General features: G+C 71.4%; 43 protein-coding genes, 6 tRNA genes and 1 riboswitch (1 of these 50 running past the window's edge). Of the genes, 19 read left to right on the plus strand and 30 right to left on the minus strand.

Going from position 1 to position 57,671, the window contains the following annotated elements:
• Nucleotides 1-321: 321 nt before the first annotated feature.
• Nucleotides 322-870, minus strand: coding sequence for a MarR family winged helix-turn-helix transcriptional regulator (locus ACZ7LU_RS22325; protein ID WP_471217806.1), 549 nt, complete (start codon nt 868-870; stop codon nt 322-324).
• A gap of 127 nt (nt 871-997) precedes the next feature.
• Here ACZ7LU_RS22325 and ACZ7LU_RS22330 point away from each other — a divergent pair, with 127 nt between their 5' ends.
• Nucleotides 998-2,284, plus strand: coding sequence for an MFS transporter (locus ACZ7LU_RS22330; protein ID WP_471917800.1), 1,287 nt, complete (start codon nt 998-1,000; stop codon nt 2,282-2,284).
• 6 nt (nt 2,285-2,290) lie between these two features.
• Here ACZ7LU_RS22330 and ACZ7LU_RS22335 read toward each other — a convergent pair whose 3' ends face one another.
• Complete coding sequence (locus ACZ7LU_RS22335; RefSeq protein ID WP_471917801.1) at nt 2,291-3,988, minus strand: ATP-binding SpoIIE family protein phosphatase; 1,698 nt, start codon at nt 3,986-3,988, stop codon at nt 2,291-2,293.
• A gap of 165 nt (nt 3,989-4,153) precedes the next feature.
• Nucleotides 4,154-5,521 carry an NAD(P)/FAD-dependent oxidoreductase gene (locus ACZ7LU_RS22340; protein ID WP_398301482.1) on the minus strand — a complete coding sequence of 456 codons (1,368 nt, stop codon included), beginning with the start codon at nt 5,519-5,521 and terminating at the stop codon, nt 4,154-4,156.
• Between the two features lie 400 nt (nt 5,522-5,921).
• Between ACZ7LU_RS22340 and ACZ7LU_RS22345 the strand changes: the two genes are divergently transcribed.
• Together ACZ7LU_RS22345 and ACZ7LU_RS22350 are read left to right on the plus strand one after the other, a co-directional pair.
• Nucleotides 5,922-6,692: a TetR/AcrR family transcriptional regulator gene (locus ACZ7LU_RS22345; protein ID WP_398301484.1), complete on the plus strand. Its 771-nt coding sequence runs from the start codon at nt 5,922-5,924 to the stop codon at nt 6,690-6,692.
• Nucleotides 6,693-6,895: 203 nt separating this feature from the next.
• Entirely contained in the window at nt 6,896-8,779 is a 1,884-nt protein-coding gene (locus tag ACZ7LU_RS22350; RefSeq protein WP_471917802.1) for a sigma-70 family RNA polymerase sigma factor, read from the plus strand.
• Between the two features lie 37 nt (nt 8,780-8,816).
• Here ACZ7LU_RS22350 and ACZ7LU_RS22355 read toward each other — a convergent pair whose 3' ends face one another.
• Together ACZ7LU_RS22355 and ACZ7LU_RS22360 are read right to left on the minus strand one after the other, a co-directional pair.
• Nucleotides 8,817-12,191: an AfsR/SARP family transcriptional regulator gene (locus ACZ7LU_RS22355; protein WP_471917803.1), complete on the minus strand. Its 3,375-nt coding sequence runs from the start codon at nt 12,189-12,191 to the stop codon at nt 8,817-8,819.
• 102 nt (nt 12,192-12,293) lie between these two features.
• Complete coding sequence (locus tag ACZ7LU_RS22360) at nt 12,294-14,378, minus strand: asparagine synthase-related protein (protein WP_471917804.1); 2,085 nt, start codon at nt 14,376-14,378, stop codon at nt 12,294-12,296.
• A gap of 845 nt (nt 14,379-15,223) precedes the next feature.
• On the opposite strand from ACZ7LU_RS22360, the gene ACZ7LU_RS22365 reads away from it, so the two are divergent.
• The 4 genes from ACZ7LU_RS22365 to ACZ7LU_RS22380 all read left to right on the plus strand — a co-directional run bounded on the left by ACZ7LU_RS22365 (nt 15,224) and on the right by ACZ7LU_RS22380 (nt 20,616).
• Entirely contained in the window at nt 15,224-16,669 is a 1,446-nt protein-coding gene (locus tag ACZ7LU_RS22365; RefSeq protein WP_398301491.1) for an MFS transporter, read from the plus strand.
• Nucleotides 16,670-16,812: 143 nt separating this feature from the next.
• Nucleotides 16,813-18,027: an L-2-hydroxyglutarate oxidase gene (gene lhgO, locus ACZ7LU_RS22370; protein ID WP_398301493.1), complete on the plus strand. Its 1,215-nt coding sequence runs from the start codon at nt 16,813-16,815 to the stop codon at nt 18,025-18,027.
• A gap of 325 nt (nt 18,028-18,352) precedes the next feature.
• A complete protein-coding gene (trmB, locus tag ACZ7LU_RS22375) occupies nt 18,353-19,210 on the plus strand; it encodes a tRNA (guanosine(46)-N7)-methyltransferase TrmB (protein ID WP_468091429.1) in 858 nt (285 codons plus the stop codon).
• Between the two features lie 56 nt (nt 19,211-19,266).
• Entirely contained in the window at nt 19,267-20,616 is a 1,350-nt protein-coding gene (locus ACZ7LU_RS22380) for a PrsW family glutamic-type intramembrane protease (protein ID WP_471119624.1), read from the plus strand.
• A gap of 10 nt (nt 20,617-20,626) precedes the next feature.
• Here ACZ7LU_RS22380 and ACZ7LU_RS22385 read toward each other — a convergent pair whose 3' ends face one another.
• From ACZ7LU_RS22385 to ACZ7LU_RS22400, 4 genes are all read right to left on the minus strand, one after another.
• Nucleotides 20,627-21,571 (minus strand): aldo/keto reductase, encoded by a 945-nt coding sequence (locus ACZ7LU_RS22385; RefSeq protein ID WP_471917805.1) that lies wholly within the window; start codon nt 21,569-21,571, stop codon nt 20,627-20,629.
• A 129-nt stretch (nt 21,572-21,700) separates the two neighbouring features.
• On the minus strand, nt 21,701-22,786 hold the full coding sequence (locus ACZ7LU_RS22390; protein ID WP_468091435.1) for a M23 family metallopeptidase: 1,086 nt from the start codon (nt 22,784-22,786) through the stop codon (nt 21,701-21,703).
• 11 nt (nt 22,787-22,797) lie between these two features.
• Nucleotides 22,798-22,945: riboswitch (cyclic di-AMP (ydaO/yuaA leader) on the minus strand.
• A 221-nt stretch (nt 22,946-23,166) separates the two neighbouring features.
• Entirely contained in the window at nt 23,167-24,414 is a 1,248-nt protein-coding gene (locus ACZ7LU_RS22395) for a PP2C family protein-serine/threonine phosphatase (RefSeq protein WP_468562157.1), read from the minus strand.
• A gap of 97 nt (nt 24,415-24,511) precedes the next feature.
• Nucleotides 24,512-24,585: transfer RNA gene (locus ACZ7LU_RS22400), tRNA-Met, on the minus strand.
• Nucleotides 24,586-24,789: 204 nt separating this feature from the next.
• On the opposite strand from ACZ7LU_RS22400, the gene ACZ7LU_RS22405 reads away from it, so the two are divergent.
• Nucleotides 24,790-25,335: a YceI family protein gene (locus tag ACZ7LU_RS22405; RefSeq protein WP_471917806.1), complete on the plus strand. Its 546-nt coding sequence runs from the start codon at nt 24,790-24,792 to the stop codon at nt 25,333-25,335.
• Nucleotides 25,336-25,393: 58 nt separating this feature from the next.
• Here the strand turns inward: ACZ7LU_RS22405 and ACZ7LU_RS22410 are convergent.
• The 5 genes from ACZ7LU_RS22410 to ACZ7LU_RS22430 form a co-directional block, all read right to left on the minus strand.
• A tRNA-Lys gene (locus ACZ7LU_RS22410) sits at nt 25,394-25,466 on the minus strand.
• Between the two features lie 135 nt (nt 25,467-25,601).
• Nucleotides 25,602-27,698, minus strand: a complete 2,097-nt coding sequence (locus tag ACZ7LU_RS22415) for a LamG domain-containing protein (protein WP_471917807.1) — start codon at nt 27,696-27,698, stop codon at nt 25,602-25,604.
• Nucleotides 27,699-27,890: 192 nt separating this feature from the next.
• Nucleotides 27,891-30,173 (minus strand): DEAD/DEAH box helicase, encoded by a 2,283-nt coding sequence (locus ACZ7LU_RS22420; RefSeq protein ID WP_471917808.1) that lies wholly within the window; start codon nt 30,171-30,173, stop codon nt 27,891-27,893.
• Between the two features lie 224 nt (nt 30,174-30,397).
• Nucleotides 30,398-30,943 carry a hypothetical protein gene (locus tag ACZ7LU_RS22425; protein WP_468091447.1) on the minus strand — a complete coding sequence of 182 codons (546 nt, stop codon included), beginning with the start codon at nt 30,941-30,943 and terminating at the stop codon, nt 30,398-30,400.
• A 198-nt stretch (nt 30,944-31,141) separates the two neighbouring features.
• A complete protein-coding gene (locus ACZ7LU_RS22430; protein WP_398302588.1) occupies nt 31,142-31,492 on the minus strand; it encodes a metallopeptidase family protein in 351 nt (116 codons plus the stop codon).
• A 71-nt stretch (nt 31,493-31,563) separates the two neighbouring features.
• On the opposite strand from ACZ7LU_RS22430, the gene ACZ7LU_RS22435 reads away from it, so the two are divergent.
• From ACZ7LU_RS22435 to ACZ7LU_RS22450, 4 genes are all read left to right on the plus strand, one after another.
• A complete protein-coding gene (locus ACZ7LU_RS22435; protein ID WP_471917809.1) occupies nt 31,564-33,114 on the plus strand; it encodes a metallophosphoesterase family protein in 1,551 nt (516 codons plus the stop codon).
• An 80-nt stretch (nt 33,115-33,194) separates the two neighbouring features.
• Nucleotides 33,195-33,267: transfer RNA gene (locus tag ACZ7LU_RS22440), tRNA-Glu, on the plus strand.
• Nucleotides 33,268-33,306: 39 nt separating this feature from the next.
• Nucleotides 33,307-33,381 (plus strand) — tRNA-Asp (locus ACZ7LU_RS22445).
• A gap of 24 nt (nt 33,382-33,405) precedes the next feature.
• Nucleotides 33,406-33,479, plus strand: a tRNA-Phe gene (locus ACZ7LU_RS22450).
• 408 nt (nt 33,480-33,887) lie between these two features.
• Here ACZ7LU_RS22450 and ACZ7LU_RS22455 read toward each other — a convergent pair.
• The 4 genes from ACZ7LU_RS22455 to ACZ7LU_RS22470 all read right to left on the minus strand — a co-directional run bounded on the left by ACZ7LU_RS22455 (nt 33,888) and on the right by ACZ7LU_RS22470 (nt 37,196).
• Nucleotides 33,888-35,006 carry an ABC transporter permease gene (locus tag ACZ7LU_RS22455; RefSeq protein ID WP_468091451.1) on the minus strand — a complete coding sequence of 373 codons (1,119 nt, stop codon included), beginning with the start codon at nt 35,004-35,006 and terminating at the stop codon, nt 33,888-33,890.
• Nucleotides 35,007-35,077: 71 nt separating this feature from the next.
• The gene (locus ACZ7LU_RS22460) at nt 35,078-35,908 is read right to left on the minus strand and encodes a cytochrome c biogenesis CcdA family protein (protein ID WP_468091454.1); all 831 of its coding nucleotides are present in this window, start codon (nt 35,906-35,908) and stop codon (nt 35,078-35,080) included.
• Complete coding sequence (locus tag ACZ7LU_RS22465; RefSeq protein WP_471917810.1) at nt 35,905-36,735, minus strand: DsbA family protein; 831 nt, start codon at nt 36,733-36,735, stop codon at nt 35,905-35,907. Before ACZ7LU_RS22465 ends, ACZ7LU_RS22460 begins: the two co-directional genes overlap by 4 nt.
• A gap of 80 nt (nt 36,736-36,815) precedes the next feature.
• Entirely contained in the window at nt 36,816-37,196 is a 381-nt protein-coding gene (locus tag ACZ7LU_RS22470; RefSeq protein WP_471917811.1) for a hypothetical protein, read from the minus strand.
• An 83-nt stretch (nt 37,197-37,279) separates the two neighbouring features.
• On the opposite strand from ACZ7LU_RS22470, the gene hrpA reads away from it, so the two are divergent.
• The 3 genes from hrpA (at nt 37,280) to ACZ7LU_RS22485 (ending at nt 41,795) form a co-directional block, all read left to right on the plus strand.
• Complete coding sequence (gene hrpA, locus ACZ7LU_RS22475) at nt 37,280-41,266, plus strand: ATP-dependent RNA helicase HrpA (RefSeq protein ID WP_471917812.1); 3,987 nt, start codon at nt 37,280-37,282, stop codon at nt 41,264-41,266.
• A gap of 94 nt (nt 41,267-41,360) precedes the next feature.
• A tRNA-Asp gene (locus tag ACZ7LU_RS22480) sits at nt 41,361-41,435 on the plus strand.
• Nucleotides 41,436-41,573: 138 nt separating this feature from the next.
• Nucleotides 41,574-41,795, plus strand: a complete 222-nt coding sequence (locus ACZ7LU_RS22485) for a DUF6274 family protein (RefSeq protein WP_398301524.1) — start codon at nt 41,574-41,576, stop codon at nt 41,793-41,795.
• 432 nt (nt 41,796-42,227) lie between these two features.
• Here ACZ7LU_RS22485 and bldC read toward each other — a convergent pair whose 3' ends face one another.
• Together bldC and ACZ7LU_RS22495 are read right to left on the minus strand one after the other, a co-directional pair.
• Nucleotides 42,228-42,434 carry a developmental transcriptional regulator BldC gene (gene bldC / locus ACZ7LU_RS22490; RefSeq protein ID WP_003949541.1) on the minus strand — a complete coding sequence of 69 codons (207 nt, stop codon included), beginning with the start codon at nt 42,432-42,434 and terminating at the stop codon, nt 42,228-42,230.
• Nucleotides 42,435-42,915: 481 nt separating this feature from the next.
• Nucleotides 42,916-43,749: a DUF8083 family protein gene (locus ACZ7LU_RS22495; protein ID WP_398301526.1), complete on the minus strand. Its 834-nt coding sequence runs from the start codon at nt 43,747-43,749 to the stop codon at nt 42,916-42,918.
• Nucleotides 43,750-43,900: 151 nt separating this feature from the next.
• Here ACZ7LU_RS22495 and ACZ7LU_RS22500 point away from each other — a divergent pair, with 151 nt between their 5' ends.
• On the plus strand, nt 43,901-44,977 hold the full coding sequence (locus tag ACZ7LU_RS22500) for a Leu/Phe/Val dehydrogenase (protein WP_398301528.1): 1,077 nt from the start codon (nt 43,901-43,903) through the stop codon (nt 44,975-44,977).
• 296 nt (nt 44,978-45,273) lie between these two features.
• Nucleotides 45,274-45,531 carry a DUF3073 domain-containing protein gene (locus tag ACZ7LU_RS22505; protein WP_344522176.1) on the plus strand — a complete coding sequence of 86 codons (258 nt, stop codon included), beginning with the start codon at nt 45,274-45,276 and terminating at the stop codon, nt 45,529-45,531.
• A 116-nt stretch (nt 45,532-45,647) separates the two neighbouring features.
• Here the strand turns inward: ACZ7LU_RS22505 and purM are convergent, their stop codons facing one another.
• Both purM and purF read right to left on the minus strand, forming a co-directional pair.
• Nucleotides 45,648-46,721 (minus strand): phosphoribosylformylglycinamidine cyclo-ligase, encoded by a 1,074-nt coding sequence (gene purM / locus ACZ7LU_RS22510; protein ID WP_398301530.1) that lies wholly within the window; start codon nt 46,719-46,721, stop codon nt 45,648-45,650.
• A 36-nt stretch (nt 46,722-46,757) separates the two neighbouring features.
• Nucleotides 46,758-48,284 carry an amidophosphoribosyltransferase gene (gene purF / locus ACZ7LU_RS22515; protein WP_471917813.1) on the minus strand — a complete coding sequence of 509 codons (1,527 nt, stop codon included), beginning with the start codon at nt 48,282-48,284 and terminating at the stop codon, nt 46,758-46,760.
• A gap of 230 nt (nt 48,285-48,514) precedes the next feature.
• On the opposite strand from purF, the gene ACZ7LU_RS22520 reads away from it, so the two are divergent.
• On the plus strand, nt 48,515-49,963 hold the full coding sequence (locus ACZ7LU_RS22520; RefSeq protein WP_471917814.1) for a sulfatase family protein: 1,449 nt from the start codon (nt 48,515-48,517) through the stop codon (nt 49,961-49,963).
• 18 nt (nt 49,964-49,981) lie between these two features.
• Here the strand turns inward: ACZ7LU_RS22520 and ACZ7LU_RS22525 are convergent, their stop codons facing one another.
• From ACZ7LU_RS22525 to purS, 8 genes are all read right to left on the minus strand, one after another.
• Nucleotides 49,982-50,839, minus strand: coding sequence for an META domain-containing protein (locus ACZ7LU_RS22525; protein ID WP_471917815.1), 858 nt, complete (start codon nt 50,837-50,839; stop codon nt 49,982-49,984).
• Between the two features lie 55 nt (nt 50,840-50,894).
• Nucleotides 50,895-51,695, minus strand: a complete 801-nt coding sequence (locus tag ACZ7LU_RS22530) for a maleylpyruvate isomerase family mycothiol-dependent enzyme (RefSeq protein WP_471917816.1) — start codon at nt 51,693-51,695, stop codon at nt 50,895-50,897.
• A gap of 10 nt (nt 51,696-51,705) precedes the next feature.
• Nucleotides 51,706-52,344: a TetR/AcrR family transcriptional regulator gene (locus ACZ7LU_RS22535; protein WP_398301540.1), complete on the minus strand. Its 639-nt coding sequence runs from the start codon at nt 52,342-52,344 to the stop codon at nt 51,706-51,708.
• Nucleotides 52,345-52,349: 5 nt separating this feature from the next.
• The gene (locus ACZ7LU_RS22540; RefSeq protein ID WP_471917817.1) at nt 52,350-53,189 is read right to left on the minus strand and encodes a M23 family metallopeptidase; all 840 of its coding nucleotides are present in this window, start codon (nt 53,187-53,189) and stop codon (nt 52,350-52,352) included.
• Between the two features lie 52 nt (nt 53,190-53,241).
• On the minus strand, nt 53,242-53,748 hold the full coding sequence (locus ACZ7LU_RS22545; RefSeq protein ID WP_398301544.1) for an ArsR/SmtB family transcription factor: 507 nt from the start codon (nt 53,746-53,748) through the stop codon (nt 53,242-53,244).
• Nucleotides 53,749-53,882: 134 nt separating this feature from the next.
• Nucleotides 53,883-56,132 carry a phosphoribosylformylglycinamidine synthase subunit PurL gene (purL, locus tag ACZ7LU_RS22550; RefSeq protein WP_398301545.1) on the minus strand — a complete coding sequence of 750 codons (2,250 nt, stop codon included), beginning with the start codon at nt 56,130-56,132 and terminating at the stop codon, nt 53,883-53,885.
• On the minus strand, nt 56,129-56,809 hold the full coding sequence (purQ, locus tag ACZ7LU_RS22555) for a phosphoribosylformylglycinamidine synthase subunit PurQ (protein WP_398301547.1): 681 nt from the start codon (nt 56,807-56,809) through the stop codon (nt 56,129-56,131). The genes purL and purQ overlap by 4 nt, the downstream gene beginning before the upstream one ends.
• Entirely contained in the window at nt 56,806-57,087 is a 282-nt protein-coding gene (gene purS, locus ACZ7LU_RS22560) for a phosphoribosylformylglycinamidine synthase subunit PurS (RefSeq protein WP_398301549.1), read from the minus strand. Before purS ends, purQ begins: the two co-directional genes overlap by 4 nt.
• Nucleotides 57,088-57,406: 319 nt before the next feature.
• On the opposite strand from purS, the gene ACZ7LU_RS22565 reads away from it, so the two are divergent.
• On the plus strand, nt 57,407-57,671 hold the 5' portion of the coding sequence (locus tag ACZ7LU_RS22565) for an Lsr2 family protein (RefSeq protein ID WP_398301551.1). Its footprint extends 53 nt past the window's final position; the window shows 265 of its 318 coding nt (coding positions 1-265); it begins with the start codon at nt 57,407-57,409; the stop codon falls past the right edge of the window.

The raw sequence follows: 57,671 nt of genomic DNA on the forward strand, positions 1-57,671 counted from the left end.
TTTCCCTTTCCGGCGGTTCCGACTCTATCAGATCCTTTCGGGCCTGACTCCCAGTCAGCGGGAGGTGTCTTCCCGGCTGTTGGGCCGTTCCGACGTCCCAAACTCTAGCGGGTTTTCCCGGCAACTCATAATCGAGCCTTGGAATTGAATTCGGGCACGCCGAATTGCATCCGTTGGGAGGTCGTGCTGAGTTTGGTTTGCCGCTCGATCAGCGGCGGGATGTGCTGTCGCAGAACCGTTACGGCTCCGTGGCAACCCGAAGAACTTTACGGATCCAGCAGGTGACTGTCAACCCCACCCTGTGCCCCGCCGGAGGGCGGTTCAGTCCAGGTCGGTGAGGCGTCCGCCGGCGTCCGGCTGGGCGTGCTCCACGCGACGTAGAAGACGGGTGAGCACCTCGCCCAGCGCGCCGCGCTCGTCCTGGGACAGGTCCTGGAGGAGGTCCTCCTCGAAGACCGTGGCCAGGCGCATCGCCTCCAGCCACTTCTCGCGGCCCTCCGCGGTCAGCTCGACGATGACGCGGACCCGGTTGGTCTCGTCGCGGTCCCGGGTGACCAGGCCCTCCGCCACCATGCGGTCGATCCGGTGGGTCATGGCCGCGGGGGTGAGGCCGAGTCGCTTGGCCAGCTCGCCCGGACCCATTTGGTACGGAGCCCCGGAGAGGACGAGGGCCTTGAGGACCTCCCACTCGGCGTTGCTGATCCCGAGGGTCGCCGTCTGGCGGCCGTAGGCCACGTTCATCCGGCGGTTCAGGCGGCCGAGGGCCGAGACGATCTGCTCGACCTGGGGGTCGAGGTCCTGGAACTCGCGCTGATACGCGGCGATCTGCTCTTCAAGTGTCGGCTCAGTCGGGCCGGGGGTGTCACCCATGGGCCGAGTATGGCACGGCGTCGGTTGGCGTTGAAGTCCTTCGGTGTGTACAGTTTAGTATCGAACTTTAGCTTCGAAGTCTTCACTTCTAACGACTCACTCAAGGCAGGTGAAAGTGACCAGGGCGATGGGCGCAGCGATGCGTCGTATCCAGGCAGGCAGCGCGCTGAGCGCGTTCGGCATCGGTTTCACGGTCCCGTTCCTCTACGTCTATGTGGCGCAGGTGCGGGATCTGGGATCCAGTGCGGCGGGCATCGTGCTCGCCGCCTTCGCCATGGCCGCGCTGATCGTCCTGCCCATCACCGGCCGCGTCATCGACCGTCGCGGCCCCCTCCCCGTCCTCGTGGGCGCGGCGGTCGTCGCCTCCGTGGGCGCGGTCGCGCTCGGCGTCGCGGACAGCGAGACGACGGCGATCCTCTCCGCGGCCCTGCTCGGCGCGGGTACGGCCGTGATGCAGCCCGCGCTGGCGACGATGATCGTGTGGTCCTCGACGCCGGCCACCCGTACGCGGTCCTTCGCGATGCAGTTCTTCCTGCAGAACCTGGGCCTCGGCATCGGTGGTCTCATCGGCGGCCAGATCGTCGACGAGGACCGGCCGAGCAGCTTCACGCTGCTGTTCTCCATCGAGTCCGTGATGTTCCTGGTGCTCGCGGCCATCGCGCTGACCGTGCGGCTGCCGCACGCGCCGTCCATCCAGGACGCGATGCCCAAGGACGCGTCGGCCCCGCGGGGCGGCATGCGCGCGCTCCTGAAGCACAAGGCGATGGTGCAGCTGTGCGTGCTCGGCTTCGTGATCTTCTTCGCCTGCTACGGGCAGTTCGAGTCGGGGCTCTCCGCGTACGGCGTGGAGGCGGCGGGGATCTCGCCGTCGACGCTCGGCATCGCGCTGGCCGCCAACACGGCGATGATCGTGCTCGCGCAGTTCGCCGTCCTGAAGTTCGTCGAGCGGCGCAAGCGGTCACGGGTGATCGCGGCCGTCGGTCTGATCTGGGCCTTCGCGTGGCTCCTCGCCGGGTACGCCGGGCTCGGGCACGGCAGCCAGGCGATGGCGACCGCCGCGTTCGTGTCGACGTACGCCCTCTTCGGGCTCGGTGAGGCGATGCTGTCGCCGACCGTCGCGCCGCTGGTCGCGGATCTCGCGCCGGGCGGCATGGTCGGTCAGTACAACTCGGCGTTCGCCCTGGTGAAGCAGCTCGCTCTCGCGGTCGGTCCGGCCGTGGGCGGGCCGATGGGTGCCGCGCTGCACGTCCCGTACATCGTGACGTTCGTGCTGTTCTCGCTGGGCATCACGGTGCTCGCGGTGCGTCTCGGGCGTGGGCTCACCCCCGTGCAGAACCAGCCTTCGCTGGCGAAGAGCCCGGTGGTGGCGCAGGGCGGCCCTACTACGGCGGCGCCCGCCACGGCCGACGCGTAACGCGCGCTACTTGGGGAGTGCGAACTCGCACCAGACGGCCTTGCCGCCGCCCGGTGTGCGGCGTGAGCCCCAGTTCGACGCGATCGTGGCGACGATGGCGATGCCGCGTCCCGCCTCGTCGGCAGGCTCGGCGCGGCGGCGGCGCGGCAGGTGGTCGTCGCCGTCGGTGACCTCGATGATCAGCCGGCGGTCGGTGCGGCGCAGGCGAAGCCGCATCGGTGGGGTGCCGTGCTGGAGGGAGTTCGCGACCAGTTCGCTGGCGGCGAGGACGCCCAGGTCGTGCAGTTCCGGGGAGAAGCGCCAGCTGGCGAGGACCCCGGTGGCGAAGGCACGCGCGCGTGGAGCCGCTTCCACGCCGCCGAGGAGCTCCAGGGCGGCGTTCCTGAAGAGCTCGGCGTCGGAGCCGGCGCGGGCGGGGTGCTGGAGGACCAGGACGGCGACGTCGTCGTCGTGGTCGGCGGTGACTCCCAGGGCGCGGATCAGGCGGTCGCAGACCACTTGGGGCGTGCCGGTGGCGCCGGCCAGGGCGCGCTCCAGGGAGGCCACGCCTTCGTCGATGTCCTCGCTGCGGCGCTCGACCAGGCCGTCCGTGTAGAGGACGGCGGTCGAGCCGGGGCCGAGCGGCACGGATCCCGAGGTGTGCAGCCAGCCGCCGGTGCCGAGCGGGGGTCCTGTGGGCTCCTCCGCGCGGTGGATGGTGCCGTTCTCGTCGCGGACGAGGATGGGGAGGTGGCCCGCGGATGCGTAGACGAGGCTTCCTTCGTTCGGGTCGTGCACTGCGTAGACACACGTCGCGATCTGGCTGGCGTCGATCTCGGCGGCGAGGCCGTCGAGGAGCTGCAGGACCTCGTGCGGGGGCAGGTCCAGGCGGGCGTACGCGCGGACGGCGGTGCGGAGCTGGCCCATGACGGCCGCCGCGCGGACGCCGCGGCCCATCACGTCGCCGATGACGAGGGCGGTGCGGCCGCCGCCGAGGGTGATCACGTCGTACCAGTCGCCGCCGACGGCGGCCTCGGTGCCGCCCGGTTGGTACGTGGCGGCGATGCGGAGGTCGTCGGGCTGCTCCAGCTCCTGGGGCAGGAGGGACTTCTGGAGGGTGACGGCCGTCTCGCGCTGGGCCCGCTCGCTGGTGCGCAGCCGCTCGGCCGCCTCGGCGTGGTCGGTGACGTCGGCGGCGAACACGAGGACGCCGCCGCCCTCTTCGGGGCCCGCGGCGGAGCCGCCGAGCGGCAGCGTCACGGGGGTGCACGTGAAGGTGTACGAACGGCCGGATGAGGCCTTGCGGGACTTGACGGTGCGCGGCTTCGAGCTGCGCAGGACCTGGTCCAGGAGGGGCAGCAGCCCCAGCTCCTCCAGCTCGGGCAGTGCCACGCGCGCGGTCTCGCCGACGGGGCGGGGGCCGAAGGCGGCCACGTACGCGTCGTTGACGTACGCGATGCGGTGGTCGGTGCCGTGCACCAGGGCGACGAGGGCGGGGATGCGGTCGAGCACCTCGCGGATCGGCAGCTCGTCGATGCCGTCGGGTCCCGGGCCTGCCGCGGTGCCGTCCGGGGGCGGCGGCTCCGCTCCGTCGGTGGGCCGCTCGGCGCGGGCCGCGGGGACGGAGCCGTCCCCGCGCGGTGCCGGGGCGATCGCTTGTTCGGTCCGCGCTGCTGCGCGGCGCTGCGTTCCGGGGAGCCGGGCGCTCCAGCGCGTGAAGTTCACTGCGGTAGGCCTCGTGGTGTCGCTTCTGGATCGGGAACACAGCATGTCGCGATCGGACGTCCCTGGTGTCGGCCTGACGGCCTGCCCATGGTCACACGGACAGTCTGACCGAACGGACTGACAACCGTCAGACGCCGGTCCCGTGCGGGGAGTTCCTGACTCCGGTCAGGAGGACTCCTTCGGGCGTTCGCCACCGGCTGCGAGTTCGAACTCCGCACGGGGGTGTTCGAGCGACCCCAGGGAGACGATCTCGCGTTTGAACAGGCCGGACAGGGTCCATTCGGCGAGCACTCGGGACTTGCGGTTGATGGTCGGCACTCTGCTCAGGTGGTAGACGCGGTGCATGAACCAGGCAGGGTAGCCCTTCAGCTTGCGTCCGTAGACGTGCGCGACACCTTTGTGCAGTCCCAGGGAGGCGACGGAGCCCACGTATTTGTGCGTGTACTCCTGGAGGGGGCGGTCGCGCAGGGACGCGATGATGTTGTCGCCGAGGACCTTGGCCTGGCGCACGGCGTGCTGGGCGTTGGGCGCGCACTCCGTGCCGGGCTTGTCCGCCGTGACGTCGGGGACCGCGGCGGCGTCTCCCGCGCCCCACGCGTGCGTGGTGCCTTCGACCGTCAGCTGTGGGGTGCAGGTGAGGCGGCCGCGTTCGTTCAGCGGCAGGTCCGACGCGGCGAGTACGGGGTGGGGTTTGACGCCCGCGGTCCAGACGACGGTGCGGGTGGGGTGGCGGGCGCCGTCGCTGAGGACGGCCACGCGGTCCTCGCAGGAGTCAAGACGCGTGTCGAGGCGTACGTCGATATTGCGCCTTCGCAGTTCGCGCACCGTGTACTTGCCCATTTCCTCGCCGACTTCGGGCAGGATGCGGCCCGTCGCCTCGACGAGGATCCACTTCATGTCCTCGGGCTTGATGTTGTGGTAGTACCGCGAGGCGTAGCGCGCCATGTCCTCCAGTTCGCCGAGCGCCTCGACGCCCGCGTAGCCGCCGCCCACGAAGACGAAGGTCAGGGCGGCGTCGCGGATCGCGGGGTCGCGGGTGGAGGAGGCGATGTCCATCTGCTCGATGACGTGGTTGCGCAGGCCGATGGCCTCTTCGACGGTCTTGAAACCGATGGCGTACTCGGCGAGGCCGGGCACGGGCAGCGTGCGCGCGATGGAGCCGGGGGCCATGACCAGGTGGTCGTACGCGATCTGGACGGGCCCGGCGCCCTCCTCCTCGGTGGCGAGGGTGGTGAACGTCGCGGTGCGCTTGGCGTGGTCGACGGTCTCGACCTCGCCGATGACGATGCGGCACTTGTCGAGGACGCGGCGGAGCGGCACGACGACGTGGCGCGGCGAGATGGAGCCGGCCGCCGCCTCGGGCAGGAACGGCTGGTACGTCATGTACGGGTCGGGCGTGATCACGACGATCTCGACTTCGTCCCGCTTGAGCTCCCGTTTCAGCTTTCGTTGGAGTCTCAGTGCGGTGTACATGCCGACGTAGCCGCCGCCGACGACGAGAATGCGCACACAGTCCGGAGGTACGGGGGTCATCCCCCGGGAGATCGCAGCCTTCACCATCCCATGACGCACCCGGCTCCGGAGTTTGTCCACAGGCCCGGCAATTTGTGTGACCGGGCGGGGTGTGCGGGAAAGGCCCGGCGGCGTGCCGCGGGGCGGCGGAGGTGCCCAGGTCAGCATGGGCGAGGAGGGGGTTGGACTGGGGTGCGATAAGGCCTGAAAGGGCGCGTACTCCGATCGGGGGGCGCGCTGTGCGGAACCCGCCTCTTCTGAATTGACTCCCGCTCAACTATGTTCGTGGGACGTCGGGGTGTCGGGGGATGCGCTCGTCGGGCCGGATGCACGGCTCGCCGGAAGGGCTCGCTCCTCACACGTCGGTAGTCAATGGCGGGGAGTGTCTCCGGGGGGAGACGTCATTACCGGGGGAACGTGTATGCACATTCAGGAGACTCACTGGACTTCCGCCGCCGTGCCGGCATCAGCCGTCGGCCCGAGCGGGAACGGACGTGACATGGGGGAAGGAGCGCGCACGACACCGCTGCGTGTCGACGCACAGCGCAATCTCGAACATGTGCTCAGGGCGGCACGCGAAGTCTTCGGCGAGCTGGGGTACGGCGCGCCGATGGAGGACGTGGCGCGCCGCGCGCGGGTCGGTGTCGGCACTGTCTACCGACGCTTCCCGAGCAAGGACGTGCTGGTCAGGCGGATAGCCGAGGAGGAGACCTCTCGGCTGACGGACCAGGCGCGTGCGGCGCTCGGGCAGGAGGACGAGCCGTGGTCGGCGCTCTCGCGCTTCCTGCGGACGTCCGTGGCGTCGGGTGCGGGGCGGCTGCTGCCGCCGCAGGTGCTGCGGGTGAGCGTCGAGGACGGCGCCGCCAAGGAGGACGAGGCGCGCGTGCCGCAGCAGCGGCAGCCGGCCCCGGACTCGCCCGACCTGCGTCTGATCGAACAGCGCCAGGCGCCCGTGGAGGAGACGGCCTCCCTGGGCGACGACGCGGGGGCGGCGACTCTGCTCGACGTCGTCGGCCGCCTCGTGGACCGGGCCCGTGCCGCGGGTGAGCTGCGTCCGGACGTGACGGTGTCCGACGTCCTGCTGGTGATAGCGACGGCGGCGCCCTCGCTGCCCGACGCGGCACAGCAGGCGGCGGCCTCTTCGCGGCTCCTCGACATCCTGCTCGAAGGGCTGCGGTCCCGGCCCGCGTAACCGGCCGGATCATCCGGCGGAAGGCTCAACAGCGCGTCAGGCAGCGATCGTTGAGCCTTCCCCGAATGAGTGAAAGTTAGTGCTCCATTGCGGTAAATCGCCCCGGACGGGTGGTTGAACGTCCGTACCGTCGGCCTCGGCACGCCCGTGTGTCACTCTTTCCCGGTGGTCGGGTCTGAGTGTGCAACCGGGGGCGTTCCGCGATGAGTGTTGACGGTCCGGACGAGTCGTCCGCCGGGTCGGGCACCGGTCCGGCAGGTCCGGCCGATGTGGTCGGAGAGGCCGGTCCCAGTGTGCCCCCGCAGCGCGAGGGCGGCACGGGTGCCTCGCTGCCCGGCGACGGTGACGGCGACGCCCCGCTGTCCGACGCCGACCTGATCGCCCGGATGCGCTCCGGCGACGACTCCGCGTACGAGGAGCTGTACCGCCGCCACGCCGAAGCCGTGCGCCGCTATGCGCGCACCTGCTGCCGGGACGCCCACACCGCCGACGACCTCACCGCCGAGGTGTTCGCCCGCATGCTGCAGGCGGTGCGCGGCGGCAGCGGGCCCGAGCACGCCGTGCGCGCCTATCTGCTCACCACCGTGCGGCGGGTCGCCGCCGGGTGGACGAAGTCGGCGAAGCGGGAGCAGCTGGTCGACGACTTCGCGGTGTTCGCCGCGCAGGCGGCGCGCGGCGCCGAGGTCTCCGACGACGACACTCTGGATCTGGGCGCCGACGTCCGCGCGATGCACGAGGCCGAGCAGTCGATGGCCATGCAGGCCTTCCGGAGCCTGCCGGAGCGCTGGCAGGCCGTCCTGTGGCACACGGAGGTCGAGGAGGAGTCCCCGAGCGAGGTCGCCACCCTCTTCGGCCTCGACGCGAACGGCACGCGCGTGCTCGCGAGCCGCGCCCGCGAGGGCCTGAAGCAGGCCTATCTGCAGGCGCACGTCAGCGCCACGCTGACCGAGAGCGAGGAGTGCGCGCGCTACGCCGACCGGCTCGGTGCCTACGCCCGCGGCGGCCTGCGCACCCGCGCCGAGCGAGGGCTGCGCAAGCATCTCGAGGAGTGCGCCAAGTGCCGGCTCGCCGCGGGCCAGATCAAGGACGTCGCCAGCGGCATCCCGGCGGTCGTGCCCATCGCCGTCATCGGCTGGTTCGGCGCCGCCGGGTACGCGAAGGTGGCGGCGCTCGTCGGCGGCGGCACCGCGGGAGCGGGTGCCGCGGGGGCCGCCGGTGCGGCCGCGGCGAGCGGATCGGCCGGTGGTTCGGCCGCGGGCGGAGCCGCCGCGTCCGAAGGCCTCGGCGCCCCGGCGAAGGCGGGTATCGCGGCGAGCGTCGTCGTGGCGGCCGGTGTCGCGGCGGCGATCGCGCTCACCGGAGGCAGCGGCAAGCCCAAGGAGGACCCGCCGCCGAAGGCCAAGGAACCCGCGGTGTCCGAGTCGATCGTGCCGCAGAAGCCGCCGTCGCCGGAGCCGAAGCCCAAGCCGCCCCCGCCGCCCGTGCCGGCGGCGAAACCCAGCCCCGCGCCCACCCCGACCCCCACGCCCACACCGAAGCCTCCCGAGAAGGAGAAGCCCAAGCCGAAGCCGCCCCCGCCGGCCCCGGAGCCCACGCCCACCCCCACCCCGCCGAAGCCGACCCCGAAGCCGCCTCCGCCGCCGCCACCGGCCCCGAAGGTCTACCAGTGGAACGAGCTGGAGTACGGCCTCACCGGCGACGGCACCAAGCCCGAGATGCGGCTCGCCGAGAGCAGCTGGGTGTGGCAGCGCTGGGGTCTCTCGATCGGCAACAAGCGGTACTCCCACGGTGTGACCGTGCACGGCAGGTCCTCCGTCACCATCGACCTGAACCGCAGCTGTTCGACGTACGACGCGGTCGTCGGGGTCGACGACATGACGATGGGGCTCGGCAAGGTGCGCTTCTCCGTGTACGGGGACGGGGCGCGGTTGTGGCAGTCCCCGCTGGTCAGGGGCGGCGACCCGGCAGTGCCCGTGCACGTGAATCTGACGGGCCGCAAGACGGTCCGGCTCGTCGTCGAACCGCACACGCCGTTCGACACGACGGCCCTCGCGGACTGGGCGCAGTCGCGGATGTTCTGCTCGTAGGAATCCAGGACCGTTCGGCCGCGGGCCCTAGGGCCCGTCATGCGGGAGGCAGCGCCTCGGCCGCCTCGGTGATCGCCCCGTCGACCGTCAGCGCGCTGCCCGCGGCGCGCTCCCGCTCGTACCCGTCCGGGCCGAGCGCGGCCAGCGCCTCGCGCTCCACGCGGTCGGCCTCCATGGCTTCCGGCATGGGGCGCGGGTTGCCGTTGCGCAGGGATGTGGCGACGGCGAGCAGCCGGGCCGCGCGCGGATGGTCGCCGAGGTCGCACAGGAGCACGGCGGTGCTGTCCACCAGGGACGCCACGATCACTTCGGAGCACCGGGCCGTCCACGCCGTACGCACCGCTTCGACGGCGAGCGGCAGGCCCGCGGCCGGCCCCGACTCGGCCGCGACGATGCGGGCCTCCACTCCGTCGAGGCCCGCCTCGAACTGCGGGGGCGGCGAGTTGCCGTACGAGGATTCGGCGCGGGCCTCCTGGAACAGCCTGCGGGCCCCGACGACGTCCCCGTCCTCCAGGACCATGACCGAGCGCAGCAGTCGTACGAAGGCGCGGGAGTCCGTCACTCCGTACCGGTCGGCTTCGCGGCTCGCCTCGTCGAGCACCTTCAACGCGACGTTCCGGTCGCCCTCGCGGTAGGAGATCTCGGCGAGCCGGGCGAGCAGGAACGGCGCCTCGGCATAGGCACCCACCTCGTAGGCGAGGCGCAGCGCTTCCTCGTACTCCCCGCGGGCCTCCTCGTGGTGGCTGCGGGCCATGGCGGCCTCGCCCGCGGCGCCGCACACCTGGGCCCGCATCCAGCGGTCGCCCACGCGGCGGCTCAGCTCCCGCAGCTCCGCCAGGTCCTCGTCGACGCCCGAGAGGTTGCCCGGCATGTCGACGGCCATGTGGGTGCGGAACATGAGGATGACGCCGAGGTCCCAGTCCCCACCGTACCTGCGGCAGTTCTCGATCGTCCGGTTCAGCGGGACGAGCGCGTCCTCATGGGTGCCGCCGGTGAAGAAGACGGTGAACGGCCAGAGCAGTCCGGGGAAGCGGGCGGCCTCCGGCACCGGCCTCTCGAAGGCGGCACGCAGCGCGGCGACGCGCTCCGGGTCGGTCCGCTCGTCCTGGTGGGACAGGGAGTCCACGGGGCTGGACTCCGCGATCAGGCACAGGTGCAGCAGGTGGAGGTTCATCCACGGCCAGTAGAGCGGATCGTCCTCCGCCGGGAGGCCGGGCGGAGCGAGTTCCACGACGCGGGCCATCCAGTCGGCGCCCTCCCTGCGGTAGTTCCGCAGCCACCAGAACCAGCCCGTGTGCAGCACCATCGCGATCGCCGACGCCACGTCACCGGACTCGACGGTGCGCTGGAGGGCCGCCCGGATGTTGTCCAGCTCGGTCTCCATGCGGGTGATCCACGGCAGCTGCTCCGCGGAGCGGAGCAGGGGCTCGGCGCGGGCGACCAGTTCCGCGAAGTACGCCGAGTGGCGGGCCTCGGCCGCGGCGAGGAGCTCGGGGGTCTCGGCGGCGCGCTCCGTCGCGTACTCGTGGATGGTCTCCAGGAGGCGGTAGCGCATGCCGCCGTCCGCGGAGCCGGCGTCCGGGACGGCCACGATCAGGGACTTGTCGACCAGGGCGCCGATCAGGTCGGTGGCGGGCGCCGTGCACACGGCCTCCGCCGCGGGCAGGTCCCAGCTGCCCGCGAAGACGGACGCCTCGCGCAGCACGGTCCGCTCGGCGTCGTCGAGGAGGTCCCAGGACCAGTCGACGACGGCCCGCAGCGTCTGCTGGCGGGGCAGGACCGTGCGGGCGCCGCTGGTGAGCAGGCGGAAGCGGTCGTCGAGACGGTCGGCGATCTGGCGCGGGGTGAGCAGCCGCAGGCGGGCGGCGGCCAGCTCGATGGCGAGCGGCAGACCGTCGAGCCTGCGGCAGATCTCGGCGACGGCCGCCGCGTCCTCCTCGGGGTCGAAGCCCGGCCGCACCGCCATGGCCCGCTCGGTGAAGAGCCGGTGGGCCGGGTCGGGCGGGAGCGGCTCCACGGGGCGCACCGACTCGCCCGGCACGCCGAGGGGTTCGCGGCTGGTGGCGAGGATGGTGAGGCCGGGGCAGTGGGTGAGGAGGGCCTCGGCGAGCTCGGCGGCGGTACCGATGACGTGTTCGCAGTTGTCAAGGAGCAGGAGCAGGCTGCGCGGCGCGCAGTACTCGACGAGCAGGGCGATCGGGTCGTCCTGCGGGGCGGACAGCTCGCTGGTCATGAGCACGGTCTCGCGCAGACCGAGCGCGCTGACGACAGCGCCGGGCACCGCCTCCGGGTGGTCGAGCGGGGCGAGCTCGGCCAGCCATGCCTGCGGATGCCCGGCGGCGGCTTCCTCGGCAAGGCGGGTCTTGCCGGAGCCGCCCGGTCCGGTGAGGGTGACGAGGCGGGCCTTGTGCAAGTCCGAACGGATGGCGGCGAGTTCGGGTTCCCGGCCGACGAAAGACGTCAAGCGGGTGCGGATGTTCCCGTTCTGCTCGGTCCTGCCCGGGCGCCGGTGTGCCTGCGACGGCTCGGGGTCCGCCGGTTTCTGCCCCTCCGGCGTGGGGCCCTCCGGCGCGGGGCCCTCCGGCGCTGGTCCGTCCTGCGCTGTTCGCTCCGGCTGCTGCGGCTGCTGCGGCTGCTGCGGTTGGTGATGCTGGTGCGGCTGGCGCGGCCGCCCCACCGGGCGCTCCTGCCCCTGTGGCCCCGACAGCAATTCCGCGTGCAGCGCCCGCAGTTCCGGGCCCGGGTCGGTGCCGAGGCCGTCGGCGAGGGACCGGCGCGCGTCCTCGTAGGCGGCGAGCGCGTCCGCCCCGCGTCCGGCGTCGCGCAGGGCGCGGATCAGCAGGGCGCGCAGTGTCTCGTCGTACGGCTGGGCGGTGGTCAGTTCCCGCAGCTCCGGTACGACGTCGGGGGCGCGGCCGAGGAGCAGGTCCGCCTCGATCCGCGCGCGGACGGCCTCGGCGCGCAGGGCCTCGGGGCGGGCCGCGGCGGTGCGGTCGGGCAGGTCGGCGAGGGCGGGGCCGCGCCACAGGGCGAGGGCGTCGCGCAGGGTGCGGGCGGCGAGGGCCGGGTCGCCGCGGTCCAGGGCCGCCCTGCCCTCGTGCGTGAGCTCCTCGAAGCGGTGCAGGTCGACGTCGGTGGGGGCGGCGGCGAGGCGGTAGCCGCCGGGGGCCGATGCGACGGCGTCCTTGCCGAGTGCGCGGCGCAGGCGGCCGACGAGGGCCTGGAGGGCGGCGGGGGCGTCGGCCGGCGGGTCGTCGGCCCAGACCTCGTCGATGAGGGTGCCGACGGTGGCCGTGCGGTTCGCGTGGAGCGCGAGGACGGCGAGGAGGGCGCGCAGCCGCTGGCCCCCCACGGGCAGGGGGGCGCCTTGGTCGTCGTACGCCTCGGTGGCGCCCAGGATTCGGTACCGCACCACGTCATTCTCCCCGTACGGGTGCTCGGGGGCGCGTGCTTTCTTTTCCGGCGTATGTCGCCGGCGCGCCGGACCAGGGGCGAGTGCCCCCGGCGTACCGCTCTACCGACCCGCTCCTAGTGCGCCCCTCTCCGGAACCACACTCCCCGTAGGAACCGCTCGTTGCCGTGCTGGAGTCCCCGTCCAGCACGTTCCTCTTCGCGACAGCAGTCGGCGCAGCCACAGCTCGGTGGAGACCAGGTCGGCCAGGCCGTCCAGCGGGAGCGGCTCTCCTTCGGCGGCCGCGCGCAGGGCCTTGCGGACCACGCGGGCCTCGACCAGGCCCGCCTGGGCGAGGAGCGGCGTGTCGAAGAGGGCGACGAGGTCGTCCACCGCCACGCGGAGTCCGGTGCGGGCGGCGACCGCGTTCGAGGTGTGGGAGGGGGCGCCCCAGCCGGCCGGCAGGTCCGCGACCCCGGCGCCTTCGAGGACGGTGCGCAGGATGGCCGCCCGCGCGCCGGGCTGGACGCGGAGGGCCTCGGGGAGCGCGCGGCAGGCGCGGACGACCTGGTTGTCGAGGAAGGGCGCGTGCAGGCGCTGGAAGCGCACCTCGGCCGCCTGTTCGAGGACGCGCAGGTCCGCGGCGTGCCGGGCGAGTGCCGCCCGCGCGCGGAACTCGCCGGGGCGTTGGCCCGGGCCGCCGGGACGCATCGTGGTGTCCTGCAGACGAACCGATACTTCAGCGAGGGCCTCTCCGGTGAGCCAGCGTGCGGCGGGGCCCGGCCTGGCCCACGCGAGGGCGGCGAGCGACGCTCCCACCGCTCCGCCCGGCTCGTCGAAGCGGCGGTGCAGCAGCCGGTCGGCGAGGGATTCGACGCCCGCCCGGTGCGGCATGCGGGCGAGCTTGCGGGCGGCGCCGTACACGCGCGCGGGGACGAGCACCGAGCCGTCGGCCTTCGCCAGCGCCGCGACGGGACGCACCATGTGGCGCCGTCTGCGGTCCATGAGGAGGTCGGCGAGGCGGGCGGGGTGGGCGTCGAGGACCTGCCGGGCGCCGTGGCCCGTGAAGTGGTCGGCGCTGCCCGATGAGAGCCGCGCGCGGTGGCGCTGGGCGGTCACCAGGGTGGAGCTCGGCTCGTCCGTCAGCGGTCCGTCGAGGTCGGCGTAGGGCAGGGCTTCCTCGCCCGCGGCGACGACCACGTGGTGCAGGCGGGGGTTGGCGGCGATGGCGCCGGCCCGCTCCAGTTCGGCCTCGCGGCCGTCGACGGCCAGGTCGTTGAAGGTGACGGCGAGGAGGCGCTCGCCCGCGCCCGTGCCGTGCCCGAGGACCGTGCCGGGCATCCCGGGCAGACCGGCCGCAAGGAGAGCGAGGGTTCCCGAAGCGGGCCCTCCGGAGAGGTCGGCTCCGATGCCGGGCACCGGCATGCCCCGCGCCGCGCGGCGTTCCGCGGGCCCCATGCCGGGCACCGGTCCCGGGTCGACGTCCATGCCCGGCACGTGGCGGGGTGCGGTGAGGCGGGCGCGTACCGCCTCGATGAGGGCGTCGCGGACGCCGTCCACGGCGCTGTCGGCGTCGGCCGTGGGTGCCGCGACGGCCAGCGAGGCCACCGGTTCGTACCCGGCGATCTCCCGTGCGCCCGCGCGCAGGATGAGGGCGTGCCCCGGTGGTACGCGCCGCACGCCCTGGTACGGGGTGGAGTCGTGCAGCGCTTCGGGGACGTCGGGGGCGGCCAGCAGCGCCGCGAGGTGGCCGATGTCCAGGTGGGCCTCGATGAGGTCGGCCAGCGGCAGCGCGGCCGTGGCGTAGGCCGTGCCGCCCGCCCAGGCCGTGAAGAAGACGGGCCGGGCGCCCGCGAGGTCGCCGGCGATCATGACGCGGCGGCCGACCTGGACGACCGTCGTGTAACTGCCGGACCAGGCGGTCAGATGGCGCAGGGCGCCGCCGCGGGCGGCGAGGAGGCCGACCCGCAGCTCTTCGTCGGAGGCGCCGCAGACGCCGAGGACCGCGATGCGGGTCTGCTCGTCGGCCGTCACTGTCCGTACTTCGTCGGCCCGCCAGTCGCCGACCGCCCAGAGCGGATCCGGGTCGCCCCACAGGAGTTGGGAGCCGACGGGGTGCACGGTCTCGCCGTCGTCACCGGTGGCTCCGGCCGAGCCCACCACCGAGGGTCTCGCGGTGGTACTGCTCCACCCCACCAACCACCGCATCGCTGCCTCCACAGGCTGTGGACAGATCTGGGGGTCCCATGCTGCCACGAAGGAGGCGTGCGGGAAGGGCTGCGGGGCCGCTCGAGCGGCGGTGAATGCGCCCTTGGGGGGCGGTAGTTGAAGCGTAGAACGAAGGTGCTCTCCTTAGGGATGCGCCGGAGATGCCTTGGAGTTGCCTTCGAAATACCTTGGGCGCGCCGTGGGGATACCTTGCGAGCGACCAGTGCGCAGGGCGTACGCGGTCCTCACGAGTGTGGGCGCACTCCACACTCGTGGGCGAAATGCCCGTTCCTGTACAGGGACGCTTTTCGGCCAAATCGGCCTGTGATGGGCCCACGGCGGAACCGTTCGAAGGCAGCACACAGCCCGGGAGGCGGTGCTCGCCTCCCGGACCGATCCGCCGCCCGCGGGGATGGAGGCGGCGGTGTCCCCCAGCCCACTGACTCCAGCGCAGCGGGCCGACCCACGCATCGCCAATGGAAGCGCTCCCCCCATGGCCGGAGAAGAGCGCACACACGGGCGCACGGCCACACGGCGGGAGCACGCGTCACCGTCGGCGCACTTCCGCACGGACAACAATCTCGCCATCCGGAACTGCGCCTCTTAACGCTTGGGATGCGGCGAACTACGCTGTGTGTGCTGATGTTTTCGCGGGGGCATATACCTGGAGGATCGGCCAAACGCTCTTGCGGCCGCCATTCCGGCCACCGCGCGCGGAGCCCGGGGCGGGACGCCCGGAATCGCGGCGCGTGACGGCTCGGGCAGGGCTGCCCCCGGGGGAACGCAGCACGAATGCCGAGCGGTCCAGCACCGCCCGGCAGCCGTCTGTGTCCGAGGGGTGGCGCATGTCCAGGGAGCAACGCGGGCCGAACGAAAAGCTCGGCACCGTTCTCGCCCTCGCGGGAATCAGCAATGCGGGACTCGCCCGCCGGGTCAACGACCTCGGCGCACAACGCGGGTTGACGCTCCGTTACGACAAGACATCGGTGGCCCGCTGGGTGTCCAAGGGCATGGTGCCGCAAGGCGCCGCCCCGCACCTGATCGCGGCGGCCATCGGACAGAAGCTCGGCCGCCCGGTGCCGCTGCACGAGATCGGCCTGGCGGACGCCGACCCCGCGCCGGAGGTGGGCCTCGCCTTCCCCCGTGACGTGGGCGCGGCGGTGAAGTCCGCGACCGAGCTGTACCGCCTCGATCTGGCGGGCCGGCGCGCGGGCGGCGGGATCTGGCAGTCCCTGGCCGGCTCCTTCGCCGTCAGCGCGTACGCGACGCCCGCGTCGCGCTGGCTCATAACCCCGGCCGACAGCTCCGTCGCACGCGACGTCTCGAGCGAGACGCCCCGCGACGCCGTGCACGCCGACGACAGCGGCGCGCCGATGAAGGTCGGCCACAGCGACGTACTGAAACTGCGGGAGGCCGCCGAGGACGCCCGCCGCTGGGACTCCAAGTACGGGGGCGGCGACTGGCGTTCCTCGATGGTCCCGGAGTGCCTGCGCGTCGAGGCGGCGCCCCTGCTGCTCGGCTCGTACTCCGACGAGGTCGGACGTGCCCTCTTCGGAGCGTCGGCCGAGCTGACCCGCCTCGCCGGGTGGATGGCCTTCGACACCGGCCAGCAGGAAGCCGCCCAGCGCTACTACATCCAGGCGCTGCGGCTCGCGCGCGCGGCGGCCGACGTCCCCCTCGGGGGGTACGTCCTCGCGTCCATGTCCCTCCAGGCGACGTACCGCGGCTTCGGGGACGAGGGGGTCGACCTCGCGCAGGCCGCCCTGGAGCGGAACAGGGGCCTGGCCACCGCCCGCACCATGAGCTTCTTCCGCCTCGTCGAGGCGCGGGCACACGCGCGTGCCAACGACGCGCAGGCCGCGGGGGCGGCGCTGCGGGCCGCCGAGGGGTGGCTGGAGCGGGCCAGGGACGGCGACCACGACCCCACCTGGCTCGGCTTCTACGGATACGACCGCTTCGCCGCCGACGCCGCCGAGTGCTACCGCGACCTGAAGGCGCCGCGCCAGGTGCGGCGCTTCACGGAACAGGCGCTGTCCCGCCCCACGGAGGAATTCGTCCGGTCGCACGGCTTACGCCTCGTGGTGTCGGCGGTCGCCGAGCTGGAGTCCGGGAACCTCGACGCGGCGTGCGAGCAGGGGACGCGGGCGCTGGAGGTCGCCGGACGGATCTCGTCCGCGAGGACCACGGAGTACGTGAAGGACCTGCTGCACCGCCTGGAGCCGTACGGGGACGAGCCGCGGGTGGTCGAGCTCCGCGAGCGGGCCAGGCCCCTGCTGGTGGCCCCGGCGTAGGCCCCGTCCTGCCTCACTCCCCGGTGAACCACCGGCTGAGGCCGGGTTAACCGGCGCGGAGCGGTCGGGGAGGATCCGGCGGCCGAGGTTTGGCGGCGTTGTCAGTGGCGCAGGGCAGTATCTGTGGTGGGAGGTGAGGCGCGGTGAAGAAGGTCGCGTACGACTGCGACGTGCTGGTGATCGGCGGCGGCATCGTCGGGCTCGCGACGGCGTATGCGCTCACGCGCGGCGCTCCCGGCACCACGGTCACGGTCCTCGAGAAGGAGCCGGGCCCCGCCCGCCACCAGACGGGCCGCAACAGCGGAGTGATCCACAGCGGGATCTACTACCGCCCGGGCTCCCTCAAGGCGAGGTACGCGGTCCGAGGCGCCGCCGAGATGGTCAAGTTCTGCGCGGAGTACGGCATCGCGCACGAGGTCACCGGCAAGCTGATCGTCGCCACGGAGCGCGCGGAGCTGCCCCGCCTGCACGCCCTGGTCCAGCGCGGCAGGGAGAACGGCATACCGGTGCGCGAGCTGGGCCCCGCCCAGATAGTCGAGTACGAGCCGGAGGTCCGCGGCCTGGCCGCCATCCACGTCGGCACCACGGGGATCTGTGACTACAGCGCCGTGGCGCGGCACCTGGCCGACGCCTCCGGTGCCGAGATCAGGTACGGCGCGGCCGGTGAGGCCGTCCACATCGACCGCCGCCCCGACCGCGGCGTCGCGGTCCGCACCGCCGACGGCTCCGTCGTCCGCGGCAAGGTCCTGGTCAACTGTGGAGGGCTGCACTGCGACGAGATCGCGCGGCTCACCGGCGACGACCCGGCCATGCGGATTGTTCCGTTCCGCGGGGAGTACTTCGAGCTGGCCCGGCCCGAGCTGGTGCGCGGCCTCGTCTATCCCGTGCCCGACCCGGCCTTCCCCTTCCTCGGCGTCCACCTCACCCGGGGTATCGACGGCGGCGTCCACGTGGGGCCGAACGCGGTCCCCGCGCTCGCCCGCGAGGGGTACGACTGGTCGGTCGTCCGCCCCCGCGAGCTCGCCGGGACCCTCGGCTGGCCCGGCTCCTGGCACCTCGCCCGCCGCCACTGGCGGTACGGCGCGGGTGAGCTGCGCCGCTCCGCCTCCAAGTCAGCCTTCACCGACGCGGTGCGCAGGCTGCTCCCCGCGGTCCGCCCCGCCGACCTGGTACCGGCCCCCGCGGGCGTCCGCGCCCAGGCCGTCCTGCGGGACGGCACACTGGTCGACGACTTCCTGATCCGCGAGGGCCCCCGCACGGTCCACGTCCTGAACGCCCCCTCACCGGCCGCGACGGCATCCCTCCCGGTAGGCAGAGAGGTCGCCCGCCGGGCACTGGGGGTGCTGAGGGGCGAGTGAGGCCCGGCGGGGCTGGGGGCGGGGCTCGCGGCGCGACTGGGGCACGCGGCTCGCGGCGCGGTCAAGAACGGAGCGCTGTGCAGCCGAGCACGGAACTCGCCGCGCGACCGAGCACACGGCCCACGGCGCGCTCAGGCACGGGCTCGCGGCGCGACTGGGGCACGCGGCTCGCGGCGTGGCTAAGCACGGAGCGCTGTGCGGCCGAGCACGCAGCTCGCAGCGCAGTCGAGCCCATAGATCGCCGCGCGCGGCTAAGCGCGCCGCCCCCGGGCCCCTCCCCGGGCGCGAACCCCCACCCCCGCCCGCCCCGTAAAATTGCCGCACTGTGTCTGACTCTTCCCGTATCCCTGATGCCTCCGGCGGTCCCGGCAGCTCCGATGTTTCCCGGGCCGGTGGCCGGGCGCAGGCCGCGCCGCGGTTTCCCGGCGGGCCCTCGCCCGATCCCGCGGGCTCGCACCACGAGCGGCGGATCCGCAGCTTCCAGCCCCGCCGCAGCCGGGTGACCACCAGCCAGGAGGACGCGCTGCGCCGGCTCTGGCCCAAGTGGGGCCTGGACATCGACGGGCTGCGCACGCTGGACCTCGCCGAGCTCTTCGGGGACGGCGGGACACCGTCCGACAAGCCCGTCGTCCTGGAGATCGGCTTCGGCATGGGCGAGGCCACCGCCCAGATGGCCGCCGCCGACCCGGACACCGGCATCCTCGCCGTCGACGTGCACACGCCAGGACAGGGCAACCTCCTCGCCCTCGCCGAGCGCAACGGCCTGACCAACGTCCGCGTGGCCAACGGCGACGCGATCATCCTGCTCCGCGAGATGCTGGCGCCCGCCTCGCTCGACGGCCTCCGCGTCTACTTCCCGGACCCCTGGCCCAAGGCCCGCCACCACAAGCGCCGCCTGATCCAGCCGGAGTTCCTGACGCTGGCCGCGCCTTCCCTCAAGCCCGGCGCGCTGCTGCACTGCGCGACGGACTGGGAGCCGTACGCCGAGCAGATGCTGGAGGTGCTCACCGCGCACCCCGACTTCGAGAACACCCAGCCCGACGGCGGCTACGCGCCACGCCCCGACTTCCGCCCCCGCACCCGCTTCGAGGGCCAGGGCCTGGACAAGGGGCACGTCGTCCACGACCTGCTCTTCCGCCGAGTCGCCCCGCCGCAGAGCCAAGTCGCCCCGCCCCAGGACTGAGACCCAAGACTGAGGCACCGTCGCGGCCGCCCGTCACCCTCGTTAGGGTCGACGACGTGGCCACCAGTCCTCCGTATCCGATACCCCCCGAGGCGCCCGCCCCGGGGGCGCTTTCCCGCGTCCGCTGGTGGCAGCGGCGCGCGATACGCGTGGCCGCGCTCGTCACCCTGCTCGCCCTCTCCGGCCTGGTGATCCTGGCCCTGGTCAGGGAGCAGACCGGCACCGAGGGCTTCCTGGTCGGGCTCGGCCTCGCGACCGTGCCCGTGCCGCTGCTCGTCGCCGCGTTCCGCTGGCTGGACCGGGTGGCGCCGGGCCCCTGGCGGAACCTCCTCTTCTCCTTCTCCTGGGGCGCCTGCGCGGCCGCGCTCATAGCGATCGTCGCGAACAGCTTCGCGATCCGCTGGATAGCCACCGCCACCGCCGACCCCAGCAGCGCCGACACCCTCGGCGCCACCGTCATCGCCCCGATCGTCGAGGAGAGCGCCAAGGCGGCGGCCGTCCTGCTCGTCTTCCTCTTCCGCAGACGCGACTTCACCGGCATCGTCGACGGCATCGTCATAGCCGGGGTGACCGCGACCGGGTTCGCGTTCACCGAGAACATCCTCTATCTGGGCAACGCCTTCGTCACCGACCAGCTGAGCCGCGAGAGCGGCCTCGCGTCGGTGACGGCAGCGACCTTCTTCGTACGCGTCGTCATGTCCCCGTTCGCGCACCCGCTGTTCACGGTCCTGACCGGCATCGGCTTCGGCATCGCCGCGCTCTCGGCCGAGCACCGGCACCTGCGCCGCGTGCTGCTCCCGCTCACCGGACTGCTGCTCGCGATGGGCGTGCACGCGCTGTGGAACGGCTCGGCGGTCTTCGGGCAGTACGGCTTCTTCGCCGTGTACGCCCTCTTCATGCTCCCGGCGTTCGGCCTGCTGACCTGGCTGGCGATCTGGACCCGGCAGCGCGAACTGCGCATGATCCGCGCCGAGCTGCCCGTGTACGCGGCGGCGGGCTGGCTCACGCCGCCCGAGCCGTACGCGCTCGGCTCGATGCGCGCCCGCTCGGTGGCCCGCGACTACGCCTCGTACACCTGGGGAAAGGCCGCGGCCCGCACGGTCGCGGAGTACCAGATGTACGCGACGTCGCTCGCGTTCCTGCGCCACCGGGGCCGCCTCGGGCGGGCCGGTGCCGACTTCGTCGTACGCGAGCGGGAGCTCCTCGAAAAGCTCTGGGAGCGCCGCGAACCGTCCCGCCCCGCGCTGGCGTACGCGGCCGGGGCGACGGCGCCGGCGGTGCCCCCGATGCCGTACACGCCCTACCAGCCGTACCAGCCGTACGGCCACACCCCGCCCCCGTACGGGCAGCCGCAGCCCCACCCGGCGTACGGCTACCCGGCGCACAACCCCTACCGCAACATCTGACCGCCGGGCGTCAGGCGGACGCCGCGGTCAGCGCCGCGACCTCCGCCTCCGTCAGCTCCAGGTCGCCGACCGCGAGCAGGGCGGGCAGCTGCTCCACCGTGCGCGCGGAGGCGATCGGCGCCGCCACGGTGGGCTGTGCCGCGAGCCAGGCGAGCGCCACCGTCGCGACCTGGGCGCCCCGCGCCCCGGCGATCTCGTCGAGCGCGGCGAGGACACGGTCGCCCCGCTCGCTGCCCACGTACTCCTCGACCCGGCCGCTCCGCGCGCTCTCCACCTGGGCGCCCCCGCGATACTTGCCGGTGAGGAAGCCGGACGCGAGCGCGTAGTAGGGGACGGCGGCGAGGCCGGAGCGGGAGGCGACCTCCTGGAGCGGGCCCTCGTAGGTGTCGCGGGAGACGAGGTTGTAGTGCGGCTGGAGCGCGACGTACCGCGCGAGGCCCTCGCGGTCGGAGAGGTCGAGCGACTCCTGGAGCCGCTCGGGGGTGATGTTGGAGGCCGCGATCGCCCGCACCTTGCCGGCCCGCACCAGTTCGTCGAGCACGCCGATGATCTCCTCGACGGGGAGCGACGGGTCGTCGTAGTGGGTGTAGTAGAGGTCGATGTAATCGGTGCCGAGACGGCGCAGGGAGGCGTCGACCGCGCCCTTGACGGTGGTCGCGGAGAGGCCCTTGTACTCGGGGTGCGCGCCGACCTTCGTGGCGATGACGACGTCGGAGCGGTTGCCGCGCTCGGTCAGCCACTCGCCGATGAGGGTCTCGGACTCGCCGCCCCGGTTGCCCTCGACCCATGCCGAGTAGACGTCGGCGGTGTCGATGAAGTTGCCGCCGGCCGCGGTGTAGGCGTCGAGGACGGCGAAGGACGCCGTCCGGTCGGCGGTCCAGCCGAAGACGTTGCCGCCGAGGGAGAGCGGGAAGACCTCGAGGTCGGAAGAGCCAAGCGGGCGTAGAGAAGTCATATGTCCCTCAACACCGGCGCCGGAAACGGAATTCCGTTCGGCCGGACCGGCAGCCCTGGCGTCGGGGGGTTGTCGCCAGGACCGCCGGAGTCTCTCAGAAGGGGGTGGGGGCTGCGTCCCGGAGTCGGGTCAGGGGTTCAGGCCCTTGCTCTGCAGCCAGCCGAGGGGGTCGATCCCGGAGCCGCCGGGCGTGTGGACCTCCAGGTGGAGGTGGGGCCCGGTGACGTTGCCCGTCGCGCCGACGCGGCCGATGACGTCGCCCGTGCTGACTTTCTGGCCGGCGCTGACGTTGAGCGAGGACTGGTGGCAGTACCAGATCTCCGTGCCGTCCTCCAGTTCGAGCACGGTGCGGTAGCCGTACGCGCCCGCCCAGCCGGCCTCCTTGACAGTGCCGGTGTGCACCGCCTTGAGCGGGGTACCGGTGGGAGCAGCGAAGTCCAGACCCGTGTGGTGCCCGGAGGACCACATGGAACCGGCGTCACCGAAGTGCGACGTGAGGGTGTACGAGGAGGTGGGGATGGCGTAGCTCTTGGCGAGCTTGGCGCGGCGCTCGGCCTCGGCCTTCGCCTTCCGGGCCTCCTCTTCCTTCTTCTTCTTGGCCGCGGCCTTGGCGTCCGCCGCCTTCTCGGCCGCCTTCTGCTGTTCGGCGGCCTCTTCGGCGGCCTTCTTGACGGCGGCCTCCTCGGCCGCGGTCCGCACGGCGGTGTCCGCCTGCTCCTGCTGGTTCTCGGCCTGCTGCATGATGCGGGCGCGCAGCGCCTCGCCCGCGTCGGTGGTGCCCTGCTCGGCGTCGGCGGTGCTGACACCGGCGGCGGTGAGCGGAGCGGCGGCCGCGACCGTGGTGGTCTCCGGCGAGTCCTCGGACATCAGGGACCCGACGCCCGGCAGGGACTCGGCCGCCGGCAGCGAGTCGGCGACGGCGCCCACGCCCGGCAGGTCGGGCAAGGATATGGAGACCGGCGGCTTGCCGTCCTGGGCGGTGGCGATGCCGCCGGCGCCGACGGCGGCGATGACGCCCACGCCGAGCACGGTGGAGCTGCGGGCAAGCCCGCCGCCGCCCTTCTTGTGCACGCGGTGCCTGCCGCGGACGGGGCGGATGGACTCCTCGGTGGGGTTCCACTCCTCGAAGGTGTCGAGGGGGCCCTCGTCGTACGAGCCGAAGTCGTCGTCATTCGGCACGTACACGGCTCGGGGGGCAGGCCGGTTGGACGCCACTGGGGCGCGCTCCTTTCCTTCCTTCTCGCCTACCGGGTTAGCTGACGGGTTCGGAGCAGGAAGGTCTCCTACGAACACCTGGCACGGAGGCACAGCTGCCCGATTCACCCCAAGTTGGTGGTTCCCCGGCTCCCTTGCGGGATTAGGCGCGTGCGCGCGGAGCCGCCTCTAGTGACGGCTGGGACGACCGCGCTGCGTTATCGAACGTTAATAGACAGGGGGTCCGTATTCCAAGCCGTTCCGGTTGATCGTTAACGCTGATCGCGTGTACGTACCGGGACACGAGGGTGCGGACCGGGGCGAGTTGACCCCCGGCCTTCAAACACCGGAGCTTCACATTTCCTTGACAGTGTGTCAGTTGTTATGCGGAGGGGTGTACTTCAGTCACCGGCGGTGACCTCCGGATCGCCGGCGGCGGGCCGCCGCACCGCGAGCAGCGCCATGTCGTCCGTCATGGCGCCCCCGGTGTGCCGCCGCACCTCCCCCGCCAGGGCGGCGAGCAGCGCGTGCGGGCCGCCCCGGCCCGGGAAGATCCGCCCGCCGAGCCGCGCCGCGGGATCGTAGAACTCCCCCGCCGCGTCCCGCGCCTCCGACAGGCCGTCCGTGTAGAAGAGCAGCGTCGCGCCGGGCGGGAACTCCGACTCGTCCGCCCGGTCCGGCCAGACCCCCAGGTCCCCCATGCCGAGCGGCAGCGCGGGCTCGCTCGCCGACATGACGCACAGCCGCCCGTCACCGCGCAGCAGCAACGGTGGCGGGTGCCCGCGGTTGATCAGGCGTACGGAACCCTCGCCGTGCCGGATCTCCGCGAGGACGGCGGTGGTGAACCCCTCGAACGCGTCGAGCCCGTCGCGCCGGGTGCCCTCACGCGCCAGCGCCCGCTCCAGGCGCTGTGCCACCGCCTCCAGGGTGGCCTCCTGCTCGGCGGCCTCCCGGAAGGCGCCGATGACGACGGCGACCGCCGCGACCGCGCCCATGCCCTTGCCGCGTACGTCACCGACGATGAGCCGCACGCCGTGCGGGGTGTCCTGCACGGCGTACAGATCGCCCCCGATGAACGCGTCGGCCTGCGCGGCCTCGTACCGTGCCGCGATGTCGAGCCCGCCGATGCGCGGGTCCGGCGCGGGCAGCACGGCGCGCTGGGTGGCCTCGGAGATGGAGCGGGCGATGGCGAGCCGGTCGTTGCCGCGGCGCACGACACGGTTGATCACGATGGCGAGGGCGGCGACGGTCGCCACGGTGACCACTTCGGTGACGGCCTCGACATGGCTGCTGACGCGGTTGCCGTAGTGCAGGAAGTAGTGCAGGAAGAGGACGGCGCCCGTGGCCGCCGCGCCGGTCAGGACAGTGCTGAGCAGCGAGTAGAAGGGAGCGGCGATCAGCGGGGCCGCCGTGAAGAGCGGGGCGGCGGTGAACTCCGGCGGGGTCGACACGTCGTAGGCGACACCGACGATGAGCAGCAGGAGAGGCAGGACCCGCACGAAGGCGCGCTCGGTACCGGTGGCCCCCCTGGCCTCCCTGGCCCCTCTGTCCCCCCTGACCCCTCTGCCGTCGGGTACTCCTCGCTGCCCCACCGCTTGTCTCCCGCCGACTCCGCGCCCATCACCGCGCTCCACCCAGGGTTCCCGCAGCGGGAGGAGGGTGCGACCTGGTGTGGGCCGAGCGGGTTACGGGCCCGGAAAACACCTGAGGCCGGGAAGCTGATGCTTCCCGGCCTCAGGCCTTCAGTAGCGGGGACAGGATTTGAACCTGCGACCTCTGGGTTATGAGCCCAGCGAGCTACCGAGCTGCTCCACCCCGCGTCGGTAAACCCAACAGTACGCCATCCGGAGGGGTGCGTCGAACCACTTGACTCAGGGTGGGCCTGCGCTCGAGCAGCCCGGAGGGGTGCCGACCCCGGCGGTATGTTCGAGCCTCCACGGTCGATCCACGCTCCACGACGCCTTCTCCAGTGACCGGTTGCACCGAACGCTTACTGCCTCTTTCCCACCGGGAGTGACCAAGCAATGTCAACCATCACCAAACTCAGCGAGCTGAGCGGCGAGTACGTCCTCGACACCGCCCGCACCCGCATCGGCTTCGTCGCCCGGCACTCGGTCGGACCCCAGGTCCGTGGGCACTTCGAGGAGTTCGAGGGCAGTGCCCAGCTCGACGGCGACGACCCCTCGAAGTCCGCCATCCGGCTCACGATCCGATCGAAGAGCCTGCAGAGCCACAACAAGTTCCGCGACGACCCGGTGCGCGCCAAGTTCCTGGACGCGGAGAACCACCCCGTCATCACCTTCGCGTCCACCGAGGTGGAGCAGGTAGACGGAACCACCTTCAAGGTGACCGGCAACCTGACCCTGCGCGGCACGACCAGGCCGCTCACCCTGACCGTCGAGACGACCGGCGGCGAGAACGACGCACAGGGCGACCTGCGCGTCGGCTTCAAGGGCAGCGTCCTGATCAACCGCAAGGACTGGGGCGCGACCGCGAACGCCGCAGACGTACTCTTCGTCAGCCCGAAGGTGACGGTCGAATTCGAAATCGCGGCACTCCGCCGCCCCTGACCCCCCACAACACACCGAAAGCCCAGCTCGGAGACGACTCCGAACTGGGCTTTCTCTGTAGACCGTGTGGGACTCGAACCCACAACCAATGGATTAAAAGTCCACTGCTCTGCCAATTGAGCTAACGGTCCTCGTCGGTGCACCCCCGAGCATAGCGGGAGGGGGCCCGTCATCCGATCGGGTATCGCCGTCGAGGACCAGTGCTGTTGCGGAACGGGAGGTTCCGCGGAGCTGTGGAAGCCTCCGCGGCAGCCTCCCGCCGCGTGTCAGATCGACACGCCCAGCCTCACCACATCCTGCTCGCTGAGCACTCCCGCGTAGGCGTGCACGTCGTCCACGGCCCCGTGCAGGTACTCGCCCCGGCCGTCCGCCGTCGTGGCCCGGCCGACCTGCGGCCCGGCCTCGGCCCGCCACGCGTGGTGGAACGGCGCACGGGCCATCGGTGTGCCGTCGACGTACAGCAGCACCTCGTCGGCCCCGTCGTCGTACACCACCGCCAGGTGGTGCGGGTCACCCGGCGAGGCCCAGCTGTTGTCCGCCTTGAGCGTCGTCGTCTCCGCTCCCGCCCGGTCCTCGTGAGCCAGGGTCAGCTCCCATATCTGCCGCTGCGGCGTGTACCGCAGCGTGGCGAGGTCGTTGTGCTCGCCCGGCAGGGACAGGACCGTCATCGTCCGGTCCTCGGCGGCCGGGTCGATCCGCACATGTGCGGCGAGCGAGAAACTGTCGCCGGTGTCCACGACCGGGGCGCCGGTCGCGGCGAAGTCGCCGTCGCCGTCCAGGAGCAGTTCCCCCTCGCCCACCATCGCCGGGTCCCCCGGACCGCACTCGGGGTCCATGGCCGGGTCACAGGACTGGTCGTCGCGGCGGATCTTCGCGTCACCGCCCAGCTTCAACGGCTGTCCGCCGCCCTCCTCGGGGCTCGCTCCCCCGGACGCCTCCTCGAGCTGCCAGCGCCCCGCACGCACGGCCGCGCGCTCCGCGAGGTCCGCCGCTTCCGCCGGGACGACGACCCGGTTCCACGCGCGTACGTCGGCGATCCGGCCGGCCCAGTTCCCGCCCTGCCCGGACTCGCCCAGGGCCCGGCCGATCTGCGCGCCACCGCTTCCCCGCGGCGCCGGAGCGTTCTCCGCCTTGTCGACGAGGCGGCCGTTCACGTACAACCGGGCCGTCTTCACCGCCGGGTCGTACACACCTGTCAGCTGCGCCCACTCCCCGCTCTCCGGAGTGCCGCCCTTCGCCCGTACGGCAGCGCCCTCCGGCCCGCCCAGCGCGAAGGACCACGACCCGTCGCCGTCGGTCCCCAGCCGGTAGGCCGCAGCCCCGTCACCGTCCTGGCTCACCGCGGCCATGCCCCGGCCCACCTCGTCGGGCCGCACCCAGGCGCTCACCGCGAAGGCCCCGCCGGTGTCCACGGCGGGGGCGCCCGGCGACAGATACGCGTCGGCCGAACCGTCCAGCCGCACCGCCGACCCCACCCCCGTACGCGTCGGCCCTTCGGCGCCGAAGGCGACGCCGGAGCCCGCCTTCGCGGACCTGCCGCCCGATTCGGCGGCGCCTTCGGAGGACCCCGCCGGGTCGGCGAGCTTCCAGTGGGCGGCCGGTGCGCTGCCCTTCTTCACGAGGACCTGGTACCTCGTCGGATCGCTCCTGTTCCCCGCACGGTCCTGCGCCTGGACGCTGACCGTCATCGGACCCTCCCGCTCCGGCAGCCAGCTGAACTCGGCCGGTCCACCCGGCCGTACGGGCGCGACGGTCTTCGGCGTCTCCCCCGTGAAGCTGTAGACATAGGCCACCGTGTCGTCGGAGTCCGAGTCGACCGTGAACGTGCCGCGCACGCCGACCCCGTCGTGCCACGCGTCGTCGTCCGGATACTGCGGCGACGCCACCGAAGGCTTCGCGGGCATCTCGTCGTCGTACACGAACTCGCAGCCGCCCGGGCCTCCTTCGGCGCTCCACGCCCCCCACGCCGTACCGTCGAAGGCCCGCACCCGCCAGCTCACCTCGGTGAGCGCCGGCAGGTCTTCCGGAACGGACCAGCTGAACGACGAACCACTCCCCTTGGACGTCGTCCGCGCAGAGCGCACCTGCCGCTCACCGTCCCCGTCCTGCCAGGACACCTCGAACTCCGCGGAGACGGGCTGCGCGTCCGGATCGCGGAGCACCGCCCTCAGCTGCGGCCGCGTACGGACATAGGGTCTCTCGGCGCCGGCGACGCACTCCGTGTCGGCGGTTCTCAGATCGGCTCGGGCCGGCTGCTCCGGCGGCCGGTTCTCCGCCGCCCCGGCCACCCATGGTGTGGCGACGACGGCTGACGAGGCGAGTGCGACAGCGACTGCGCAGCGCACGAAGGCATGACGAACCACGGGGTCCCCTCCCTGTCGGCCCGGCTCCCCACCGGACCGCCCTTCCCAACGTGCTCGAAGGTAACAGTGGGTACTGACATCGGTACGCGGTCCGTGACGGGGCGGCCCGGACACGCCGAAGGGCCCGCACGACGCGTACGTCGTGCGGGCCCCTCGGTTCAGACGGACCTGGTTACAGGTGCTGACCGACGATCAGCCGTTGCGCTTCCAGCGCGGCTTGTCGTCGCGGCGGCCGAACGAACCCGTGCCGGAGCCGGAGCGGTCGTCGCGGCGGTTGTACGACGGGCGGTCGTGGCCGCCGGAGCGGAAGCCGCCCGAGCCGCCGGCGGGGCGGTCGTCGCGACGGTCGCGGTTGAACGGACGGTCGCTGCCGCGGTGGCCGCCGGCCGGACGGTCGTCACGGCGGAAGCTGCCGCCACGGTTGTCGTCACGACGGTCGCGGTTGAAGCCACCGCCACGGTTGTCGTCACGGCGGTCGCGGTTGAAGCCGCCACCGCGGTTGTCGTCGCGGCGCTCGAACGAACGGCCACCACGGTCGCCACCGGAGGGACGGTCGTCGCGACGGAAGCCGCCACCACGGTTGTCATCGCGACGGTCGCGGTTGAAGCCACCGCCACGGTTGTCGTCGCGGCGCTCGAACGAACGGCCACCACGGTCGCCACCGGACGGACGGTCGTCGCGACGGAAGCCGCCACCACGGTTGTCGTCACGACGGTCGCGGCTGAAGCCGCCACCGCGGTTGTCGTCACGACGGTCGCGGCTGAAGCCACCGCTGCGGTTGTCGCGGCGCTCGTAGTTGCCGCGCTCGTCACGCTGCGGACGGCGGTCGTACGAGGAGGAACGCTCCTCGCGGACCGGGCGCTCGGAGGCGACGGGCTGCTCGGGGACCGACACGGCGGCCTCCACGACGGCCTCGGCGGCGGCAGCGGCCTCGGCGATCGCCGTCTCCGGGTCCTCGCCGCGCTCGCGGGCGGCACGGGCGGTGAGGCGGTCGGCCTCCTCGCGCAGCTCGGCGGCGCGGCGCGTGGCGCGCTCCAGCTCCTTGGTGAGCTCCTTGACCTCACGCTCGGCCTGGGTCGCGGCGTTGCCCGCGGAGTCGGCCTGCACCTCGGTCATGGAGCGGGCGCCGGTGATCTCGGCGACCTCCGGGTCGAAGGTGCCGCCGCCGTTGATGATGTGGCGCGTGGCGTCGACGCCCGCGTCCTCCATCAGGCGGAAGATCTGGCGGCGCTGGTGCGGCAGGGAGAGGGAGACGACCGTGCCGCTGCGGCCGGCTCGGGCCGTACGGCCCGAGCGGTGCAGGTAGTCCTTGTGGTCGCCGGCCGGGTCCACGTTCAGGACCAGGTCGATGCCGTCGACGTGGATGCCGCGGGCGGCGACGTCGGTGGCGACGAGGGCGTTGACGTAGCCCTTCTTGAAGTCCTCCAGGACGCGCGTACGAGCGCCCTGCGTCATGCCGCCGTGCAGCGCGTCGGCCTTCACGCCGGAGTCGCAGAGCTGCTCGGCGATGCGGTCGGCGCCCAGCTGGGTGCGGACGAAGATGATCGTGCGGCCCTTGCGGGCGGCGATGGCGGCCGTGACGGGCGCCTTGTCGCGGGGCTTCACGATGAGGATGTGGTGCGTCATGGTCGTGACGTTGCCCTGGGCGCTGTCGACCTCGTGCGTCACCGGGTTGGTCAGGTAGCGCTTGACCAGCGTGGAGATCTCGTTCTCCATCGTGGCCGAGAACAGCATGCGCTGGCCGCCGGACGGAACCTGGTCGAGCAGCTCGGTGACCTCGGGCAGGAAGCCCAGGTCGGACATCTGGTCGGCCTCGTCGAGCACCGCGATCTGGGTGTTCTCCAGCGAGCAGGCGCCGCGGCTGATGATGTCGCGCAGGCGGCCCGGCGTGGCGACGAGGATGTCGACGCCGCGCTCCAGGGCGTAGATCTGGTTGCCCATCGACGTACCGCCGCAGACGACCTTCATCTTGAGGCCGAGCACGTCGCCGTAGGGCTGGAGGGCGTCCGCGACCTGCATCGCGAGCTCGCGGGTCGGGGTGAGGATGACGCCGCGGGGCTTCTTCTTCTCGGTGCGGCCGCCCTCGGCGAGGGTCGCCAGCATCGGCAGGCCGAAGGAGAGGGTCTTGCCGGAGCCGGTACGGCCGCGGCCCAGGATGTCCTTGCCGGCCAGGGCGTCCGGGATGGTCGCGGCCTGGATCGGGAAGGGCGTGGTGACGCCGTTCTGCGCGAGCTTGCGGACGATGCCCTCGGGCAGACCGAGGTCGGCGAAGGTCATCTCGGGCTCGGCGTCGGCGTCGGCCTCGGAGACGTCCGAGACCTCGGAGGCGTCGGCCTGGGGGGCCTCGGGGGTGACCTCGGTGATGTCCTGGGCCTCGGCGGACTCGACGATCTCGGCGGCGGCCACTACGGCCGCGTCGTTCTCGACGATCTCGTTCTCGGGCAGGACGGCGTGGTCAGAACTGAAAATGGACATGCGAAATGCGAAACCTTCCGGAGTCTCGGCACGCGCCCGTCAACTCCGTGATTTCGCAATGGACCGCCTCGATGCGGTCAGCCACGGCAAGGGAGAGTACGCGCCACGCGGCGCTCTTCTGTGTCGGCGCCGGGCAAATGGGATCAAACGATCTACCACCATACGCACCCCCCACCCCATATGGCAAACCGCCCCCGTGAAACCCCCTCTCACCTGCACATTTGTCAGTGAGGACCCGCTTGGGGCGACGGCTCACGCTCCGCGATCTCCACGTTCCGCCGCTGGAGCTGTGCCCCCTGCCCCGACCCCTCCGAGGACGACGGCTCCGGAGTGGTCGGATCCGGCGTCGGGGTGGGCGTGGGCTTCGGCGGGTCCGGTGTCGCGCTGCTGCGCGTCGGGGTCGGTTTCGGCCGGGTCGGGGTCGGCTGCCCCGGCCTGCCCGGCTTGGGCGGCCGCTCGGTGGCCGCCGCCGAGGAGGTCTCCGAGGGCTCCGCGGCCCCCGCCCCGGCCCGGTCCTCGTGCGAGGACCCGCCCTTGCCCTTCTTCTTGCCCTTGTGCCGCCCGCGGCCCGGCCCGTCCTCGTCCCCGGAGGCCGCGTCACCGCCCTTCGTCACGGGGTCGCCGTCGGGCGCGGCCGCCCCACTGCGCTGCCCCGCGGAACGGTCGGGCGCCGGAGCGTTCCCGTCGTCACCGATGCTCATGCAGCCCGCGGTCGCCGCTACGGCCACCGCGACCGCGGCCCAACGGACGGGAACGTACAACTGACGCACGGCCGAGCACCTCCTGAGGCGCGAGAGCCTGTGTCGTAACCCCGGCCGGGCGGCGACCACCCGGCCGGGGTCATGGCACAGGCTCTGGGAATCGAGACGCCCTGCCCAACTCCCGCGGCCCGCAAGAGGACACGGACCGCCACCCCGGACCGCCGGGCTCCGCACACGCACACGCACACCAGGGCGGGTGCCCGGCGCTCACCCGTACCCGAGCGCGTGCAGGCGGGCGTCGTCGATGCCGAAGTGGTGGGCCACCTCGTGCACCACGGTGATCTCCGTCTCCTCGACCACCTCCTCGCGCGACCCGCACATCCGCAGCGTCGGCCCCCGGTAGATCGTGATGCGGTCCGGCAGCACCCCGGCGTACCACTCGCCGCGGTCGGTCAGCGGAGTCCCCTCGTACAACCCGAGCAGCTCGGGGTCGTCGGCCGGCGGCTCGTCCTCGACGAACACCGCCACGTTGTCCATCAGGCGTGTCAACTCCGGTGGAATCCGGTCGAGAGCCTCGCCGACCAGTTCCTCGAACTCCTCGCGCGTCATCTCCAGCACACCCCCATTGTCGGCCACGCCGCCTCCGCCGTCCCGGCATACCCGTGCCCGCACTTGGGCATAGGGGACCAATGGCACGCGGCTTCACAGTCGTTCTCCAGGGCGTACGACGGGCGGGTGGCGCCCTCGTCGGCCACTACCGCGCCCGCCGCACCCACCCCACGACCGAGCTGGTCAGCCCCCCGCATCCCTACGCCCGCGCGCTGGGCCTGATCACCGTCGTCGTCCTCGGCGCGTGGCTCGGCCTGCTCATCGTGGGCAGCGTGCGCGCGCCCGTCGGACCGATGGACACCCGCATGACGCTCCGCCCGTCCGTGTCCGGCGGCACGAAGATCAACGTCTCGCCGCTCGGCGCCCTGGAGCTCCGCTCCCACGTGGCGCCCATCCGCCTGGACGTCGACGTGGACCGCCTGGATCCGGTACGCGCCCAGGCCCTCGTCGACCACCCGGAACGGCTCTCCGGCCTCCAGGACGAGGTCACCGACGACGTCGGCCACGGCACGCTCGACCTCGCCGTACGCTCCTGCGTCGCCGTCGTCTCGGGCGCCACGGCCCTCGGCCTCGCCGTCTACCGCCGCCCGCGCCGGGCGCTCGCCGCGGGCGGTCTGGCCCTCGCGCTGCTCGCCGCGTCGGGAGCGGCCGCGTACGCCACCTGGAACCCGAAATCCGTCCTGGAGCCGAAATTCTCAGGACTGCTCAGCAGCGCCCCCTCCGTCGTCGGCAACGCCCGCAGCATCGTCAGCGAATTCGATGTCTACCAGCAGGAGTTGGCGCGCCTGGTCACCAACGTCACCAAGCTGTACGACGTGACGTCCACGCTTCCCGCGTACCAGCCGGACCCCACCACCATGCGGGTCCTGCACGTCTCGGACATCCACCTGAACCCGGCGAGCTGGAAGATCATTTCCTCCCTGGTGACGCAGTACGACATCGACGTCATCGTCGACTCGGGCGACACCATGGACCACGGCTCGGCCACCGAGAACGGCTTCCTCGACCCCATCGAGGACCTCGGCGCGCCCTACGTGTGGGTACGCGGCAACCACGACTCGCTCACCACCCAGCGCTACCTGGAGCGCTTCAAGAACGTCCACGTCCTCGACGAGGGCCGCGCCGAGACCGTCGCCGGCCTGCGCTTCGCCGGCATCGGCGACCCGCAGTACACCCCCGACCGCTCGGAGAAGCCCGAGGGCGACTCGGTGGAGCACATGGCGGGCATACGGCTCGCCTCCGCCCTGCGCGCCGAACGGGCGGCCGGCACTCCGGTCGACGTGGCCGTCGCGCACAACCCGACGGCGGCGCGCGAGACGGACGGCGAGGTTCCGCTGGTCCTCGCGGGCCACGTCCACCACCAGGAGATGGAGGTCATGGACGGGGGCACGCGGCTGCGCATCGAGGGGTCGACGGGCGGCAGCGGGCTGCGTGCGGTCGAGGGCAAGTACCCCGATCCCGTCGAGGCGTCCGTCCTCTACCTGGACCGTACGACCAAGCGGCTGCAGGCCTGGGACGAGATCAAACTGGGTGGCCTGGGCCTCACGAAGGCCGAGGTCAGCCGCCACCTCCCCAAGGAGAACCGCCCCGGCGCACCCTCCTCGCCGACCGCTCCGAGCCCCTCGGACTAAACCGTTTTGGCGATAGCTCCCCGCATCCCATATGCTTCTCACGTCCCCGACGCGCTGCAAAGCGCCCAGGTGGGCCCTTAGCCCTCATCGTCTAGTGGCCCAGGACGCCGCCCTTTCAAGGCGGTAGCACGGGTTCGAATCCCGTTGGGGGCACGCAACACCTTGTGCGAGACTAGTGCTCGCACAACGCTTGGTCCTGTGGAGCAGTTTGGAGTGCTCGCCACCCTGTCAAGGTGGAGGCCGCGGGTTCAAATCCCGTCAGGACCGCTTGCGATTCCACGCGGATCGCGTGGCTGGGTAGCTCAGTTGGTACGAGCGATCGCCTGAAAAGCGATAGGTCGCCGGTTCGATCCCGGCCCCAGCCACCTCTCCCAGAAGCCCCGCCTCTCCGGCGGGGCTTCTGCCGTTTCCGGGCCCTGCGACGCCCTGCCGGGGCAGGACCCCAAGCCCGCCGCTCCGCGGCGGATGCTTCCCACCCACCCACCCGTTTGCCCCGCAACGTCCTGCGGGGGTAGGGGCGGGTGGGTGGGGGTGCCCCGCGGGTTCCTGCGGGAGTAGGGCGGGTGGGTGGGGATCGCCCCGCGACGGCCCGCGGGGAAGGGGCTCGGCCCCCACCGGGCCGCAGCCGCACACGCGCCCGAGGGGACGTGGGGGTATGTGCGAACGGAGCACCGAGCGTGCTGTGGCGTCTTTGGACTTGAGGCGCGGCGCAGGGATGGCGAGTACGCACATACCCCCGCGGCCCCGCCCCACAGACGGGCAGACAAGATGCGCTAGCCCGCGTGCGCGGGAGTCGAGGTGCGGCCTCCCGGGTGGCGATGGCGCCAGATCCAGAAGACCGCGCTGGAGAGCAGCGCCCACGCCCCCAGAACCAGGAACGGAAACGCATGCTGGTGGCCGCCGAAGTACACCGCCGTGTGCTGCGCGTTGACCGACGCCCCCGGCGGCAGCCACTGCCCGATGTGCCCGAGCACCGAGGGAAGCAGCGGCCAGGACACCGCGCCGCCGGACGACGGATTGCCGAGGAGCACCATCAGGCCCCACGTCGGCAGCATCGCCCACCGCCCGAACATCGTGTTGAACATCGAGAAGACCATCCCCGACGCGAACATCGTCAGCGCCAGGATCAGCCACGACTCCACGAAGGGCAGCCGCACCGCCCCCAGCCACCAGTCCACGACCGCCGCGATGACGAACGCGCCCAGGAGGGCGTACAGCGCCGTGAACCCGATCCGCTCCGCCGGATTCAGCCCGCGCGCGTGCACGCTCAGCTGAATGGCCCCCACGAAGCCGATGATCACGGCCGCCAGCGAGATGTAGAAGATGGCGAGCCCTCGCGGGTCGCCTTCCTGGAGCGGCTTGATGTCCTTCACGGTCACCGGCACCCCGACCTTCTCGCCCACCTTCGGCGCGGTCTCCGCGAGCACCTGTGCGACGGACGCGCCGGACGCCCCGGAGACGTCCAGCGTCACCTTGTCCCCGCCGCGGGCCACGTCGAGGACCGCGAAGACCTTCTGTTCCTCCACGTCCCGCAGCGCCGCCGCCCGGCTGTCGTACCGGCGTACCTCCAGCGAGGCGTTCAGTGCCTTCTCCATGCCGTCGAGGAACGCCTTGCCCCGCGTCGCGTCCCGCGCGTCGACCACCGCGGTGGGGATGTGGTGCGGAGTCGGGTTCGCCATGGAGTACGTGTACGACCCGGCGAAGAGCCCGGCCGCGGCCGCCAGGATGAACACCAGCACGATCGCCGGCAGGAAGGGCGACCGCTTGAACGCGTCCCACCGCTCACTCCGGGTGGGAACACGCCCGTGCGCACCGTGTTGGTGCTGCTCCTGTTGGTTCGGCTCGCGGTCAGGCGTGTAAGGGGTATCAGCCGTATCAGGCGTATCAGGCATACGAACACGCTAAACCCAAAGCCCCATAAGCAGCCTTCTCACCCAGCAGGTCAAGTATCCGGCCAAACGCGCTAAACGGACTTGGCGCGCCTCCGCCACCCCCGCACCGCGAGCACCACACCCACCACCACGACCACACCGGCCAGCAGCACCGCGTCCGGCACCGCGCGGCCGATCCCGCCCGCCCACTGCTCCACGGCGAACGAGTCGTCCACGTCCAGCAGGCCGGGCAGCGCGGTCGTCCCGTCGTAGGCGAGGAACAGCGCCCCGAGCGCGACGAAGAACAGCCCGGACAGCAGCGACGTCGTGTGCAGCTCGAACCGGCCGATGCGGAACGTCCGGCCCCGCAGCCACCTGCGCCGTCCCAGGTCGAACCGCTCCCAGAGCAGCGCGAGCAGGAAGAGCGGCACGGCCATCCCCAGCGCGTACACGGCGAGCAGCAGCCCTCCGTAGACCGGGCTTCCGCTCACCGCCGCCACCGTCAGGACGCTGCCGAGGATCGGCCCGGCGCAGAACCCGGCGAGCCCGTACACCGCCCCCAGCGCGTACACGGAGAACGCGGTGGTCGGCCGGATCCGGCCCGAGAGCTCCGCCATCCTCCGCGACGCGAAGCCCATGCCGAGGATCTGGAGCACGCCGAGCCCGATGATCAGCCATCCCGCGGCGAGCACGAGCTGATCGCGGTGGCCGAAGAAGAACCGTCCGGCGTACGAGCCGGCCGCGCCGAGCGGCACCAGGGTCGTCGCGAGCCCGGCGTAGAAGATGCCGGTCCGCGCGACGAGGCGCGAGGCGGAGTCGATGGAGTAGGCGAAGAAGGCGGGGAGCAGCAGTGCGCTGCACGGGCTGACCAGGGCGAGCAGCCCGCCCAGGAACGCGGCGAAGTACCCGACGTCGGCAGTCACTCGGAGCCACCCTTGCCCGCGGCGGCCCCGCCCTTCGGCTGCTTGGCCGGTGACTTGCCCGCCGATTTGGCCGCCGCCTCGATCGCCTGGTCGAAGACCTGGTCCGGCTGGGCGCCCGAGATGGGCCGCCCGTTGATGAGGAAGGACGGCGTCGAGGCGGCGCCCAGTCCGTACGCCTCCTCCTGGTCCTTCTTCACCGCGGCCGCGGCGGCGTCGCTGTCCACGTCCTTCACGAACCGGTCGACGTCCTTGACCCCGGCCTCCCGCGCCAGTTCCTTCAGCCGCCCTTCGCCGAAGCCCTTCTCCTTGGACCCCTCGGCGTACGCGGCCTCGTGGAACTGCCAGAAGCGGCCCTGGCGCCCCGCCGCCCACGCGCCGCGCGCGGCCCGCTCGGAGTCCTCGCCGAAGATCGGGAAGTTGCGCCATTCGATGCGCAGGGTGCCCTCGTCGACGTACTTCTTCACGAGGCCGGGCTCGGTGTCGCGGGCGAACTTGCCGCAGAAGCCGCACTTGAAGTCGGCGTACTCCACCATCACGACGGGTGCGTCGGCGCGCCCCTGCGCGAGCGGGTCCTCGGCGTCGCGCCGCGCGAGCTTCTCCAGCTCGGGGTAGACACCCTCCTGCGGGTCCGCGGAGACGTCGGCGGCGGCCTCCTCCTTGACGGAGCCGCTGCCGGAGGCGCCGGAGTCCTCCGGCTTGGTCGCGGTGTACGAGGCGACGCCGAGCAGCACGGCGGCCACGGCGACGCCCGCGCCGATGGCGATGTTCCGGCTCTTGCCGCTCTGGCTCTTGCCGCTCTGGGTCTTCTTGCTGCCGTTCTCGGGCATGGGTGTGCTCTCTCTTGTCCTGTTGTGCGTCTCGTACGTACGTCTCGTACGTCGATGTGGGCCCCTGAGTCAGGGGCCTCCTACACGCGCAGGATCGAGAGATCTATCGGTGAGGGCGGGGTGAGCGCGGGCGGCGCGCGGCCCGGCGCCACCAGGAGCACGGTCTGGTCGGCGCCCCAGGAGCCGGACGCCGCGCGGGCGTCGTGCAGCGCGGGCAGCAGTTCGTACGCCGCTCCGGGGCGCTGCGGGGTGCCCGGTGGCTGGTCGGCGTCCCGGTCGGTGCCCTTGCCGCAGCCGGGCGAGCCCTGCGTATCCGCGGCGGAGGGGGACGCAAGCACCTTCACGGCCCCGGCCACCGGCTGCTGCGCGGCAGCCGCGGGCCCGCAGAACATCCCGAGCCCGAGCACGACGAGGAAGACCACCGCGAGGGGGCTCCAGGGCGTGCGCGTACGGGCGGGCATGCCCGGAATCGTACGTGCCGGGGTGCACCGCCGGAGAAATCGGTTCGCCACCGCCGAGTCGCGGGTGAGATCCTGGACGGCGTATGTCTACGCAGCCCGCCCTCGCCCTCGACGCCCTCGCCTCCCGCCTCTCCGAGCTCTCGCTGCGCGACGAGCACCGGATCGGCAGGCGGCTGGAGGGTGCGCGCCGGATCCGCAAGCCCGAGGCCCGTGCCGCCGTCCTCGCCGAGATCGCGGCGGACGTCGACAAGGCCGCGGCACGGATGGCCGAGCGGGGCAGCCGGCTGCCCACGATCACGTATCCGCAAGAGCTGCCGGTCAGCCAGAAGAAGGACGACATCGCCGAGGCGATCCGCGACCACCAGGTCGTGATCGTCGCGGGCGAGACCGGCTCGGGCAAGACCACGCAGATCCCCAAGATCTGCATGGAGCTCGGCCGGGGCGTGCGCGGCATGATCGGGCACACGCAGCCGCGCCGCATCGCGGCCCGCACGGTGGCCGAGCGCGTCGCCGACGAGCTGGACACCCCGCTCGGCGAGGCCGTCGGCTGGAAGGTCCGCTTCACCGACCAGGTCGGCGCGGACACGTTCGTGAAGCTGATGACGGACGGCATCCTGCTGGCCGAGATCCAGACGGACCGCGAGCTGCGCGCGTACGACACGATCATCATCGACGAGGCGCACGAGCGCTCGCTCAACATCGACTTCCTGCTGGGCTATCTCGCCCAGCTCCTGCCGAAGCGCCCGGATCTGAAGGTCGTCATCACGTCGGCGACGATCGACCCCGAGCGGTTCTCGCGGCACTTCGGGGACGCCCCGATCGTGGAGGTCTCCGGCCGTACGTATCCGGTCGAGGTGCGTTATCGCCCCCTCCTCGAAGAGGAGGGGGACGACTCCGACCGCGACCAGATCACCGCGATCACGGACGCCGTCGAGGAGCTCCAGGCCGAGGGCAAGGGCGACATCCTCGTGTTCCTCTCCGGAGAGCGCGAGATCCGGGACACGGCGGACGCGCTGAACAAGAAGAACTACCGGTTCACCGAGGTCCTGCCCCTCTACGCCCGGTTGTCGCACGCCGAGCAGCACCGCGTGTTCCAGCAGCACACCGGCCGAAGAATCGTCCTCGCGACGAACGTCGCCGAGACCTCCCTGACCGTCCCCGGCATCAAGTACGTGATCGACCCGGGCACGGCCCGCATCTCGCGCTACAGCCATCGCACGAAGGTGCAGCGGCTGCCCATCGAGGCGATCAGTCAGGCCAGCGCCAACCAGCGCAAGGGCCGCTGCGGCCGTACGTCGGACGGCATCTGCATCCGCCTCTACAGCGAGGACGACTTCCTCTCCCGCCCCGAGTTCACGGACGCGGAGATCCTCCGTACGAACCTCGCCTCGGTCATCCTGCAGATGACGGCGGCCGGCCTCGGCGACATCGAGAAGTTCCCCTTCATCGACCCGCCGGACCACCGCAACATCCGTGACGGCGTCCAGCTCCTCCAGGAGCTGGGTGCGCTGGACCCCGCCCAGAAGGACCCGAAGAAGCGGCTCACCCCGCAGGGGCGCAAGCTCAGCCAGCTGCCCGTCGACCCGCGGCTCGCCCGGATGGTCCTGGAGGCCGACAAGAACGGCTGTGTGCGCGAGGTCATGGTGATCGCGGCGGCGCTCTCCATCCAGGACCCGCGTGAGCGCCCGGCCGACAAGCAGACGCAGGCCGACCAGCAGCACGCCCGCTTCAAGGACGAGACGAGCGACTTCCTCGCCTTCCTCAACCTGTGGCGGTACGTCAGGGAGCAGCAGAAGACGCTCGGCTCATCGGCCTTCCGCCGTATGTGCAAGCGGGAGTACCTGAACTACCTCCGCATCCGCGAATGGCAGGACATCTATTCGCAGTTGCGTACGGTCGCGAAGCAGATGGGCCTCAGCCTCAACGAGGACGACGCCCCCGAGCAGCACGTCCACATCTCGCTCCTGTCCGGCCTGCTCTCCCACATCGGGATGAAGGACGTGAAGGAGTCGAAGGACAGCAGGTCCGCCAAGGACGGCGACGCCAAGCAGCGCGGCGGGCGCAACGAATACATCGGCGCGCGCAACGCGAAGTTCGCGGTCTTCCCGGGCTCGGCGCTCTTCAAGAAGCCGCCGCGCTTCATCATGTCGGCCGAGCTGGTCGAGACCTCCCGGCTGTGGGCGCGGGTCAACGCGAAGATCGAGCCGGAGTGGGTCGAGCCGCTCGCCCAGCACCTCCTGAAGCGGACGTACAGCGAACCGCACTGGGAGAAGGACCAGGCCGCGGTGATGGCGATCGAGAAGGTCACGCTCTACGGCGTCCCGATCGTCACCGACCGCAAGGTGAACTACGGCCGCATCGACCCCGAGGTCTCCCGCGACCTCTTCATCCGGAACGCGCTGGTGGAGGGCGACTGGCGCACCCACCACAAGTTCTTCGCCGCCAACCGCAAGCTCCTCACCGAGGTCGAGGAGCTGGAGCACCGCGCGCGGCGCCGCGACATCCTCGTCGACGACGAGACGCTCTTCGACTTCTACGACCAGCGGGTGCCGGCGGACGTCGTGTCCGGCGCGCACTTCGACTCCTGGTGGAAGAAGAAGCAGCGGGAAGAGCCCGAACTGCTCGACTTCGAGCGGTCGATGCTGATCAACGAGAAGGCGCAGGGTGTCTCCAAGGACGACTACCCCGACTCGTGGCGCCAGGGGCAGCTCAAGTTCCGGGTGACGTACCAGTTCGAGCCGGGCGCGGACGCGGACGGTGTGACCGTCCACATCCCGCTCCAGGTCCTGAACCAGGTGACGGACGACGGCTTCGACTGGCAGATCCCGGGCCTGCGCGAGGACGTGGTCGTCGAGCTGATCCGCTCCCTGCCGAAGCCCATCCGCCGGAACTACGTCCCCGCGCCGAACTTCGCGAAGGCGTTCCTGGAGCGTGCCGTGCCGTTGCAGGAGCCGCTGCACGTCACGCTGGCGCGCGAGCTCCAGCGGATGGTCGGCGTGCCGGTCACGCCGGACGACTTCGACCTGACGCGCGTGCCCGACCACTTGAAGATCACGTTCCGTATCGTCGACGAGCGGCGCAAGAAGCTCGCCGAGGACAAGGACCTCGAAGCGCTGAAGCTCCGGCTCAAGCCGAAGGCCCGCAAGGCGCTCTCGCAGGCGGCCGCGGCGACGGCGGAGCGCACGGGCGGCTCGGCGGTCGAGCGCTCGGGCCTGACGGACTGGAGCATCGGCACCCTCCAGCGCGTCTTCGAGACGCGCCGCGCCGGCCAGCCGGTGAAGGCGTATCCGGCGCTCGTCGACGACGGCGACACCGTTTCCGTACGCCTCTTCGACACCGAGGCGGAGCAGCAGCAGGCCATGTGGCGCGGCACCCGGCGCCTCATCCTGCGCAACATCCCGGTGAACCCGGCCAAGTTCGCTTCCGACAAGCTGACCAACCAGCAGAAGCTCGCCCTGTCGGCGAACCCGCACGGCTCGATGCAGGCCCTCTTCGACGACTGCGCGACGGCCGCCGCGGACAAGCTGATGGCGGACTTCGGCGGGCCGGTCTGGGACGAGGAGTCGTACCGCAAGCTGTTCGACAAGGTGCGCGCGGAGATCGTCGACACGACCGTGCGGGCGGTCGGCCAGGTCCAGCAGGTCCTCGCCGCCTGGCAGGCCTGTGAGCGCCGTCTGAAGTCGGCGCAGAGCCCGGCCCTGCTCCCCAACCTCGCGGATGTGCGGGAGCAGCTGAACTCCCTCATCAAGCCCGGTTTCGTGACGGAGACGGGGCTGCGCCGCCTGCCGGACCTGATGCGCTACATGGTCGCGGCGGACCGGCGCCTGCAGCAGATGCCGACCAGCGTCCAGCGGGACACCGCGCGCATGGAGAAGGTCCGTGAGATGCGCGACGAGTACCTGTGGCTGCTCGAACAGCTGCCACAGGGCAGGCCCGTGCCGCAGGAGGCCTTGGACATCCGCTGGATGATCGAGGAGCTCCGCGTCAGCTACTTCGCGCACGCGCTGGGCACGGCGTATCCCGTCTCGGACAAGCGGATCGTGAAGGCGATCGACGCGCTGGTCCCGTGATCGCCCGGGCACACAGGGTGAGTTCGACCGCCGGGCCTGCACTGCTGTAGAGTCCTGTCTCGCAGCACAACGCGCAAGCAAGTGCAGCGAGCAAGGTCCTGTGGAGCAGTTTGGAGTGCTCGCCACCCTGTCAAGGTGGAGGCCGCGGGTTCAAATCCCGTCAGGACCGCAGTAGATATGAGGGCCGTACCCATCGGGTGCGGCCCTCAGTCGTGTGCGGGCTCCGTGCCCGGGCGGCTTGACGGAGTCACATTCCGTCGGTACTCCGGAGAGCAGGGGCCGGCGGGAGGCCCCCAGGAGGTGACGCATGTCCGCTTCTTCGGCGTCCGCGCGGCACGAGACGCGCGCCCTGCTGCGCGCCCACCTCGCGGCGGCCACCGGCTACCGCCACGTGACCCGGCACTGCCCGATCTGCCACCGGCTGCTGAGACTCGCCCTGGAGGCCCCTCAGCGCCCACCGGGCGAGCCCGAGGACCCCGAGGAGGGTTTCGTGCGGGAGAGCGCCGCAGACAGCCCTCCCGACGCATGACCCCAGCGCAAGAGCCCCTCTAGCGCAGGGGAGTTGCCCACAACAAGATTCACGACGTGTGACGGGTGTCACCGAAGTAGTTTGCGAAACCCCGGAACTTACACCCTTCCTACAACCAGCCAATTTAATATGTGCAATTGCACCACCCCCTGGGCGCTCCCCCGCTGTTCTCCGATTACTCCCCAGGGCCGCCCACCTGCGCATCCTCCGCGCATCCCCGGCACACAAAAAAGATCGCGCTGGACCCGGCGGAGTCCAGCGCGATCGAACGACGCACCCATGTGTGTCAGGCGTGGGTCCCGTTGGGGCGGGACCCTCGTCGTGTGGAGCCATATGTCGGACGTACGGCCAGGTTGGGGGACCTGACAGCAGTGGTGCTCTTCGCCCGAGTTGTACGAGTTACTGCTGGTTGAGCGGTACTTCTGGCGTACGTCAGGCCTCGCTGCGCTGCTGCGGAATGCCCGCGAGCAGTGCGCGGACCTCAGCCTCGCGGTAACGGCGGTGTCCGCCGAGCGTGCGAATCGACGTGAGCTTGCCAGCCTTGGCCCAGCGCGTCACCGTCTTCGGGTCGACGCGGAACATCGTGGCGACCTCAGCCGGGGTCAGCAGCGGCTCGGCATCAGGGGTGCGAGCGGTCATGAGCGGCCTCCTCGGGAGAACCGAACCTTCTCGGTTCATTCCTCTAAATTCTGCACCTTGACCCGCGTTGCCCGAAATGGCGGACGCGAGTCGAGTCGGTTATAGGACGAACGGCTTGTCCTCGGCACTACAACTACACCATCCGTCCAGCCGCGTCGGCCAAACCGATGGAATTGCCCTCCCAGGTGTTCATCACCGACGGAAGCCGATGGACCATGCCATAGCGGACAGTCACGCCACAGTGACGATCAGTCACAGAGCGATCAGGAGTCAACAGACCCCCCATACAGTGCAATGCTGAGTAATCCGCCCTTACTTGGGCGGAAGGAGCCCTCCCCGGACTCCTTGTCCTATTTTGGCATGAGGAGGGGTGATGGGCGCAAGAGCCCCGAAAGTGCGGTCCATCACGCTTGAGGCAAAGGCCCGTATCGGGACCTACGTCCCGGGACCCTGAAGGGCGGCGACGGAAGGGAGCCGGCCCTCAGTTCGCGAACTGAAGATCCCGGATCGCCCGCCACCGCTCCACGAGCCTCGCATACGCCTCGCCGGCCGCCTCGCCGTCGCCGTCGCGCAGCGCCTCGATCCCCTCGGCCACGTCCGCCGCCGAGTGGTCCTCGCCGAGCTCGTCGGCCGGCACCGCGTGCACGAGGCCTCCGTAGTCGAGCTCGACCAGGGAGCGCGGGTGGAACTCCTCCAGCCAGCGGCCGACGTCCACGAGACCGTCGATGAGCGGCCCCTCGCCCAGCGCCTCCCGCAGCGTCTTCAGACCGCGCGCGACCCGGCGCCGCGCCTGCACCATCGGGGTGCGGTAGCGGAGCACGGGCGGGTCGGCCTTCGCGTGGTCCCGCTCCTCGTCGGAGAAGAGCACGAACCAGTGCAGCGGCACCTGCCACGTGGACGTACGGATCCAGGGGCGCGCGTCGGGGTTCCGGGCCAGCCACTGTTCGTAGTCCGCGGCCGTCTGCCGGCGCAGCACCGGAGGGAGCACCGCGTCGAGGACCGGCGCGGGCAGCTGCCCGGCCAGCTCCCCCATGGCCTGCCAGCCGCGCAGCCGGGTCCGCCAGGGGCAGACGCACAGCACCCCGTCGGCCTCCACGACGAACGCGTCGCCGCTCTCGTGCACCGGCACGGGCACCGGCGGCGTGGGCACCAGGTCGGCGAGCGAGCGGCGGAGCTCGTCCTGGTAGGAGGGAAGGTCCCGGCGGCGGGCGTAGCGCGCCCAGTGCTCGCGCTCCGGTTCCGGGAAGGCGGCCAGCGGCTCGTACACGCGCAGATAGGACGCGTACGGGACCGTCACCGATGACACCTTGGGCACGGCTGCTCTCTCCCCCACGGGTGAACTCGAAAACGTGATCCTCGACTCCGGGCGGTCAAGGTCGGTGGACAGCCTTTAGTCTCATGCCCATCGGGCCCCGCCACCCGCACGGGACCCGCCCAACCGCGCCACTTGACCGGGAGTCACCACAGTGACCGAAGCAGACAACGGCGTCCTGCACACCCTGTTCCACTCGGACCAGGGAGGCCACGAGCAAGTAGTGCTCTGCCAGGACCGTGCCAGCGGCCTCAAGGCCGTCATCGCCATCCACAGCACCGCCCTGGGCCCCGCCCTCGGCGGCACCCGCTTCTATCCGTACGCGACCGAGGAAGAGGCCGTCGCCGACGTCCTGAACCTGTCGCGCGGGATGTCGTACAAGAACGCCATGGCCGGGCTCGACCACGGCGGCGGCAAGGCCGTGATCATCGGCGACCCCGAGCAGATCAAGAGCGAGGACCTGCTCCTCGCCTTCGGCCGCTTCGTCGCCTCGCTCGGCGGCCGCTATGTGACGGCCTGCGACGTCGGTACGTACGTCGCGGACATGGACGTCGTCGCGCGCGAGTGCCGCTGGACCACCGGGCGCTCCCCGGAGAACGGCGGCGCGGGCGACTCCTCCGTGCTCACCGCCTTCGGTGTCTTCCAGGGCATGCGCGCCAGCGCCGAGCACCTGTGGGGCGACCCTTCGCTGCGCGGCCGCAAGGTCGGCGTCGCGGGCGTCGGCAAGGTGGGTCACCACCTCGTCGAGCACCTCCTGGAGGACGGCGCCGACGTCGTGATCACGGACGTCCGCGAGGAGTCGGTGAACCGGATCACCCACAAGCACCCGTCGGTGACGGCGGTGGCGGACACCGAGGCGCTCATCCGGACCGAGGGCCTCGACATCTACGCGCCCTGTGCGCTCGGCGGCGCGCTCGACGACGACTCCGTGCCGGTCCTGACCGCGAAGGTGGTGTGCGGCGCCGCCAACAACCAGCTGGCGCACCCGGGGGTCGAGAAGGACCTCGCCGACCGGTCGATCCTCTACGCGCCGGACTACGTGGTGAACGCAGGCGGCGTCATCCAGGTCGCCGACGAGCTGCGCGGCTTCGACTTCGACCGGTGCAAGGCGAAGGCGTCGAAGATCTTCGACACCACGCTCGCCATATTCGCTCGCGCAAAGGAAGACGGCATTCCGCCGGCCGCCGCGGCCGACAGGATCGCCGAACAGCGGATGTCCGACGCGCGCTGAAATGGCGCGCGGGGACGTGTGACGGGGCCCCGCCGGCGTACTGGGAGAGACAAGACTCACCCCCGTCGGCGGGTCGCCCGACAAGAAGAGGTTAAAATCGCAGTTGACCAGCGAGGACGGGGCTCCTCGAGGGTTGTGCGCCGAGGCGCGTCCTGCGGGCGACGTACCGTATGGCCGCAGGAGCAGGTACCGTGGAAGCCCTACGGACCGGTCTCTCCACGGAGAGTCCGTTCCAGATCATGAACGCGTGTCAAGACTCTGGGGCCGTCGAGCCCCGTATCCGAGGGGGTCGAGCCATGGGGCGCGGCCGGGCAAAGGCCAAGCAGACGAAGGTCGCCCGCCAGCTGAAGTACAGCAGCGGCGGGACAGACCTGTCGCGTCTGGCCAATGAGCTGGGCGCTTCGACTTCGCAACAGCCGCCGAATGGCGAGCCGTTCGAAGACGACGACGAGGAAGACGACCCGTACGCCCAGTACGCGGATCTGTATAACGACGACGAGGACGACGACTCTGCCGAAGAGTCCGGCCCCTCGTCTCAGCGCCGCGGCGCTTGACCTCGTTGCTTACGCACTATTTATTGCCTAGGCAGTATTCGCAGTTCTCATAGCAACTGCACTTCACCCGGTCCGGGGGCACCACCCCGGGCCGGGTTTTGTGCTGCTCGCGCTTCCTACTTCGCGTAGTCGCCGATGAGCTCGGCGCCGGTCGCGTGGTCGCCGCGGTCGGTGATCTCTCCGGCGACCCAGGCCTCCACGCCGCGGTCGGCGAGGGTGGTGAGCGCCGCGTCCGCCGACTCCTCGGGGACGATCGCGATCATGCCGACGCCCATGTTCAGCGTCTTCTCCAGTTCGAGGCGCTCGACCTTCCCCTGCTTGCCGACCACGTCGAAGATCGCGCCCGGCGTCCACGTCTCGCGGTCGACGATCGCGTGCAGGTCGTCCGGGATCACCCGGGCGAGGTTCGCCGCGAGGCCGCCGCCCGTGATGTGGCTGAAGGCGTGGACGTCGGTGGTGCGGGTGAGCGCCAGGCAGTCCAGGGAGTAGATCTTGGTGGGCTCCAGGAGCTCCTCGCCGAGCGTGCGGCCGAACTCCTCGACCTGGCGGTCCAGGGCCCAGCCTGCGCGGTCGAAGACCACATGCCGGACGAGCGAGTACCCGTTCGAGTGAAGACCCGAGGCCGCCATGGCGATGACCGCGTCACCCTTACGGATGCGATCCGGGCCGAGCAGACGGTCGGCCTCGACCGCGCCCGTGCCGGCGCCCGCGACGTCGAAGTCGTCCGGGCCGAGCAGGCCAGGGTGCTCCGCCGTCTCGCCGCCGACGAGCGAGCAGCCCGCGAGGACACAGCCCTCGGCGATGCCCTTCACGATGGCGGCGACGCGCTCGGGGTGGACCTTGCCGACGCAGATGTAGTCGGTCATGAAGAGCGGCTCGGCGCCGCACACGACGATGTCGTCCATGACCATCGCGACGAGGTCGTGGCCGATGGTGTCGTAGACCCCCATCTGGCGGGCGATGTCGACCTTCGTGCCGACGCCGTCGGTCGCGGAGGCGAGCAGGGGGCGCTCGAAGCGCTTGAGCGCGGAGGCGTCGAAGAGCCCGGCGAAGCCGCCGAGGCCGCCGAGGCCCGCGACCTCGGGACGCTGGGTCTTCTTGACCCACTCCTTCATCAGCTCGACGGCGCGATCGCCCGCCTCGATGTCGACGCCCGCGCTTGCGTAGCTGGCACCAGTGGTCTCAGACATGACGGTGAGAACTTTCGTGTCGTACTGCGTGGGGTCTTACGGGCGACGGATCGCGTCGGCGGCGGCAGTGCTCGCCGGGCCCGCGGCCAGTTCCGTCTCCAGGAGCTGCTTGCCGAGCAGCTCGGGGTCGGGCAGGTCCATCGGGTACTCGCCGTCGAAGCAGGCGCGGCAGAGGTTCGGCTTGTCGATGGTCGTGGCCTCGATCATGCCGTCGATGGAGATGTACGAGAGGGAGTCGGCGCCGAGCGACGTGCCGATCTCCTCGATGGTCATGCCGTTGGCGATGAGCTCGGCGCGCGTCGCGAAGTCGATGCCGAAGAAGCACGGCCACTTCACGGGCGGGGACGAGATCCGGATGTGGACCTCGGCTGCGCCGGCCTCGCGGAGCATCTTGACCAGGGCGCGCTGGGTGTTGCCGCGGACGATCGAGTCGTCGACGACCACCAGCTTCTTGCCCTTGATGACTTCCTTGAGGGGGTTCAGCTTGAGACGGATGCCGAGCTGGCGGATCGTCTGCGAGGGCTGGATGAAGGTGCGGCCGACATAGGCGTTCTTCACCAGGCCGGCGCCGAAGGGGATGCCGGAGGCTTCCGCGTACCCGATCGCGGCGGGGGTGCCGGATTCGGGGGTCGCTATGACGAGGTCGGCCTCGACAGGAGCTTCCTTGGCGAGTTTCCGGCCCATCTCGACGCGCGAGAGGTAGACGTTCCGGCCCGCGATGTCCGTGTCGGGGCGCGCGAGGTAGACGTACTCGAAGACACAGCCCTTGGGCTTCGCTTCCGCGAATCGGGACGTTCGCAGTCCGTTCTCGTCGATCGCGATGAACTCGCCGGGCTCGATCTCGCGGACGTAGGAGGCGCCGCAGATGTCGAGGGCGGCGGACTCCGACGCGACGACCCAGCCGCGCTCCAGGCGGCCGAGGACCAGCGGGCGGATGCCCTGCGGGTCACGGGCCGCGTACAGCGTGCCCTCGTCCATGAAGATGAGGGAGAAGGCGCCCTGAACCTGCGGGAGGATCTTCATGGCGGCGTCTTCGATGGTCAGCGGCTTGCCGTCGTCGTCCACCTGACCTGCGAGGAGAGCCGTCACCAGGTCGGTGTCGTTGGTCGCGGCGACCTGGGTCGCGCGGCCGTTCTCCTTCGGCAGTTCGGCGACCAGCTCGGCGAGCTGGGCCGTGTTGACGAGGTTGCCGTTGTGCCCGAGCGCGATGGAGCCGTGCGCGGTGGCACGGAACGTCGGCTGGGCGTTCTCCCAGACGGAGGCACCGGTGGTCGAGTAGCGGGCGTGACCGACCGCGATGTGACCCTGGAGCGAGCCGAGAGAGGTTTCGTCGAAGACCTGGGAAACGAGGCCCATGTCCTTGAAGACGAGGATCTGGGAGCCGTTGCTGACCGCGATTCCCGCGGATTCCTGGCCCCGATGCTGGAGGGCGTAGAGCCCGAAGTACGTGAGCTTTGCGACCTCTTCGCCCGGAGCCCAGACACCGAAGACGCCGCAAGCGTCCTGGGGGCCCTTCTCGCCGGGAAGCAGATCGTGATTGAGTCGACCGTCACCACGTGGCACGCCACCGAGTGTAGGCGAGATCGACCACTGGTCCGAATTGGGGATACGACCCCGGCACGGAGGGTGAGCGCAGCTCGCCGCCGGGGCCTTCGAGGCCTGTTCGCCGCGCTTGTGCGTCAGGCGTACGACAGGGCTGTGAACTGCGACGACGGCTTTGTGAACAGGGGCGGGAGCGCGTTGACGCCCGCTTCGGCACCCCGCGAGGCTCCTGATCCATGCAGCCTCATGGATTGTCACGGTCTTCCCGGTTGTCCCGGCGCTCCTTCGCCGGCGGAGTGGCGGGCGCCGCCGTCGGCGTGGGCGCGGCGGGCGCCGCGACGCGGGCCGACGCCGCGCCCGGCGCCCCCGCCACGGCCTCCTCCACTACCCCCGCCGAGCGGCCCTTCGCCGCCGCCCGCGGGCGGCACTCCCGGCGGCCCAACATCCTCTTCATCCTCGGCGACGACCTCGGCTGGGCCGATCTCTCCTCGTACGGGTCACCGCACATAAAGACCCCCCACCTGGACCGCCTCGCCCGCCAGGGCGTGCGGTTCACCGATGCCTACTCCGGGTCCGCGACCTGCTCGCCGACCCGCTTCAGCCTGTACACGGGACGCTTCCCCGGGCGTACGAAGGGCGGGCTCGCGGAGCCGATCGCCGACAGGTCCGTGGGCCTCGACCCGACCCACCCCACGCTCGCCTCGCTGCTTCGCGACGCCGGATACGCGACCGCGCTGATCGGCAAGTGGCACTGCGGCTATCTGCCCGACTACTCCCCCACCCGGTCGGGCTGGGACGAGTTCTTCGGGAACTTCGGCGGCGCCTTGGAGTACTACTCGAAGCTCGGGCTGGGCGGGGAGTACGACCTCTACGAGGGCGGTGTCCGGGAGGGCGATGCCGAGTACAAGGACCTGCGGTACTACACGCGTGTCCTGACCGAGCGGGCGAGCGCGTACGTCCGGCGGGACCACGGCGAGCGCCCCTGGCTGCTCAACCTCAACTTCACCACCCCGCACTGGCCGTGGATCGCGGACGGGGACGAGGAGCAGAGCGCCGAGATCGTGCGGCGGATCAAGGCGGGCGACAAGGGCGCGCTCCGCCACCAGGACGGCGGCTCCGTGGAGAAGTACGCGGAGATGGTCGAGGACTTGGACCGCTCGGTCGGTGAAGTGCTGCGCGCGCTGCGGAAGTCCGGGCAGGAGCGGGACACGCTGGTGTTCTTCGCCTCCGACAACGGCGGTGAGCGCTTCTCGTACAACTGGCCGCTGTCCGGCAACAAGGGGTCGCTGAAGGAGGGCGGCATCCGCGTGCCGACCATCGTGCGGTGGCCGGCGCGGATCGACGGCGGGCAGGTCAGCGACGAGCCCGTCTACACGCCGGACTGGACGGCGACGCTCCTGGACATCGCGGGCGCCCGGCCGCACCCGGCGTATCCGCTGGACGGGACGAGCCTCGCGCCCTACCTCCTGAAGGGGCAGGCCGTCGCCGAGCGCGAGCTGTTCTGGCGGGTGCGCGGGGAGCGGGCGCTGCGCCGCGGGAAGTGGAAGTACTACCGCGGCAAGGGCGGCGCGGACCAGCTCTTCGACCTCGCGGCCGACCGGCGTGAGCAGGCCGACCGGGCCGCGGGCGAGCCGGAGCTCCTGGCCGAGCTGCGGGCGGCGTGGGAGCGGACGGACGGGGAACTGCTGGCGTACGGCTGACGCTCCGGTGCCGTACCGCTACTTCACCGGCTTCTCGACTCCCTCGCGGTCCGCGTTCGCCCTGATCACGGTGCCGTCGGCGGCGGTGAGCTTCAGGGTGCCCCGCGCCACCTCGTAGCGTGCCGTCCCGTCGAAGAGCTTCAGGAGCTTGCGTTCCGTGGTCATCGCCTCGCCCGGGCACAGCTTCCGGGTGGTGGCGGGGGCGCCGAAGGTGATGCGGCCGTCCTTCGCCTCGGCCTTGGCGGTGACGGAGTTGCAGCCGAGGTTGCCGCGGACCTTGCCGTCCTCGCCGAAGGTCAGGTGGACCTTGTCGGCCACGTCCTTCGGCAGGGACGCGGTGGTCCGGGCGTCGCCGACGGCGTCGACCCGCCACTTGGTGCCGGTGAGCGGGGCGTCGGGCTCGGCGGGCTGCGAGGTGAAGGCCACGCGGTCTCCCTTGGCGGTGGTGAGGGTCATGCGGTCGCCGGCGACCTTCGCGGTGAACTTCTCCTTGCCGAGGGCGCGCAGGAAGTTCTTCTCGAACGTCATGCGGCCGTCGTCCGCGCAGGCCCGCTTCGTCGTCAGGGGCTGCCCGAACTCCACGGTCTCGCCCTTGATCGACACGTCGGCGCCGACCGAGTTGCAGCCGAAGCTGCCGCCGGCCCGCCCGTCCTCTCCGATCTTGAGGTAGGCGTTCCCCGGCGCGTCGTGCTTCTTGCCGCCGAGGGTGAGGCTCTCGACGTTCCAGCGGACGCCGGTGAGAGCCGCCTCGCTCTCCACGGAACGGCCGCCGGAGCCGCCTTCGGAGCCGGCCCCGGACTCGGTGCCGCATGCGGTGAGCAGCAGCCCGGCGGAGGCCAGCGCGGTCACGGTGAGGGTCAGTCGCTGCGTGTGCATGACGATGTGACGGGACAAGTGGGGGAGTCGGTTCCATCACCCCCACCGACCGCGGCTAGCCCATGATCGGCAGCAGGTCCGACAGATCCGCCCGTTCCCCGCTCGCGCTGACCTTCGCCGCGTCCAGGGCGCTCGCCCAGTCGGTGCGGCCGGTCGCGAGGCGGATCCAGGTGAGCGGGTCGGTCTCGACGACGTTGGGCGGGGTGCCGCGGGTGTGCCGGGGGCCCGCCACGCACTGCACGACCGCGTACGGCGGGACGCGCACCTCGGTCGACGCGCCCGGCGCCTTCACCGCGAGGGCGTCCCCGAGCAGCCGGGCACAGGCGGCCAGGGCCTGGCGGTCGTACGGGACATCGAGGCCCGGCACCGCGTCGTTCAAGTCGTCCGTGTGGACGGTGAGTTCGACGGTTCGGGTGACCAGGAAGTCGCCGAGGGTCATGGCGCCGAAGCGGGAGGGCACCAGGCGCTCGTCGGGCGCCGCGGCCAGGGACTCCTCGACGCCGGTGAGCGTGCGCGTGAACAGGTCGTCGAGGTCGGCGCCGGCGCTCTCGGCGACGGCACGGGTGTCCTCGTCGACCTGGGCCGCAGCGGTGACGGTCGCGAACGGCCAGTCCATGAGCGGGACTTCGTGCTTCTCCGGCTCGGGCAGGCCCAGGTAGCGGTGGACGGTGCCGAGGACCATCGCGATGTGGGCCGCCAGTTCGTGCACGGTCCAGTCGCCGAGCCGGGTGGGGCGGGCCAGCTGCTCGGGCGTGAGAGTGCGCACCGCGTCCCGTACGTTGCCCGACTGGGCGAGGACAGCGGTGCGGATCTTGGCGGAGTCGTACGAACGCGTGCGCTTCTTGGCCGGTGGCATGGGGCCGAGCCTAAGCGCTTTCGGGGTACCCCTGAAGTCCCTTTTCCACCAGATCGAAGGCGCGCTCGGCGGCCTCGGCGCAGTCCTTCGCGATCTCGTCGATCGGGTCGCCGGCGAGGGTGCGCTCGTGGTTCTCCATGATGAGCGCGTTCCGGGCGCCGATCAGCTGGGCGGCGGCGACCCGCGCGAGGAGCACGTCGCCGGTCTCCTCGGCGAGGGCGTCCGTGAGGAGCTGGACGCTGCGCATGTGGAAGATCACCATGCGGTGCGCGAGCGTCGGTGTCTCCTTGATGAGCTGGCGCACCTTGAGGGTGCGCGGGTCGCCGCTGAGACCGATCGACGGGTCGTGGCCGGGGATCTGCTCCAGGAACTGGCGGCGCGCCGCGGCGACCGCGGACTCGCCGGGCCGCCGCTCGCGCACCGCGCGGGCCGGGTCTCCCGCGTGCTCCTCCATCGGGCCGACGATCACGCCTTCTTTGGTGCCGAAGTAGTTGAAGACGGTCATCTTCGACACGTCGGCCGCCTCGGCGATCTCCGCCACGGAGACGTGGTCGAAGCCCCGCTCTGAGCAGAGGTCCACGGCGACCTGCCAGATCCGCGCGGCGGTCTGCCGCTTCTTGCGCGCGCGCAGCCCCAGCTCCTCAGTCATGCAGGTCACGGTACCGGGGTGGCTTCTTCCCGCACGGTGAACGTCTCGCGGTTGCGGGGCACCCCGACCCCGCGCCAGCTGAACGGCACGCCCCGCGCGGTCTCCGGGTCGGGTCCGTCCATCAGCTGGAAGTGGACGTGCGGCTCGGTGGAGTTGCCGGAGTTCCCACAGCCGCCGATCCGCTGCCCGACGGCCACCCTGTCGCCCGCCCGGACGGCGAGCGAACCCCGCTGGACGTGCGCGTACAGGGCGTACGTCCCCTCGCCGAGGTCGAGCACGACGTGGTTGCCGATGACGCGGCGGGCCCCGCCGAGCGTCCTGCCGACGCCCTCGACCAGCCAGAAGTACAGCACTCCGAGGAGGGAGCTGCGGCTCAGGTGGTCGCGCTGGCCGTCCTCGGCGTGCACGACGGTCGCGTCGCCCACCGCGTACAGCGGCTCACCGAAGGCGGGGTAGGCACTGCCGTGCCGGGCGACGGGCCAGAACCAGACGGGGGTGGGGCGTGCGGGCCCGTCCTCCGGCTCGGCGGTGATGTCGATGGCGTACGTCTGGGCCAGGTAGTGCGTGCCGTGGCTCGGCACCTTGTCGGCGGGGCTGTTCAGCGCGGACCAGCGGCCGGCGACCGGGGGCGCGACCTCGACGGGGGCCGGGGGATCCGCCTCGATCCGCCGGCGCGCGGAGCGGGACAGCGTGGAGCTGATGGCGATCGCGGCGACCGCGGGCAGCCAGCTCAGCCAGTAGTTGTAGGGCAGGTCCGTGAAGATCCTGACGACGAACTGGCCGAAGAACACGATCCACAGCAGCCGATGGAGCACTGCGGCGGACTTGAGCAGGCCTATGGGCATGACTCCCCCTCGTACGTACGGACATACCTGTTGAAAGCCCGGTCAGATCAGGTCAGGTCACCGGGCGCGCGGCCGTGAGCACCACCAGGAGCGGCACGACCCGGCCTGCCGGGACCTCGTACCGGCCGCGTTCCGTGGTGTGCAGCCAGCCCGCGCCGGTCAGCTGGCGCAGGTGGTGGTAGATCTGGCCGGTCGTGCCGACGTCGTCGAGCGCGGCGAGCTCGGCGGCGGTGCGCAGGCCGCCGAGGATCTCCCTCAGCAGCCGCAGCCGCACGGGATGGCCGAGGGCGGCGAACGACTCGGCGGTCTCCGACCAGTCGCCCTCGAACACGGTCTCGGTGAGCAGGCCGTACTGCCAGTCGTACCGGTGTCCCGTCGGCACCCGCACCGAGCCGGTGAACAGGACGGCGCCGTCCGCGTCCTCCGTGACCGGGTGCCGCGCCTTCAGCGCGTCGAGGGCCCAGAAATCGCCCTCGCCCACGGGAGGTGCGGCCGGTCCCGCGCTCTCCAACTCCGCCATCCGCCGTTCGAGCTCGGCGACACGCTCTTCAAGATCCACCATTACGAGCTTACGTAGTTACGTAATTCCTGGCAACCCCTGACCTGGCAGGGCCGCCTGACCCGGCAGGGCCGCAGGAACGACGAAGCCCCCGTCCGGACCAGGTCCGGACGGGGGCTGTCAGTCGAGGCGGATCAGGCGAAGAGCCCCGGCAGGGTCCCCTCGTGGGCCGCGCGCAGCTCGCTCAGCGGCAGCGAGAACTCGCCCTGCACGTCGACGGAGTCACCGTCGACGACACCGATGCGCCGCACGGGCAGACCCCGCGCCCCGCACATGTCGGTGAACCGCAGCTCCTCGCTCCGCGGCACGGAGACGACCGCGCGCCCCGCCGACTCGGAGAAGAGGAAGGTGAACGCGTCCAGGCCGTCCGGCACGACGAGCCGGGCACCGCGGCCGCCCCGCAGGCAGGACTCGGTGACGGCCTGCACGAGACCGCCGTCCGACAGGTCGTGCGCGGCGTCGATCATGCCGTCGCGCGAGGCGGAGATGAGGATCTCGGCGAGCAGCTTCTCGCGCGCCAGGTCGACCTTGGGCGGCAGGCCGCCGAGGTGTCCGTGGACCACCTGCGACCAGGCCGAGCCGCCGAACTCCTCGTGCGTCTCGCCGAGCAGGTAGAGGAGCTGGCCCTCTTCCTTGAATGCCATCGGCGTACGCCGCGCCACGTCGTCGATCACACCGAGGACGGCGACGACCGGCGTCGGGTGGATCGCCGCCTCGCCGGTCTGGTTGTAGAGCGAGACGTTGCCGCCGGTGACCGGGGTGCCGAGCTCCAGGCAGCCGTCCGCCAGGCCGCGGACGGCCTCGGCGAACTGCCACATGACGTCCGGGTCCTCGGGCGAACCGAAGTTCAGGCAGTCGGAGATGGCGAGGGGCTTGGCGCCGGAGGCGGCCACATTGCGGTACGACTCGGCGAGCGCGAGCTGCGCGCCCGTGTACGGGTCGAGCTTCGCGTACCGGCCGTTGCCGTCGGTGGCGATGGCGACGCCGAGGCCCGTCTCCTCGTTGATCCGGATCATGCCGGAGTCCTCGGGCTGCGCGAGCACGGTGTTGCCCTGCACGAAGCGGTCGTACTGGTCGGTGACCCAGGACTTGGCGGCCTGGTTCGGGGCGGCGACGAGCTTGAGGACCTGCTCGCGCAGTTCGTCCGAGTTCGCCGGGCGGGCCAGCTTGTTCGCGTCGTCGGCCTGGAGGGCGTCCTGCCAGGACGGGCGGGCGTACGGGCGCTCGTAGACCGGGCCGTCGTGCGCGACCGTGCGCGGGTCGACGTCGACGATCTTCTCGCCGTGCCAGAAGATCTCCAGGCGGTCGCCGTCGGTCACCTCACCGACGACGGTGGCGATGACGTCCCACTTGTCGCAGATCTCCAGGAAGCGGTCGACCTTGTCGGGCTCGACCACGGCGCACATGCGTTCCTGCGACTCACTCATGAGGATCTCCTCGGGAGTGAGCGTGGAGTCGCGCAGCGGCACGTCGTCGAGCTCGACGCGCATGCCGCCGGAGCCGTTGGACGCCAACTCGCTGGTGGCGCAGGAGAGTCCGGCCGCGCCGAGGTCCTGGATGCCGACGACGAGCTTCTCGGCGAAGGCCTCCAGGGTGCACTCGATGAGGAGCTTCTCCTGGAAGGGGTCGCCGACCTGGACGGCGGGGCGCTTGCTCGGCTTCGTGTCGTCGAAGGTCTCGCTCGCCAGGATCGAGGCGCCGCCGATGCCGTCGCCGCCGGTGCGGGCGCCGTACAGGATGACCTTGTTGCCGGGCCCGGACGCCTTCGCGAGGTGGATGTCCTCGTGCCGCATGACGCCGATCGCACCGGCGTTGACCAGCGGGTTGCCCTGGTAGCAGGCGTCGAAGACGAGCTCGCCGCCGATGTTTGGCAGGCCGAGGCAGTTGCCGTAGCCGCCGATGCCCGCGACGACTCCGGGGAGCACGCGCTTGGTGTCGGGATGGTGCGCGTCGCCCATGCGCAGCGGGTCCACGACCGCGACCGGGCGGGCGCCCATCGCGATGATGTCGCGGACGATGCCGCCGACACCGGTGGCCGCGCCCTGGTAGGGCTCGACGTACGACGGGTGGTTGTGCGACTCGACCTTGAAGGTGACCGCGTAGCCCTGGCCGACGTCGACGACGCCGGCGTTCTCACCGATGCCGACGAGCATGGCGTCGTTCTCCGGGACCTTCTCGCCGAACTGCCGCAGGTGGACCTTGCTGCTCTTGTACGAGCAGTGCTCGGACCACATGACGGAGTACATGGCGAGCTCGGCGCCGGTCGGGCGGCGGCCGAGGATCTCGCGGACGCGCTCGTACTCGTCCTCCTTCAGGCCCAGCTCGGCCCAGGGCAGCTTGACGTCGGGCGTCTCGGCCGCGTGCTTGACGGTGTCCAGAGTCATGCGTTGACCAGCTTCTTCAGGATCGAGGTGAAGAATCCGAGGCCGTCGGTGCGGCCGGTCCCGACCAGCGGCTCCACGGCGTGCTCGGGGTGCGGCATGAGGCCGACGACGTTGCCCGCCTCGTTGGTGATGCCGGCGATGTCACGGAGCGAGCCGTTCGGATTGCCGTCCAGGTACCGGAAGGCGACGCGGCCCTCGGCCTCCAGCATGTCCAGGGTCCGCTCGTCGGCGGTGTACTGCCCGTCGATGTTCTTGAGCGGGATCCGGATCTCCTGCCCCGCCGTGTAGTCGGCGGTCCAGGCGGTCTCCGCGTTCTCCACGCGCAGCCGCTGCTCGCGGCAGATGAAGTGCAGGTGGTTGTTGCGCAGCATCGCGCCGGGCAGGAGGTGCGTCTCGGTGAGCACCTGGAAGCCGTTGCAGATGCCGAGGACCGGCATCCCTGCCTTCGCCTGCTCGATGACGGACTCCATCACAGGCGAGAAACGGGAGATGGCGCCGGCCCGCAGATAGTCGCCGTAGGAGAACCCGCCGGGCAGCACCACGGCGTCGACCTGCTTGAGGTCCTTGTCCTTGTGCCACAGCGGCACGGCTTCGGCGCCGGCCACGCGGACGGCACGCTGGGTGTCGCGGTCGTCGAGGGTTCCCGGGAAAGTGACGACTCCAATTCGAGCAGTCACTTCGCGGCCTCCTCGGCCTTCTGCGCCTGCTGAGCCTCTTCGACCTTTACGACGAAGTCCTCGATCACGGTGTTGGCGAGGAAGGTTTCCGCCAACTCGTGGATACGGGCGAGGGCCGTCTCGTCGACGGGCCCGTCCACCTCGAGTTCGAAGCGCTTTCCCTGACGTACGTCGGAGATGCCCTGGAAACCGAGGCGCGGCAGTGCACGCTGCACCGCCTGGCCCTGGGGGTCGAGGATCTCCGGCTTGAGCATGACGTCGACTACGACGCGTGCCACTGGCACTCCCGGTGTGTGGTGCTGGCGTGTGCTGCTTGCGATGTGCTGAGCAGGTTCCTTCAGACTACCGGCACAAAATTTCTACTCGCGTAGATTCGTAGCAACCTACGAGATGACGGTCACGTTCCGGGGTACAAGCAGGTTTCGAACCGAGAACCTTCACGATGAATCCATGAAAGATCTGGCCTCGCAATGCGCCAATACAATGCCGGGCACTGTACAAAGGAATTGGCAATAGCCGATACTTTGCCCAAAACATCCGTGCAGTCGGCATCACCGCATGTCAACGCGGTAGAGCCGCGCGAAGGGACCGATATTCGTGGCGCAACGTGTCGTGGTCACTCTCTTTGACGACATCGACGGCGGGGAAGCGGCGGAAACGGTCGCGTTCGGTCTTGACGGCAAGTCGTACGAGATCGACCTCAATCAAACCAATGCCAAGAAACTGCGCACGGCTCTGGCGCCGTACCTGGAGGCCGCGCGCAAGCAGTCGAAGTCCGGGGCGGTCTTCCGGCACACGGCGGTCTCCCCCGACCCGTCGGCGGTCCGCGCCTGGGCGCGCTCGCACCAGATGGACGTCCCGC

It is taken from the genome of Streptomyces sp. NPDC039462, assembly GCF_055639375.1.

Bases quoted from the DNA above. Each gene is read 5' to 3' on its own strand.
- ACZ7LU_RS22325 (WP_471217806.1), bottom strand. From the start codon at position 870: ATGGGTGACACCCCCGGCCCGACTGAGCCGACACTTGAAGAGCAGATC.
- ACZ7LU_RS22330 (WP_471917800.1), top strand. From the start codon at position 998: ATGGGCGCAGCGATGCGTCGTATCCAGGCAGGCAGCGCGCTGAGCGCG.
- ACZ7LU_RS22340 (WP_398301482.1), bottom strand. From the start codon at position 5,521: ATGACCCCCGTACCTCCGGACTGTGTGCGCATTCTCGTCGTCGGCGGC.
- ACZ7LU_RS22345 (WP_398301484.1), top strand. From the start codon at position 5,922: ATGCACATTCAGGAGACTCACTGGACTTCCGCCGCCGTGCCGGCATCA.
- ACZ7LU_RS22350 (WP_471917802.1), top strand. From the start codon at position 6,896: ATGAGTGTTGACGGTCCGGACGAGTCGTCCGCCGGGTCGGGCACCGGT.
- ACZ7LU_RS22360 (WP_471917804.1), bottom strand. From the start codon at position 14,378: ATGCGGTGGTTGGTGGGGTGGAGCAGTACCACCGCGAGACCCTCGGTG.
- ACZ7LU_RS22365 (WP_398301491.1), top strand. From the start codon at position 15,224: ATGTCCAGGGAGCAACGCGGGCCGAACGAAAAGCTCGGCACCGTTCTC.
- ACZ7LU_RS22385 (WP_471917805.1), bottom strand. From the start codon at position 21,571: ATGACTTCTCTACGCCCGCTTGGCTCTTCCGACCTCGAGGTCTTCCCG.
- ACZ7LU_RS22405 (WP_471917806.1), top strand. From the start codon at position 24,790: ATGTCAACCATCACCAAACTCAGCGAGCTGAGCGGCGAGTACGTCCTC.
- ACZ7LU_RS22420 (WP_471917808.1), bottom strand. From the start codon at position 30,173: ATGTCCATTTTCAGTTCTGACCACGCCGTCCTGCCCGAGAACGAGATC.
- ACZ7LU_RS22435 (WP_471917809.1), top strand. From the start codon at position 31,564: ATGGCACGCGGCTTCACAGTCGTTCTCCAGGGCGTACGACGGGCGGGT.
- ACZ7LU_RS22455 (WP_468091451.1), bottom strand. From the start codon at position 35,006: ATGCCTGATACGCCTGATACGGCTGATACCCCTTACACGCCTGACCGC.
- ACZ7LU_RS22465 (WP_471917810.1), bottom strand. From the start codon at position 36,735: ATGCCCGAGAACGGCAGCAAGAAGACCCAGAGCGGCAAGAGCCAGAGC.
- ACZ7LU_RS22470 (WP_471917811.1), bottom strand. From the start codon at position 37,196: ATGCCCGCCCGTACGCGCACGCCCTGGAGCCCCCTCGCGGTGGTCTTC.
- hrpA (WP_471917812.1), top strand. From the start codon at position 37,280: ATGTCTACGCAGCCCGCCCTCGCCCTCGACGCCCTCGCCTCCCGCCTC.
- ACZ7LU_RS22485 (WP_398301524.1), top strand. From the start codon at position 41,574: ATGTCCGCTTCTTCGGCGTCCGCGCGGCACGAGACGCGCGCCCTGCTG.
- bldC (WP_003949541.1), bottom strand. From the start codon at position 42,434: ATGACCGCTCGCACCCCTGATGCCGAGCCGCTGCTGACCCCGGCTGAG.
- ACZ7LU_RS22505 (WP_344522176.1), top strand. From the start codon at position 45,274: ATGGGGCGCGGCCGGGCAAAGGCCAAGCAGACGAAGGTCGCCCGCCAG.
- purM (WP_398301530.1), bottom strand. From the start codon at position 46,721: ATGTCTGAGACCACTGGTGCCAGCTACGCAAGCGCGGGCGTCGACATC.
- ACZ7LU_RS22525 (WP_471917815.1), bottom strand. From the start codon at position 50,839: ATGCACACGCAGCGACTGACCCTCACCGTGACCGCGCTGGCCTCCGCC.
- ACZ7LU_RS22530 (WP_471917816.1), bottom strand. From the start codon at position 51,695: ATGCCACCGGCCAAGAAGCGCACGCGTTCGTACGACTCCGCCAAGATC.
- ACZ7LU_RS22535 (WP_398301540.1), bottom strand. From the start codon at position 52,344: ATGACTGAGGAGCTGGGGCTGCGCGCGCGCAAGAAGCGGCAGACCGCC.
- ACZ7LU_RS22540 (WP_471917817.1), bottom strand. From the start codon at position 53,189: ATGCCCATAGGCCTGCTCAAGTCCGCCGCAGTGCTCCATCGGCTGCTG.
- purL (WP_398301545.1), bottom strand. From the start codon at position 56,132: ATGACTCTGGACACCGTCAAGCACGCGGCCGAGACGCCCGACGTCAAG.